Source organism: Cellulomonas sp. ACRRI (genome assembly GCF_022346185.1).
Lineage (GTDB): Bacteria > Actinomycetota > Actinomycetes > Actinomycetales > Cellulomonadaceae > Cellulomonas.
Genome location: NZ_JAKRMS010000015.1, coordinates 1 through 47809, shown reverse-complemented (window position 1 = coordinate 47809; position 47809 = coordinate 1). Strand labels below are relative to the sequence as shown.

General features: G+C 69.9%; 71 protein-coding genes and 2 tRNA genes. 61 read left to right on the top strand and 12 right to left on the bottom strand.

Annotation, left to right across the window (positions count from 1 at the left end; translation table 11 throughout):
* Nucleotides 1-33 precede the first annotated feature (33 nt).
* Both efeO and efeB read left to right on the top strand, forming a co-directional pair.
* Nucleotides 34-1233 (top strand): iron uptake system protein EfeO, encoded by a 1200-nt coding sequence (gene efeO / locus MHY85_RS05395; RefSeq protein ID WP_239193885.1) that lies wholly within the window; start codon nucleotides 34-36, stop codon nucleotides 1231-1233.
* A 76-nt stretch (nucleotides 1234-1309) separates the two neighbouring features.
* Nucleotides 1310-2641, top strand: coding sequence for an iron uptake transporter deferrochelatase/peroxidase subunit (efeB, locus tag MHY85_RS05390; RefSeq protein WP_239193874.1), 1332 nt, complete (start codon nucleotides 1310-1312; stop codon nucleotides 2639-2641).
* A gap of 82 nt (nucleotides 2642-2723) precedes the next feature.
* On the opposite strand, the gene MHY85_RS05385 is transcribed toward efeB, so the two are convergent.
* The gene (locus MHY85_RS05385) at nucleotides 2724-3287 is read right to left on the bottom strand and encodes a hypothetical protein (RefSeq protein ID WP_239193872.1); all 564 of its coding nucleotides are present in this window, start codon (nucleotides 3285-3287) and stop codon (nucleotides 2724-2726) included.
* A gap of 250 nt (nucleotides 3288-3537) precedes the next feature.
* Between MHY85_RS05385 and MHY85_RS05380 the strand changes: the two genes are divergently transcribed.
* Nucleotides 3538-4047, top strand: a complete 510-nt coding sequence (locus tag MHY85_RS05380; RefSeq protein WP_239193870.1) for an ASCH domain-containing protein — start codon at nucleotides 3538-3540, stop codon at nucleotides 4045-4047.
* A 19-nt stretch (nucleotides 4048-4066) separates the two neighbouring features.
* On the opposite strand, the gene MHY85_RS05375 is transcribed toward MHY85_RS05380, so the two are convergent.
* Together MHY85_RS05375 and MHY85_RS05370 are read right to left on the bottom strand one after the other, a co-directional pair.
* Entirely contained in the window at nucleotides 4067-4204 is a 138-nt protein-coding gene (locus MHY85_RS05375) for a hypothetical protein (RefSeq protein WP_154729666.1), read from the bottom strand.
* 312 nt (nucleotides 4205-4516) lie between these two features.
* Nucleotides 4517-4780 carry a hypothetical protein gene (locus MHY85_RS05370; RefSeq protein ID WP_239193868.1) on the bottom strand — a complete coding sequence of 88 codons (264 nt, stop codon included), beginning with the start codon at nucleotides 4778-4780 and terminating at the stop codon, nucleotides 4517-4519.
* Between the two features lie 32 nt (nucleotides 4781-4812).
* Here MHY85_RS05370 and MHY85_RS05365 point away from each other — a divergent pair, with 32 nt between their 5' ends.
* Entirely contained in the window at nucleotides 4813-6009 is a 1197-nt protein-coding gene (locus MHY85_RS05365) for a helix-turn-helix transcriptional regulator (RefSeq protein ID WP_239193866.1), read from the top strand.
* Between the two features lie 66 nt (nucleotides 6010-6075).
* On the opposite strand, the gene MHY85_RS05360 is transcribed toward MHY85_RS05365, so the two are convergent.
* Nucleotides 6076-6151: transfer RNA gene (locus MHY85_RS05360), tRNA-Asn, on the bottom strand.
* 87 nt (nucleotides 6152-6238) lie between these two features.
* Nucleotides 6239-6754, bottom strand: coding sequence for a hypothetical protein (locus MHY85_RS05355; protein WP_239193864.1), 516 nt, complete (start codon nucleotides 6752-6754; stop codon nucleotides 6239-6241).
* A 64-nt stretch (nucleotides 6755-6818) separates the two neighbouring features.
* Between MHY85_RS05355 and MHY85_RS05350 the strand changes: the two genes are divergently transcribed.
* Nucleotides 6819-6895: transfer RNA gene (locus tag MHY85_RS05350), tRNA-Ile, on the top strand.
* Between the two features lie 61 nt (nucleotides 6896-6956).
* Here MHY85_RS05350 and MHY85_RS05345 read toward each other — a convergent pair.
* The 3 genes from MHY85_RS05345 to MHY85_RS05335 are packed head-to-tail and all read right to left on the bottom strand — an operon-like array spanning nucleotide 6957 to nucleotide 8119.
* Complete coding sequence (locus MHY85_RS05345) at nucleotides 6957-7199, bottom strand: DUF3263 domain-containing protein (RefSeq protein WP_239193862.1); 243 nt, start codon at nucleotides 7197-7199, stop codon at nucleotides 6957-6959.
* Nucleotides 7193-7606: an ImmA/IrrE family metallo-endopeptidase gene (locus MHY85_RS05340; protein WP_239193860.1), complete on the bottom strand. Its 414-nt coding sequence runs from the start codon at nucleotides 7604-7606 to the stop codon at nucleotides 7193-7195. The genes MHY85_RS05345 and MHY85_RS05340 overlap by 7 nt, the downstream gene beginning before the upstream one ends.
* Nucleotides 7607-7636: 30 nt before the next feature.
* Nucleotides 7637-8119, bottom strand: coding sequence for a helix-turn-helix domain-containing protein (locus MHY85_RS05335; protein ID WP_239193858.1), 483 nt, complete (start codon nucleotides 8117-8119; stop codon nucleotides 7637-7639).
* 152 nt (nucleotides 8120-8271) lie between these two features.
* Here MHY85_RS05335 and MHY85_RS05330 point away from each other — a divergent pair, with 152 nt between their 5' ends.
* From MHY85_RS05330 to MHY85_RS05125, 42 genes are all read left to right on the top strand, one after another.
* The gene (locus MHY85_RS05330) at nucleotides 8272-8622 is read left to right on the top strand and encodes a hypothetical protein (RefSeq protein WP_239193856.1); all 351 of its coding nucleotides are present in this window, start codon (nucleotides 8272-8274) and stop codon (nucleotides 8620-8622) included.
* The gene (locus MHY85_RS05325; protein ID WP_239193854.1) at nucleotides 8619-9365 is read left to right on the top strand and encodes a phage antirepressor KilAC domain-containing protein; all 747 of its coding nucleotides are present in this window, start codon (nucleotides 8619-8621) and stop codon (nucleotides 9363-9365) included. The genes MHY85_RS05330 and MHY85_RS05325 overlap by 4 nt, the downstream gene beginning before the upstream one ends.
* Nucleotides 9362-9571, top strand: coding sequence for an AlpA family transcriptional regulator (locus MHY85_RS05320; protein WP_239193852.1), 210 nt, complete (start codon nucleotides 9362-9364; stop codon nucleotides 9569-9571). The genes MHY85_RS05325 and MHY85_RS05320 overlap by 4 nt, the downstream gene beginning before the upstream one ends.
* A 70-nt stretch (nucleotides 9572-9641) precedes the next feature.
* Nucleotides 9642-9890, top strand: a complete 249-nt coding sequence (locus tag MHY85_RS05315) for a hypothetical protein (protein ID WP_239193850.1) — start codon at nucleotides 9642-9644, stop codon at nucleotides 9888-9890.
* A complete protein-coding gene (locus MHY85_RS05310) occupies nucleotides 9887-10081 on the top strand; it encodes a hypothetical protein (protein WP_239193849.1) in 195 nt (64 codons plus the stop codon). The genes MHY85_RS05315 and MHY85_RS05310 overlap by 4 nt, the downstream gene beginning before the upstream one ends.
* The gene (locus MHY85_RS05305) at nucleotides 10078-10275 is read left to right on the top strand and encodes a hypothetical protein (RefSeq protein ID WP_239193848.1); all 198 of its coding nucleotides are present in this window, start codon (nucleotides 10078-10080) and stop codon (nucleotides 10273-10275) included. The genes MHY85_RS05310 and MHY85_RS05305 overlap by 4 nt, the downstream gene beginning before the upstream one ends.
* Nucleotides 10276-10360: 85 nt before the next feature.
* Entirely contained in the window at nucleotides 10361-10660 is a 300-nt protein-coding gene (locus MHY85_RS05300; protein ID WP_239193846.1) for a DUF3850 domain-containing protein, read from the top strand.
* A gap of 151 nt (nucleotides 10661-10811) precedes the next feature.
* Nucleotides 10812-11174, top strand: a complete 363-nt coding sequence (locus MHY85_RS05295) for a hypothetical protein (RefSeq protein ID WP_239193844.1) — start codon at nucleotides 10812-10814, stop codon at nucleotides 11172-11174.
* Nucleotides 11174-11476 carry a DUF4406 domain-containing protein gene (locus tag MHY85_RS05290; RefSeq protein ID WP_239193842.1) on the top strand — a complete coding sequence of 101 codons (303 nt, stop codon included), beginning with the start codon at nucleotides 11174-11176 and terminating at the stop codon, nucleotides 11474-11476. The genes MHY85_RS05295 and MHY85_RS05290 overlap by 1 nt, the downstream gene beginning before the upstream one ends.
* Nucleotides 11473-11709: a hypothetical protein gene (locus MHY85_RS05285; RefSeq protein WP_239193840.1), complete on the top strand. Its 237-nt coding sequence runs from the start codon at nucleotides 11473-11475 to the stop codon at nucleotides 11707-11709. Before MHY85_RS05290 ends, MHY85_RS05285 begins: the two co-directional genes overlap by 4 nt.
* The gene (locus tag MHY85_RS05280) at nucleotides 11706-11939 is read left to right on the top strand and encodes a hypothetical protein (protein ID WP_239193838.1); all 234 of its coding nucleotides are present in this window, start codon (nucleotides 11706-11708) and stop codon (nucleotides 11937-11939) included. Before MHY85_RS05285 ends, MHY85_RS05280 begins: the two co-directional genes overlap by 4 nt.
* 168 nt (nucleotides 11940-12107) lie before the next feature.
* Nucleotides 12108-12923, top strand: a complete 816-nt coding sequence (locus MHY85_RS05275; protein ID WP_239193836.1) for a lambda exonuclease family protein — start codon at nucleotides 12108-12110, stop codon at nucleotides 12921-12923.
* 2 nt (nucleotides 12924-12925) lie between these two features.
* The gene (locus MHY85_RS05270; protein ID WP_239193834.1) at nucleotides 12926-13465 is read left to right on the top strand and encodes a hypothetical protein; all 540 of its coding nucleotides are present in this window, start codon (nucleotides 12926-12928) and stop codon (nucleotides 13463-13465) included.
* Between the two features lie 84 nt (nucleotides 13466-13549).
* A complete protein-coding gene (locus MHY85_RS05265) occupies nucleotides 13550-13903 on the top strand; it encodes a WhiB family transcriptional regulator (protein WP_239193832.1) in 354 nt (117 codons plus the stop codon).
* Nucleotides 13900-14691, top strand: coding sequence for a hypothetical protein (locus MHY85_RS05260; RefSeq protein ID WP_239193830.1), 792 nt, complete (start codon nucleotides 13900-13902; stop codon nucleotides 14689-14691). Before MHY85_RS05265 ends, MHY85_RS05260 begins: the two co-directional genes overlap by 4 nt.
* 32 nt (nucleotides 14692-14723) lie before the next feature.
* Entirely contained in the window at nucleotides 14724-14981 is a 258-nt protein-coding gene (locus MHY85_RS05255; protein ID WP_239193820.1) for a hypothetical protein, read from the top strand.
* Nucleotides 14978-15370 (top strand): hypothetical protein, encoded by a 393-nt coding sequence (locus MHY85_RS05250; protein ID WP_239193818.1) that lies wholly within the window; start codon nucleotides 14978-14980, stop codon nucleotides 15368-15370. The genes MHY85_RS05255 and MHY85_RS05250 overlap by 4 nt, the downstream gene beginning before the upstream one ends.
* A 645-nt stretch (nucleotides 15371-16015) precedes the next feature.
* Entirely contained in the window at nucleotides 16016-16483 is a 468-nt protein-coding gene (locus tag MHY85_RS05245; RefSeq protein WP_239193816.1) for a hypothetical protein, read from the top strand.
* Nucleotides 16484-16731: 248 nt separating this feature from the next.
* Complete coding sequence (locus MHY85_RS05240; RefSeq protein WP_239193814.1) at nucleotides 16732-17253, top strand: HNH endonuclease signature motif containing protein; 522 nt, start codon at nucleotides 16732-16734, stop codon at nucleotides 17251-17253.
* A gap of 2 nt (nucleotides 17254-17255) precedes the next feature.
* Nucleotides 17256-18017 (top strand): hypothetical protein, encoded by a 762-nt coding sequence (locus MHY85_RS05235; RefSeq protein ID WP_239193812.1) that lies wholly within the window; start codon nucleotides 17256-17258, stop codon nucleotides 18015-18017.
* 130 nt (nucleotides 18018-18147) lie between these two features.
* Nucleotides 18148-18435 carry a hypothetical protein gene (locus tag MHY85_RS05230; RefSeq protein ID WP_239193810.1) on the top strand — a complete coding sequence of 96 codons (288 nt, stop codon included), beginning with the start codon at nucleotides 18148-18150 and terminating at the stop codon, nucleotides 18433-18435.
* Nucleotides 18436-18617: 182 nt separating this feature from the next.
* Nucleotides 18618-18851 carry a hypothetical protein gene (locus tag MHY85_RS05225; RefSeq protein ID WP_239193808.1) on the top strand — a complete coding sequence of 78 codons (234 nt, stop codon included), beginning with the start codon at nucleotides 18618-18620 and terminating at the stop codon, nucleotides 18849-18851.
* Nucleotides 18848-19006, top strand: coding sequence for a hypothetical protein (locus MHY85_RS05220; RefSeq protein WP_239193806.1), 159 nt, complete (start codon nucleotides 18848-18850; stop codon nucleotides 19004-19006). Before MHY85_RS05225 ends, MHY85_RS05220 begins: the two co-directional genes overlap by 4 nt.
* A complete protein-coding gene (locus tag MHY85_RS05215) occupies nucleotides 19003-19248 on the top strand; it encodes a hypothetical protein (protein WP_239193804.1) in 246 nt (81 codons plus the stop codon). Before MHY85_RS05220 ends, MHY85_RS05215 begins: the two co-directional genes overlap by 4 nt.
* A gap of 95 nt (nucleotides 19249-19343) precedes the next feature.
* Entirely contained in the window at nucleotides 19344-20273 is a 930-nt protein-coding gene (locus MHY85_RS05210; RefSeq protein ID WP_239193802.1) for a hypothetical protein, read from the top strand.
* Entirely contained in the window at nucleotides 20270-20500 is a 231-nt protein-coding gene (locus tag MHY85_RS05205) for a hypothetical protein (RefSeq protein WP_239193800.1), read from the top strand. The genes MHY85_RS05210 and MHY85_RS05205 overlap by 4 nt, the downstream gene beginning before the upstream one ends.
* Before the next feature lie 1292 nt (nucleotides 20501-21792).
* Complete coding sequence (locus MHY85_RS05200; protein WP_239193798.1) at nucleotides 21793-22119, top strand: hypothetical protein; 327 nt, start codon at nucleotides 21793-21795, stop codon at nucleotides 22117-22119.
* A gap of 465 nt (nucleotides 22120-22584) precedes the next feature.
* Nucleotides 22585-24207: a phage terminase family protein gene (locus tag MHY85_RS05195; protein ID WP_239193796.1), complete on the top strand. Its 1623-nt coding sequence runs from the start codon at nucleotides 22585-22587 to the stop codon at nucleotides 24205-24207.
* Between the two features lie 42 nt (nucleotides 24208-24249).
* Nucleotides 24250-25620 carry a phage portal protein gene (locus MHY85_RS05190; RefSeq protein ID WP_239193794.1) on the top strand — a complete coding sequence of 457 codons (1371 nt, stop codon included), beginning with the start codon at nucleotides 24250-24252 and terminating at the stop codon, nucleotides 25618-25620.
* On the top strand, nucleotides 25583-26542 hold the full coding sequence (locus MHY85_RS05185; protein WP_239193792.1) for a hypothetical protein: 960 nt from the start codon (nucleotides 25583-25585) through the stop codon (nucleotides 26540-26542). The genes MHY85_RS05190 and MHY85_RS05185 overlap by 38 nt, the downstream gene beginning before the upstream one ends.
* A 50-nt stretch (nucleotides 26543-26592) precedes the next feature.
* A complete protein-coding gene (locus MHY85_RS05180; RefSeq protein ID WP_239193790.1) occupies nucleotides 26593-27177 on the top strand; it encodes a hypothetical protein in 585 nt (194 codons plus the stop codon).
* A gap of 30 nt (nucleotides 27178-27207) precedes the next feature.
* A complete protein-coding gene (locus MHY85_RS05175) occupies nucleotides 27208-28107 on the top strand; it encodes a phage major capsid protein (RefSeq protein ID WP_239193788.1) in 900 nt (299 codons plus the stop codon).
* Nucleotides 28107-28259: a hypothetical protein gene (locus tag MHY85_RS05170; RefSeq protein WP_239193786.1), complete on the top strand. Its 153-nt coding sequence runs from the start codon at nucleotides 28107-28109 to the stop codon at nucleotides 28257-28259. The genes MHY85_RS05175 and MHY85_RS05170 overlap by 1 nt, the downstream gene beginning before the upstream one ends.
* Before the next feature lie 18 nt (nucleotides 28260-28277).
* On the top strand, nucleotides 28278-28700 hold the full coding sequence (locus MHY85_RS05165; RefSeq protein WP_239193784.1) for a Gp19/Gp15/Gp42 family protein: 423 nt from the start codon (nucleotides 28278-28280) through the stop codon (nucleotides 28698-28700).
* Nucleotides 28697-29080, top strand: coding sequence for a DUF6093 family protein (locus tag MHY85_RS05160; RefSeq protein WP_308191318.1), 384 nt, complete (start codon nucleotides 28697-28699; stop codon nucleotides 29078-29080). The genes MHY85_RS05165 and MHY85_RS05160 overlap by 4 nt, the downstream gene beginning before the upstream one ends.
* Nucleotides 29073-29441: an HK97 gp10 family phage protein gene (locus tag MHY85_RS05155; protein ID WP_239193782.1), complete on the top strand. Its 369-nt coding sequence runs from the start codon at nucleotides 29073-29075 to the stop codon at nucleotides 29439-29441. Before MHY85_RS05160 ends, MHY85_RS05155 begins: the two co-directional genes overlap by 8 nt.
* Nucleotides 29441-29866, top strand: coding sequence for a hypothetical protein (locus MHY85_RS05150; RefSeq protein WP_239193780.1), 426 nt, complete (start codon nucleotides 29441-29443; stop codon nucleotides 29864-29866). The genes MHY85_RS05155 and MHY85_RS05150 overlap by 1 nt, the downstream gene beginning before the upstream one ends.
* 59 nt (nucleotides 29867-29925) lie before the next feature.
* On the top strand, nucleotides 29926-30156 hold the full coding sequence (locus MHY85_RS05145; protein ID WP_239193778.1) for a hypothetical protein: 231 nt from the start codon (nucleotides 29926-29928) through the stop codon (nucleotides 30154-30156).
* Nucleotides 30157-30158: 2 nt separating this feature from the next.
* The gene (locus MHY85_RS05140; RefSeq protein WP_239193776.1) at nucleotides 30159-30674 is read left to right on the top strand and encodes a hypothetical protein; all 516 of its coding nucleotides are present in this window, start codon (nucleotides 30159-30161) and stop codon (nucleotides 30672-30674) included.
* A 95-nt stretch (nucleotides 30675-30769) separates the two neighbouring features.
* Nucleotides 30770-30916, top strand: a complete 147-nt coding sequence (locus MHY85_RS05135) for a hypothetical protein (protein WP_239193774.1) — start codon at nucleotides 30770-30772, stop codon at nucleotides 30914-30916.
* Nucleotides 30913-31470: a hypothetical protein gene (locus tag MHY85_RS05130; protein WP_239193772.1), complete on the top strand. Its 558-nt coding sequence runs from the start codon at nucleotides 30913-30915 to the stop codon at nucleotides 31468-31470. The genes MHY85_RS05135 and MHY85_RS05130 overlap by 4 nt, the downstream gene beginning before the upstream one ends.
* A 71-nt stretch (nucleotides 31471-31541) precedes the next feature.
* A complete protein-coding gene (locus MHY85_RS05125) occupies nucleotides 31542-31808 on the top strand; it encodes a hypothetical protein (RefSeq protein WP_239193770.1) in 267 nt (88 codons plus the stop codon).
* On the opposite strand, the gene MHY85_RS05120 is transcribed toward MHY85_RS05125, so the two are convergent.
* Nucleotides 31802-32128 (bottom strand): DUF732 domain-containing protein, encoded by a 327-nt coding sequence (locus tag MHY85_RS05120; RefSeq protein ID WP_239193768.1) that lies wholly within the window; start codon nucleotides 32126-32128, stop codon nucleotides 31802-31804. The genes MHY85_RS05125 and MHY85_RS05120 overlap by 7 nt on opposite strands.
* A 321-nt stretch (nucleotides 32129-32449) precedes the next feature.
* Here MHY85_RS05120 and MHY85_RS21745 point away from each other — a divergent pair, with 321 nt between their 5' ends.
* From MHY85_RS21745 to MHY85_RS05090, 6 genes are all read left to right on the top strand, one after another.
* Nucleotides 32450-33142, top strand: coding sequence for an HNH endonuclease (locus MHY85_RS21745; protein ID WP_239193766.1), 693 nt, complete (start codon nucleotides 32450-32452; stop codon nucleotides 33140-33142).
* A gap of 18 nt (nucleotides 33143-33160) precedes the next feature.
* Nucleotides 33161-35950 (top strand): phage tail tape measure protein, encoded by a 2790-nt coding sequence (locus MHY85_RS05110; RefSeq protein WP_239193764.1) that lies wholly within the window; start codon nucleotides 33161-33163, stop codon nucleotides 35948-35950.
* Nucleotides 35947-36825 carry a phage tail family protein gene (locus MHY85_RS05105; protein WP_239193762.1) on the top strand — a complete coding sequence of 293 codons (879 nt, stop codon included), beginning with the start codon at nucleotides 35947-35949 and terminating at the stop codon, nucleotides 36823-36825. The genes MHY85_RS05110 and MHY85_RS05105 overlap by 4 nt, the downstream gene beginning before the upstream one ends.
* A 66-nt stretch (nucleotides 36826-36891) precedes the next feature.
* On the top strand, nucleotides 36892-37896 hold the full coding sequence (locus tag MHY85_RS05100) for a hypothetical protein (protein ID WP_239193760.1): 1005 nt from the start codon (nucleotides 36892-36894) through the stop codon (nucleotides 37894-37896).
* A 3-nt stretch (nucleotides 37897-37899) separates the two neighbouring features.
* Nucleotides 37900-39168 carry a hypothetical protein gene (locus MHY85_RS05095; protein ID WP_239193758.1) on the top strand — a complete coding sequence of 423 codons (1269 nt, stop codon included), beginning with the start codon at nucleotides 37900-37902 and terminating at the stop codon, nucleotides 39166-39168.
* A complete protein-coding gene (locus MHY85_RS05090) occupies nucleotides 39165-40235 on the top strand; it encodes a tail fiber domain-containing protein (protein ID WP_239193756.1) in 1071 nt (356 codons plus the stop codon). Before MHY85_RS05095 ends, MHY85_RS05090 begins: the two co-directional genes overlap by 4 nt.
* Here the strand turns inward: MHY85_RS05090 and MHY85_RS05085 are convergent.
* Complete coding sequence (locus tag MHY85_RS05085; protein WP_239193754.1) at nucleotides 40210-40833, bottom strand: basic secretory family protein; 624 nt, start codon at nucleotides 40831-40833, stop codon at nucleotides 40210-40212. The genes MHY85_RS05090 and MHY85_RS05085 overlap by 26 nt on opposite strands.
* Nucleotides 40834-40924: 91 nt before the next feature.
* On the opposite strand from MHY85_RS05085, the gene MHY85_RS05080 reads away from it, so the two are divergent.
* From MHY85_RS05080 to MHY85_RS05045, 8 genes are all read left to right on the top strand, one after another.
* Nucleotides 40925-41338, top strand: a complete 414-nt coding sequence (locus MHY85_RS05080; RefSeq protein WP_239193752.1) for a hypothetical protein — start codon at nucleotides 40925-40927, stop codon at nucleotides 41336-41338.
* Entirely contained in the window at nucleotides 41335-42012 is a 678-nt protein-coding gene (locus MHY85_RS05075) for a hypothetical protein (protein WP_239193889.1), read from the top strand. Before MHY85_RS05080 ends, MHY85_RS05075 begins: the two co-directional genes overlap by 4 nt.
* Nucleotides 42013-42021: 9 nt before the next feature.
* Nucleotides 42022-42387, top strand: a complete 366-nt coding sequence (locus tag MHY85_RS05070; protein ID WP_239193750.1) for a hypothetical protein — start codon at nucleotides 42022-42024, stop codon at nucleotides 42385-42387.
* Nucleotides 42387-43115, top strand: a complete 729-nt coding sequence (locus MHY85_RS05065; protein ID WP_239193748.1) for a M15 family metallopeptidase — start codon at nucleotides 42387-42389, stop codon at nucleotides 43113-43115. Before MHY85_RS05070 ends, MHY85_RS05065 begins: the two co-directional genes overlap by 1 nt.
* A gap of 2 nt (nucleotides 43116-43117) precedes the next feature.
* Entirely contained in the window at nucleotides 43118-43390 is a 273-nt protein-coding gene (locus tag MHY85_RS05060; RefSeq protein WP_239193746.1) for a hypothetical protein, read from the top strand.
* A 104-nt stretch (nucleotides 43391-43494) separates the two neighbouring features.
* Nucleotides 43495-44220 carry a hypothetical protein gene (locus MHY85_RS05055; protein WP_239193744.1) on the top strand — a complete coding sequence of 242 codons (726 nt, stop codon included), beginning with the start codon at nucleotides 43495-43497 and terminating at the stop codon, nucleotides 44218-44220.
* Between the two features lie 41 nt (nucleotides 44221-44261).
* A complete protein-coding gene (locus MHY85_RS05050) occupies nucleotides 44262-45131 on the top strand; it encodes a metallophosphoesterase (RefSeq protein WP_239193742.1) in 870 nt (289 codons plus the stop codon).
* A gap of 185 nt (nucleotides 45132-45316) precedes the next feature.
* Nucleotides 45317-45487 (top strand): hypothetical protein, encoded by a 171-nt coding sequence (locus MHY85_RS05045; protein WP_239193740.1) that lies wholly within the window; start codon nucleotides 45317-45319, stop codon nucleotides 45485-45487.
* Between the two features lie 127 nt (nucleotides 45488-45614).
* Here the strand turns inward: MHY85_RS05045 and MHY85_RS05040 are convergent, their stop codons facing one another.
* Nucleotides 45615-46886 (bottom strand): site-specific integrase, encoded by a 1272-nt coding sequence (locus MHY85_RS05040; protein ID WP_239193738.1) that lies wholly within the window; start codon nucleotides 46884-46886, stop codon nucleotides 45615-45617.
* 193 nt (nucleotides 46887-47079) lie between these two features.
* On the bottom strand, nucleotides 47080-47809 hold a 730-nt coding region (locus MHY85_RS05035; protein WP_239193736.1), incomplete at its 5' end, for a YrhK family protein.

Here is a 47809-nt window from a genome sequence, read left to right as displayed (position 1 = left end):
CTCGTCGACCCCGTGCCCCGAGAAGGAGCCCCGATGTCCCGCACCTCCTGGAGCGCCGCCGCCGCGGTCGCCCTGCTGCCGCTGCTCGCGGCGTGCGTCCCGAACGACCCCGCCGGCGGCGCCGCGAGCAGCGACGCCGCGGGCGCGCTGACGGTCAGCTCGACCGCCGACGCCTGCGAGGTGTCCGCCGACAGAGCCCCGAGCGGCACCCTGACGTTCTCCGTCACCAACGACGGCAGCGACGTCACCGAGTTCTACCTGCTGGCCGACGACGGTCTGCGGATCGTGTCCGAGATCGAGAACATCGGCCCCGGCATCTCCCGCGACCTCGTGGTTCAGGCCGCGCCCGGCGACTACTACACCGCCTGCAAGCCGGGGATGGTCGGCGACGGCATCCGCGCCGCGTTCACCGTCACCGACTCCGGCCAGGAGGTCGGGCCGACCGGCGACACCGCCGACCAGCTCGCCGCCGCCGAGACGTCGTACGTCGCCTACGTGAAGGACCAGGTCGGCTCGCTGATCGCCGGCACGCAGGAGTTCGCCGACGCCTACGCCTCAGGCGACGACGCCCGGGCGCGCGAGCTGTACGCCGCGACCCGCGTGCACTGGGAGCGCGTCGAGCCGGTGGCCGAGTCCTTCGGCGACCTCGACCCCGCGCTCGACCTGCGCGAGGCCGACCTCGAGGACGGCCAGGCCTGGACCGGGTGGCACCTGGTCGAGAAGGACCTGTGGCAGCCCGCCCCCGACGCGAACGGCGGCGCGACCTACGTGCCGCTGACCCCCGAGCAGCGCGCCGCCGCCGCGGACGACCTGGTCGCGAACACCCAGAGGCTGGTCGACCAGGTGACCGCCGACGGGTTCACCTTCGAGGCGTTCCAGATCGCCAACGGCGCCAAGGGCCTGCTGGACGAGGTCGCCACGGGCAAGGTCACCGGCGAGGAGGAGATCTGGTCGCACACCGATCTCTGGGACTTCCAGGCCAACGTCGACGGCGCCCGCGTCGCGTACGAGGTGCTGCAGGACGTCGTCACCGCGCAGGACCCCGACCTGGCCGCCGACCTCGACCAGCGGTTCACCGACCTCGAGGCGCTGCTCGCCGCGCAGGGCTCGGTCGAGGCGGGCTTCGCGCCGTACACCGACCTGACCGACGCGCAGGTCACCGAGCTGGCCGCCGCGGTCGACGCGCTGTCCGAGCCGCTGTCCCGGCTGACCAGCACCGTGACGGGGGCCTGACACGGACGGGCACCCGGCGCCGGTCCCGGGCGCGGCGGACCACGCCGCGGCCGGGCCGGCGGCCGACCGGCGCGGGATGTCCCGCCGGGCGCTGCTCGGCCTCGGCGGCGGCCTCGTCGTCGGGGCGGCGGCCGGGGCCGGGGCGACCGCGGCGGTCGAGCGGGCCCGGACCCCTGCGGCGTCCGCCGGGTCCGCCGCCGACCGCACCTTCCCGTTCACCGGCGCGCACCAGGCCGGGATCGTCACGCCCGCGCAGGACCGGCTCTACCTCGCCGCGTTCGACGTGACGACCACGGACCGCGACGCGCTCGTCGACCTGCTGCGCCGGTGGACGGTCATGGCCGCCCGGATGACGCAGGGCCTGCCCGCGGGCCGGTTCGACCCCGCCTCCGGCCCGTACGACGCGCCGCCGGACGACACCGGCGAGGCCGCCGACCTGCCCGCCGCGGGGCTGACGATCACCGTCGGCTTCGGGCGGTCGCTGTTCGTCGGGCCGCCCGGCGCCGAGGCGGACCGGTTCGGGCTCGCCGGGCGGCTGCCCGCCGGGCTGATCACGCTGCCGCACTTCGCCGGCGACGACCTCGACCCCGCCCGCAGCGACGGCGACCTCGTGGTCCAGGCCTGCGCCGACGACCCGCAGGTCGCCGTGCACGCCGTGCGCAACCTGTCCCGCGCCGCCTTCGGCACCGCACGGATCCGGTGGACCCAGCTCGGCTACGGCCGCACCTCCTCCACCAGCACCGCGCAGACGACGCCGCGGAACCTGTTCGGCTTCAAGGACGGCACCGCCAACCTCAAGGCCGAGGAGCCCGCCGCGGTCGACGAGCACGTCTGGGTGCCCGCGAGCGCCGCGACCGAGGTGGGCACCGACGCGGCCTGGCTCACCGGCGGCACCTATCTCGTCGCCCGGCGGATCCGGATGCACATCGAGACCTGGGACCGCTCCTCGCTGCGCGAGCAGGAGGCGCTCGTCGGCCGGACCAAGGGCGAGGGCGCGCCGCTGTCCGGCGGCACCGAGTTCACCGAGCCCGACCTCGACGCCACGGGCGGCGACGGGAAGCCGCTGGTCGCGCTCGACTCGCACGTCCGCCTCGCGCACCCGACGCAGAACGACGGCGTCCGGATGCTGCGCCGCGGGTACAACTTCACGGACGGCAACGACGCGCTGGGGCGGCTCGACGCGGGGCTGTTCTTCCTCGCGTTCGTCGTCGACCCGCGGACCCACTTCGTGCCGATGCAGACGCGGCTGTCCTCGCAGGACGGCCTGATGGAGTACCTGGTGCACACCGGGTCCGGGCTGTTCGCCGTGCCGCCGGGCGTGCCGGACGGCGCGCTGCCCACCGGGGCGGACGGGACGCCGGCGCTCGCGCCGGACGGGCCGTTCCTGGGGCAGGCGCTGTTCGCGTAGCGGGTCGGGCACCCCGAGTGGATGGTCTGGCCGGACACGCCGTCGGCGTGTCCGGCCAGACCATCCACTCGACGCGGGGGCCTCAGGCCAGGTAGGCCAGCACCACCGGGGCGTCCAGTCCGGCCCAGGTGCCGGTGAGCGCCCGGGTCTTCGGGACCTCGGGCCCGGTGAGCGGCTCGCGCACCACGACGACCTCCGGGTCGTCGGCCGCGTCGCCGGCCCCGCTCCCCCGGACCTGCACCGTCGGCTCGCGCTCCACCCGGCCCTCGGGCGTCTCCACCCACATCCGCACCTGGGTGTCGCCCTCGCGCACCACCCGGACGAGCTCCGCGCGGTACACCGGGTCCCCCGGGCCGTCGTAGACCCACCGGGTGCCGAGCACCGAGTGCTCCATCGTCCCGACCAGCCACTCCTGCGCGCCCGCCAGCGGTGCGCCCCGGTAGGTCAGCGGCACGTGCAGCAGCCGGCCGCCGACCTCGAGCAGGTGCGACTCGATGCCGACCTCGCCCTCCGGGTCGTCGAACCGGTACGCGCCGACCGGCCGCACGTCGGCCGGGGGCCCGTCGAACCACGGCTGCGCGGGCAGCCAGGCGGCGACGAGCTCGGCCTTGGTCGGGACGAGGGTGGCCCGGTGGATGATCGCCATGCCGCCCACGGTAGCGGGGCCGGCCGCACGCGCAGCCGCCCAGCCGGCCCGCCCCCGACTGTGCAACCGACACGTCGAGTGGGTAGTCGGCGGATGCACTCTCGACGTGTCGGTTGCCCACTCGGCGCAGCCAGCCCGGCGCAGCCAGCCCGGCCCAGCCAGCCCGGCGCCGCACGCCGCCCTCCGCCGTCCGGCGCCGTCCGGCGCCGCCCGCAGGCCGGGGCGAGCCGCCGCCTGGGAGGATGCCCGGGTGAACCAGCACCGCACCCCGCCCGGGCCGCTCGACACCGCCGCGGCCGACGCCCTCTGGCGCGCGTACGTCGCCGCGCACCCCGAGGCCGTAGCCGCGGGCGAGGAGTACGTCGTCGACCGGTTCGGCGACTCCGCCGAGCTGAGCGACGAGCTGCTCGGCATCGTCCGGCACGGCACCAAGCGCGCGACAGCCGAGCTGGTGACGGAGTTCGCCCACCGCGGCGAGCCGCTGCCCCGGGTCGGCGCGCACTGGGTCGCGTGCGACGGCCGCGGCGCGCCCGCGCTGGTGCTCCGCACGGTCGAGCTACGGATCGCGACGTTCCGCGAGGTCGACGCCGACTTCGCGTTCGACGAGGCCGAGGACGACCGCAGCCTGCGCAGCTGGCGCGAGCAGCACCGCGTCTACTGGGAGCGCACCTGCGCCGCCCGCGGTGCGGTGTGGAGCGAGTCCGACGAGATCGTGCTCGAGCGGTTCCGGGTGGTGTGGCCGCCGGAGGCGGCGGACTGACCCACCCGGGCCCGCGCGCCTACTCGGTCAGCGCCGCGCGCGCCTCGGCGACCTCCCGGGCGTCCGGCGACCCGGTGCGGTGCACCGACAGCTCCCCGCACCCGACGAGACCCAGTGCGACGACTCCCACGATGCCGGCGACGGCGATCCTGCGCATGACCCTGACTTCCTGCAGCGATTCGGACGAACCGGGGCATCCTGCCAGAACCGCGGCGCGGGCGTACCGGGCCGTAGGTCCTCGGCGCTCCCTGGCCGGGCGGAGGGATGCCGGGACACGCCGTACGAGTCCCGGGTGCGCGCGCGTCCGGGGACCCCGGTCCCCGACGACCACGTGCCGCTCCCGAACCCGGCCGCTCAGCCCTGGCTCGCGGGCAGCCGCACCGTGAACGTCGCGCCCACCCCCGGCGCGGCCCCGGCGCCCGCACCCGCAGGTCGGCGGCCGCCCCGGCCGCGGCTGCCCCGGCCGCGCTCACCCCCGGGGCCGTGCCGGGAAGCCCCGGGTCTTGACCGCCGCGTTGTCGTTCGGCAGCCACCACTGCGGCGGCAGGTCCGCCCGCGAGCCCCACCGGGGGCGCTCGGCGAGGTAGAGCCGGACGACCGCGACCGGCAGCCGCCCGCCCTCGGCGACCCGCAGCCCGCGCCGCCGGGCCCACGCGCGGACCTCCGCCGCGGGCACCCGCGCGGGCTCGGGGCGGGCGGCGGCCCGGCCCGGGGGGCTCCAGGTCGTCGTCATGAGCCCGCCTCCAGGGCGGCCTGATCGAGGCGGTGCGGCTGCACACCGAGCTGGTCCTGGAGCGCGTCCCGGAGGTGCGTCCCGTCCCCCGGACGCCGGGGCAGCCGGAGATCGAGGCCGACGCGCACGCGCTCGCGCGCCTCGGGTCGCTCCTCGCGGCGGGACGGGTCGGCGACGCCCAGGACGAGGTGCGGACCGTCGCGCGACCGCGGACGGCGCACATCCTCGCCCAGCACCACGACGCCTACGACGGCCTGGCGGACGTCCTGAGCGGAGACGTCGAGGCCGGGACCGCCACGGCGACGCGCCACCTCGCCCGCGCGCTCGACGACCTCGAGCCCGACGCGATCCAGGCGCACGCCTACGTCGGCGCGCTCGGCCTGGTCCTGCGCGGCCGGCTGGACGAGGTCGAGCAGCTGCTGACCGCCGTGCTCACCGTGCCGGGCGCCACGCCGGTCAGCGCGCACTTCCGCGCCGGGCTGCTCGGCTGGGGCGCCCAGATCGCGCGGTGGCAGGGCCGCGAGGACTACGCGGCCCGGCTGTGGTCACAGGGACAGGACATCGGGGCGGGCGCCGGGCCTTTCCCCGGGATGCTCGCGTTCGCGCCGCAGGCCGACGTCAGCCCGGCCGACCTCGGGGCGCAGGTCTGGGCGCTCGCCGCCGACCGCTCGGCGCGGGGGTACCACGTCCACGCGCTGTTCCTCGCCGGCACCGCGCTCGAGACCCCCGTCGCGGTCCCGGACCGCGCCGCCGCGATCACGCAGGCCGCCCGCGGGGCCCAGGGGCGCCTCCTCCCGGCGGTGGCGCGCTACGTCGACGCCGCGAGCCGGCGTGACGAGGCCGCGCTGGGCACCGCGGCGGCGGAGCTGGACGCGACCGGCGACGTCCTGCACGCCACCGCCGCGGCGGTCGCCCGCGCCGTCGCGCTGCACGAGGCCGGCCGTGCCACGGAGGCCGGCGACCAGGCCGAGGCCGCCTGGGGCCGCGCCGGCGGCTTCGGCACCGCCCGCCGCGCCCTGTTCGCCCCGCTGCGCGCGGAGGTCGGCCTCTCCGGGCGCGAGCAGGAGATCGCCGCCCTGCTCGGCGAAGGGCTGAGCGCCGCCCGCGTGGCCTCGGTGCTCGGGGTGTCCCACCGGACGGTCGAGGGCCACATCCTGCGGGCCTGCCACCGGCTCGGCGTGAGCACGCGGGACCGGCTCGTGGCCATGGCGCGGACGTGGCTGCTCTGACCGGAGCGGCCCGGGCGGCCCGGGAACGGCACGACCCCCAGCGGCGGTGGCCGCTGGGGGTCGTGGTGGCTCCCTCGACTGGACTCGAACCAGTAACCGTCCGATTAACAGTCGGATGCTCTGCCAATTGAGCTACGAGGGATCGTGCGGGAAGAACTCTAGCAGCCCTCCAGGGCTGCTCCGGACACGTCCCGCGTGGTCCCGGTCACGACTCCGGGCCGCGCTCCGGTCACGCCCGGAGGCCCGCCGCGGCGCGCACCCGGGCCTCGGCCGCGTCGAGCAGCGCGGCCACGCCGGGGTCGCTCAGGTCGACCCGGCCGGTGCCGATGACCTGCGTGAACAGCTCCCCCGCCTCGCCGCGGCGCAGGGCGACCCGGACCGGGCCGGCGCCGGGGACGGTGACGGTCTCGACGTGCACGACCGACGACTGCACCCGCTCCCGGAGGGTCTGCGCGAAGGCCACCGGGACGGGCGGGTCCAGGGGCAGCATCTCGGCCGCGCCGGACACCCAGTGCACGGTGATGGCCGGGGGCTCGGGGGCGAAGGACGCGCGGTCGACGTCGGACCACGGGTGCCGCCGCACCGGCGCGGCCGCGGTCCCGCCGGCGACGTGCAGCGCCTGCCGGGTGGCGACCAGCCAGCGGTCGCCCGAGGCCGCGGCGGCGAGCACCCGGTCGCCCGCCGGCAGGTCGAGGGCGCGGCGCACGTCGTCGGGCAGGGCGTGGCGGCGGGAGAAGAGCGGCACGGTGACCCACCGTAGCCGGACGAGCGCCGGGACCGGCCCGTCGGAGTAGCCTGTCGGCCATCGAGGGGCAGTAGCTCAGCCGGTCAGAGCAGCGGACTCATAATCCGTCGGTCGTGGGTTCAAGCCCCACCTGCCCTACCACCTCTGACCAGCGAATACGACTCATCAGTATCGGAGCCGCTGTAGCCAAGACGTTAGCCAATCACCCCGCTAGCCTCCGTCCCCCCGCCGGAGCACGACGGCCTCGACGTAGCCGGTCGAGGCGCGCACAGGTCGCCGGCGCGTACTCCCATGCCTCGCCTCGACCGAGCAGCGCGTTGACGCACTGGTAGTACGCCAACGGCGTCAAGCCCAGCCGATCGCGCACGTAGTCCTCCTTGGCTCCAGCGTGGCGCCAGAACCGCGACTCCGTGTCGAGGATGGCCCGGTCGCGGTCGCTCAGCACGGCCGGTCCAGCTCGACGTGCAGCGCGACGATCTCGGCTCGCTCCGCACGGGTGAGTCCGTCGTACCGAGCCATCAAGGTCGCCTCGTCCACCCACAGGCAGTCAGCGACCTCGCGCAAGTCCTCCGCCCAGCGCAGGGCGTCTAGCAGGTCGGACATCTCGATGAGACGGCGAGCCACCAGTAGGTCGACCTCGCGGTCGTCACGGTCGGTGCAGCCGTCGGTGTGCCCGAGCTCGATGTGTGCAAGCTCGTGCGCGATGGTGCACCGCCGCTCGACCTGCGTCTGGCGGGGGTCCATCCAGATCCGGTCCCGCCCGTTGTTGAGGGCGTACACGTCGAGCGACAGGTGCCGCCACTCAACGGTTACGTCGGGGCGTGCCCTCAGCGCCCTCCACGGATGGAACATGCCGCGACCGTACGGGCGACGACTGACACGTCACTCTTCCGGCGTACGGCCCGGCGGACGCTTCCGCGCCGCCGCACGCATCGGCGGCTCCTGCGGCTCGTCCGGTCGCAGGGATCGAACGTTGCTGGGTGCGGAGCCCGAGGGCTCCGGGGTATTGGGGGCGGGCTGCTCAGCACTGCCCTCACCTTCCCCTCGGTCTAGAAACGCGCTCACCACCGCTAGGACCGCATCGCGCTGCTTGCGGCTGAGGCGCGACGCCTCGGCCGGCAGTACGAACGGCTCGGTGGCTGTCGGGAGACCAGATGCCTCGCGGAGCTTGGACAGTGGAACGCCGAAAGCAGCCGACAGGGCGAGGAGAGTCTCCTCGTCCGGCTGCCCGTGCTTGCCGCGGAGGTAGAGCGAGATGGTCGAGAAGTCGATCGGGTGACCCGCGTTCGTGGCAATGGCAGCCAGCGTGCGGGTGCTCCGCTTCTCGGTGTTGGCCTCTCGCAGGACCTCGGACAGTGCGCTCACGAGTCCTGACCTTGGGTGTCGGTAGACGCTCGGCGCAACCGAGCGTGTAGACGCGCCGTCTACAAACCACAACGGTGCCACTCGCGTTCGGGCTGGTCAATGTGGGTGAACTGGCTGGACGCGTGTAGACGTTCGTGTCTACAGTGTTGAACGTGTTGACCAACAGCCCACAGCCGTCTACAGTCAGAGCGTCCAGCCGATACGGCATCGAGCGGAGGTTCTACATGCGAGTGAACCGCTCCGCCTTCGAGCAGTTCATGACCTACAAGGGTCTGAGCATCCGCGGTCTCGCCGACATCACCGTCGTCCAGTACAAGGGCAGGAAGCCGAAGAAGATCGGCCACGCCACGATCGGGCACCTGCTGTCCGGCGAGCGGACGACGTGCAGCTCTGAGACCGCGCGCGCCATCGAGAAGGCACTACAGGTCCCCCCCGGCACGATCTTCGTGCCCGAGATGTTGAACGTGTCCCCACACGTTCCACAGACAGGACGGGCAGCATGACCACAGACCTGATCCAGCACGCGTTCCACGGCCAGGCCGTGCGGACGATCACCGACGAGCACGGAGACCCGTGGTTCGTCGCCACCGACGTCGCGAAGATCCTCGGGTATGCCGCGGCCAAGGACATGACCCGACGCCTCGACGACGACGAGAAGGGTGGGCGTTCAGTGCCCACCCCTGGCGGGGTCCAGTCCGTCACCGTCATCTCAGAGGCGGGTCTCTACTCATCGATCCTCGGCTCCCGCGTCGACGGGGCGAAGGCGTTCAAGCGGTGGGTCACCCACGAGCTGCTGCCCGAGGTCCGCCGCACTGGCTCGTACTCCCTGCCGAAGGACTACCCGTCCGCGCTCCGTGCCCTGGCGGCCGAGGCGGAGACCCGGGCGGCGCTGCAGGCGAAGGTCGAGCAGGACGCCCCCAAGGTGCTGTTCGCCGACGCGGTCGCGACGACGTCGACCGACGTCCTGGTGTCGCACCTCGCGGTGATCCTCAAGGCGAACGGTGTCGACGTCGGCTCGACCCGCCTGTTCGGCTGGCTCCGCCGCGACGGGTACCTGTGCTCCCGCGAGGGCCGCGACTGGAACCGCCCTACACAGAAGGCGATGGACCTCGGCCTGTTCCGGGTCAAGGAGACCGCGGTGACGCACTCCGACGGCCGGGTCACCACCAGCGTCACGCCGGCGGTCACCGGCAAGGGCCAGACGTACTTCGTCAACCGGTACGCCGGTGTGGCGGTGGCGTCGTGAGCATCACCCTCACCCAGGTCTCATACGACCTCGTCGGCGCAGAGAAGGCGACCGGCATCTCCCGGGCCACGATCTCCGCCGCCGTGCAGAACGGGTCGCTGATCGCGCACTACGTCGGCGCGAAGGCCACGAAGCCCGTGTTCCGGGCCGTCGAGCTCGACGAGTGGGTCGAGTCCCTGCCGACCACCAAGGGCCAGGTCGCCTGACCACCCAGACCAATGGCGTCCCACCGGGCAAGAGGTCAGGACGCCACCGATCGCAAGAAGGAGTGTAGCCATGAGCGTCACCGAGGCAACGAACGCGGTTGAGGCCGCGCAGTGCGAGAAGCGCGAGGCGGAGCGTGACCGTGCGGCACTGACGCGTGCGCGTCGGCTTGCTACGGACGAGGGGTACGGCGCGGACGGTGATGTGATCGCGGCGCTGTCGTACCTGTCCACACTGGCCGCACGGCGATGGGAGCTGGCTGAGCGGGCGATCGACTCTGCGCTCGTCGCCCTCAACGAGGCCGAGCAGGTGTCCCGGTGAAGCGCCTCGGTCTCCTCTGGCTGGCGTCGGTGTACGTCGCGGCCCTGGTCTGGGGTGTTCCGGGTGTCGCGTGGTCCCTGATCGCGGGTCTGGTCGTGTCGTTCCTGGTGTTCCCGGGGTACTTCGCGACGACGGACCCGTACGACTCGACGTCCGAGCTCGACCGACGCGACGGGATCGGTGCGCGATGAAGCGGATCTACGGCCACATCGGCTGGTACGACGACGACGCCAGCGAGTTCGTCAATGGCCGGGCGATCTGCGGCAAGCAGGTGTCCCGCAAGCGTTCAGCCCCGCTCCTGGTGTGCGGCAAGTGCGCACAGGGGCTCGTGTCGTACGTGCCTCAGGCGCAGCGGCTCTTCACCTACCGGCAGTGGTCGCGATGACCGCGCACCCGGATCCGTGGCGTTGCCCGCACACAACCGGTCACACCTGCGACGCATGCGCCGGCATCAAGAAGGAGAACGCGAAGTGATCCACGACCTCAAGATCCGCACCCAGTGGCTCGCTCGCGTGAAGTCCGGCGAGAAGCGGTTCGAGCTCCGGAAGCACGACCGCGACTACCAGGTCGGCGACGTGCTCCACCTGACCGAGGTGAACGACTTCGGATCGCCAATCTTCTACCCCGAGTCGGGTGACGAATCCGAGGGTCCCGACCGCGGGCACAACACGTTCGACGTCCGCGTGCTGCACGTCCTTGACGGGCGCCAGGCAGACGGCATCGACGACGACTACTGCCTGCTGTCGATCGCTCCTGCGAGCCACGAATGACCCGCCCGTGTCCGCATCGCCCGCGCCGCTCCGTCATCTCCGGCAACCGGCACGCGTTCGTCTGCAACCGCCCGAAGTGCATCGGCCGCGCCATCAAGTGGGCCAGCCGTCACGCCCAGTACGCACTCACCGAAACGATCAAGGAGGACCAGTGAGCGAGCACTTCCACAGCGAGCAAGCCGCTCTGCTGTCCGAGCGCCTGATGCGCCAGTTCCCGGACGGCAGCATCGAGTGGGCCGACCGACCAGCCGGCGAGTGCGCACCGAACGTCGTGCCGCTCCCGACCACCGTCGTCGACCTGTGGGTGACATGTTTCTGCGCCGACGACACGCACCCCGAGCGTGAGTTCGCCCAGCGTCAGACCTGGGGGGACGGTCAGCCCGTCATCACCCCCGCCTGGCACCTCAACCGCGCCGACGCCGTCCACGACTACAACCACGCCGCCGGCCAGCGCCACATCGTCCACCGCGCCGCGCACATCGTCGTGCGACCCGACACCGCCGAGGTGGCGTGATGGCCCGCGTCTACATCTCTGGCCCCATGACCGGATACCCCGCGCTCAACCGCCGATCCTTCGAGGCGGCCGCCGCCGACCTGGCTGCCTTCGGCCACGAGCCCGTCGACCCTGGTGATGCTGACGTCCCCGAGCAGACGTGGGCTGCGTACCTTCGCGCCGACCTGCGGATGCTCCTCGACTGCGAGGCGGTAGCGGTGCTGCCCGGGTGGGAGGCGTCACGCGGCGCCGCCCTGGAAGTGCACGTCGCCCACCAGTTGGGGATGACCGTGCTCCCGATCTCAGAGTGGAGCGTCGCATGACCGCCCTGACGGACCGCGAGTTCCACGCCGAGCTCGACGCCATCCGCATCGACACCCTGCCTACCGGACTCCCCGCGCAGTGGGTCCAGGGCGAGTGCGACACCTGCGGCACCGACGACACCGTCCGCATCACCGCGGAAGGACTCGCCTGCCAGGACTGCTACGACGCCGACCCCGAACCCTACGACTTCGCCGACTGCGACGACCGCGCCGATCTGGGGTGGGGCTGGTGAAGAACTACCGCCTCGGGCACCTCGAATACGCGGCCATCGACATGTTCGACGGCGCCGAGCACTTCATCGACTGGCGCATGGAAGACATGCGCCGGCGCTGGCGGATCAAGTTCGCGTGGGGCCACGACCTCTACGTCATCTTCTCCGAGCGGTACGGGTACAAGCCCGGCCCGAAGAGGTGGCGCATCGGCCCACTTCGCATCGCCTGGTACGCGACGGGGGTCGAGTGATGAACCGCCCGCAGCAGCCGAAGCCGGCCGTCAAGAAGTGCAACCACTGCGCCTCCGTCAACTGCGCACCCCACTGCAAGTCCGTCCGCTGCGCCTGGTGGACCTGCAACGAATGCGCGCGTGTCTCCGACAACTTCAACCACCACATCGAGAAGAGAGCGGTCTGACATGACGCTCCACGTCTACAACGACCTCGAGCAAGGGTCCGACGCGTGGCTCGAAGCACGCCGAGGCATCGTCACCGCCTCCGTCGTCGGCCAGCTCATCTCCGTCAAGGAGGCGGGCCCGCTCAACGGGAAGTGCCCGGAGTGTGGCTCTGACAAGGGATCTTGGTGCGTGAGCCGGGCGCGCAAGGAGCCCACCCCGATCAAGACCTTCCACGCGTCACGGACCGCCCCTCCCGGCACCCCGCCGATCATCGACGTCGCTCACGACAACACCGCGGACGCTCTGACTCGGCTCCTCGTCGCCGAACGCATCACCGGATGGGTCGACCCCGTCTACGTGTCCGACGACATGATGCGCGGCACCCTCGACGAACCCATCGCCCGCGCCATCTACGCCGAGCACTACGCGCCGGTGGACGAGGTCGGGTTCATGGTCCGCGACGACTGGGGGTTCCGGATCGGCTACTCCCCCGACGGCCTCGTCGGCGACAAGGGCCTCATCGAGATCAAGTCCCGTCGCGCCAAGAAGCAGCTCGACACCATCCTCCGCGACGAGGTGCCCGCAGAGAACATGGCCCAGATCCAGTGCGGGATCTACGTCTCCGGCCGCGAGTGGTGCGACTACGTGTCGTTCTGCGGCGGCATGCCCCTCTACGTAAAGCGCGTCGAGTGGGACGAGCAGTGGCAGCGAGCCATCGTCGCCGCCGTCCAGGCGTTCGAGGAAGTCGCGTCCGAGATGACCGACCACTACACCACCGCCATCGCCGGCCGACCAGCCACCCAGCGCATCGACCACTTCCAGGAAGCGAGCCTCTGACCGTGGACATCTCCGCCATGCTCGTCGGCAAGTCCGACCAGCTCGACAACGTCGACCTCCTATCCGGCCCCCGCGACTTCACCATCACCGAGATCGGCCGCGGGAACGCCGAACAGCCCCTCAGCATCACCCTCGCCGAGTTCCCCCGGCCCTGGCGCCCCGGCCTCACCATGCGCCGCCTCCTCGCCGCCATCTGGGGCCCCGACGCCTCCGTCTACGTCGGACGCCGTGTGCGCCTGTACCGCGACGAGAACGTCTCCTTCGGGAACGACAAGACAGGTGGCACGCGCATCAGCCACGCCAGCCACATCGACAAGCGCGTGACCGTGTCGCTCCCGAAGTCGAAGGGGAAGTTCGCGGCGTTCACCGTCGAGCCCCTGCCCGACGCACCCGCCCCGTCGCCCACCCTCTCCCCCGACCAGATCGCCGCTTCCACCGACGTCACCTGGCTCCGGGAGCAGTGGAAGACCGCCGGCCCCCAGCAGCGCGAACGCATCCAGCAGCGCGTCGCCGAGCTCACGCCGCCCGACGACGCCGCCTGACCCCACACCCCACGTGCCCGGCGGTCATCTCCCGCCAAGAAGCCGACCGCCGGGCACTCCCCCATCACATGAAGGAACCGGACCATGTCCAGCAACCGAACCGTATCGCTGTCCGCATTCACGGTTACCCGACCAACCGACACCCGCCAGTCCGAGCCTGACCGCGGTGAGCCGTGGAAGGACCAGGCCGCGTGCCGCACCTGGGACTTCACCGTCGGCGACCCGTGGTTCACCCCGATCCCCGGGAAGAAGGGCCGCGACCGTTGGCCCCTGGTCGCCCGCTCGATGTGCGACGAGTGCCCGGTCAAGGCGATGTGCGCCCGTGACGCGATGACCTACGAGGAGCGCTCCGGTGAGGGGCGATTCGGGTTCGTCGGCGGCCTCACCCCCGAGGAACGGTCCGCCCTCGCACTGCTCGGCAAGGGGGCGACGGCATGACCGCCCCGAACCACGGAACCCGCGCCCGGTACAACACCCCGCACTCCTGCCGGTGCGACGCGTGCAAGGTCGCCGGTCGCAGGTACCGCAAGCGCAGGTTCCTTGACCTCGAGCTCGGCACCACGCGGCTCGTCGACGCGGGCCCGGTGCGCGCACATCTCGAAGCCGCAAAGGCCATGGGGGTCGCCGTGAAGGAGATGGCCGCCGCAGCCGGCGTGACCCGGTCTGTAGCGCAGGAGGTATATGTGGGGCAGCCGCGAGTCGACGCCACGGCGGCGGCTCGCATCCTCGCAGTCGACCCGAACGTCGTCCGTCGGCGTGGCCGCTGCATGGTCGACTCCACCGGTTCCGTCCGGCGAGTCAGAGCACTCGCCTCTCTCGGCTGGACCGGCAAGGACATGTCGTCCGGCCTCCGAGTCTCCCGGGCCACGATCACGCGTCTCCTTCACGGAGCTGACGAGATCAACGCTGCAACTCGTGACGCCGTCACGGCCGGGTATCGGCGCATGCTCACGCGCCAGCCCCCTGCAGCAACCGCGCGTCAACGCGAGGACTCGGCTCGGGCCAGGAACGTAGCCCGCCGCAACGGCTGGGCCGGGCCACTCGCGTGGGACGACATCGACCACGACGAGGCACCGGTCGACGTCGCCCCCTACCGCCCCGCCCCGAAGCCCATGCGGGCGCTCGAGCTCGCCGAGATGGGCCTCGGGAACGCCGAGATCGCCGTGCGCCTCGGGGTCAGCGCGTACACCGTCCGTGACTACCTGCGCTGGCGCGTGGCGGCATGATGCGCGTTCCGCCGGCCACCGACTACGAGCGGATGAGCCAGAAGGCCAAAGAGGCGGCCGTCGCACTCGTCGCCTCTCTGCAGCGCGAGGCCGAGGAGGCCATCGCACGCCACATGGAGCAGATGGCGCACGCGAGCGAGGAAGCCAAGCGCGCATCTGAAGAGGCCGAATGGCATCGCAAGCGAGCCCTCCTCCGATACAGGGACACGCCTCAGCAGCAGTACGAGCGCCGAGAGCTCGCCGCCGCCGACATGAGGCGCCGCCGCCGCGAGAACAGGACAGCAGCATGACCCGCACCCTCGTCGTGGACATCCCCCGCGACTACTGGCTGTCCGCGAATCGCACCGTCGTCAACCACGGGTACCGGCGCCGGCTCATCGACGCCATCCACGACATCACCATCACCGCCGCACGCGCACAGAAGCTCGAAGCGCTCGACGGCCGGTTCACGGTCGCGTGGGAGATCCAGTACCCCAAGGGCGTCCGCACCGACAAGGGCGACCCGACGAACGCGAACCCCACATGCAAGGCAATCCTCGACGCCCTCGTCCCCCGCTGGCTTCCCGACGACGGGCCCCGGTACGTGGTCGAGGAGCGGTACCGGCGCGGCCCAAACCTCGACCAGCCCGGCGGTCACCGCGTCACTCTCCGGCTCATCGGGCAGGAGGTGCCGTTCTGATGGCGCGCACGAACCGCCGCTGGTTCATCGACGGCGACGAGATCCGACCAGGCGAGGAGGTCGAGCTGTGACGTGGTTCAAGGTCGACGACCGTCTGTGGGGGCACCCCAAGTGGCTCGCTACCCCCGTCCGCGCCCGCGGCCTGTGGGTCACCGCCGGGTCCTGGTCCGCCGGCATGGGAACTGACGGGCGCATCCCCCGGCACGTGCTCGCAGTGTTCGGGAACAACGCGAAGGACGCCGCCGCGCTCGTCGATGCCGGGCTGTGGCGGGAAACGAAGGACGGGTGGCGGTTCCACGGCTGGGAGGAGTTCCAGCCCGACGCCGCATCCGAGAAGGCCCGCCGTCACGCCGAGTCTGACGGTGGCGCTATGGGCAATCACGTGCGCTGGCACGTGGCCCGGAACATCTCGGTTCCGTCGTGCGGGTACTGCTCCGGGGAGATCGCCCCCGAATCGGGGGGCGATCGGGGGGGCGAATCGCCCCCGAATCCTCCCGACCCGACCCGACCCGATACCCGATCCGATCGGACCTCACCTTCCGTAGATGGATCTAGAGAGACCAAGCCCAAATCGTCCAGTTACGTACCGCGCAGACGCGGCGACGTCTTGGACTTGGAATCGAGACGAGCAGGAGGAACCCGCTGATGCTCTCCCGAACCGAGATCGAAAGACTCGCAGCAGCAGCACACGAACTCCGCCCCGACTGGCCCGTCAAGTCCCTCTGCACCTGGCTGCTCGGCACGCACGCCAACCGCGCATACCGGGACGTCGCAGTCGCCCTGGCGTGGGTGGCATGCGACCCGCAGACCAACACCCCGAAGCGCATGGACGAAGCCGGTCCGTGGTGGCAGGCGGTCAAGGTCGCCGGCTCAGACGCCACCGACCACCGGTACGCCAGGTGCCCCGAGCCGGGACACACGAGCTTCCCCGCCGCGAACTGTGCCGCGTGCCGGTCGGAGAAGTTGGCCGCCCCGGACGAGCAGACCGCCGCACCCACCCTCGCGATCAGCGCCGACCAGGCAGCGATCAACGAGCGCGGGGCAGCCAACGCCAAACGCGCACTCGCACACCACACCGCCCGCACCACCCGAACGAAGGAGCAGCCGGAATGACGCCGAACAGCGTGATTACGCGGCATTCCCGGGGTAGAATCGAAGCGGCCCCGACGAGTGCTGGTAACACTCCCCGGGGCCTGACCCACCATCTCGATCACAGCGAGAGGCAGGCTGCCGTGAAGGCTACCCGAAACTGCTCCGTGGACGGGTGCGAGCGCACCGTCCAGGCCCGCGGGCTCTGCAACCCGCACTACAAGTCCGCGCAGAAGCGAGGCACTCTCCCCGCGCGACAGCCCCGCGACTCGATGGCCGCGTTCTGGGCCAACGTGGACCGCACGCCGACGTGCTGGCTGTGGACGGGGTACATCACCAACTACGGCTACGGAGCGTTCGCCCCGAAGCGAGGCGTCACCAAGCGCGCCCACCGCGTCGCCTGGGAAGCGACCAACGGCCCCATCCCGGACGGACTCGTCCTCGACCATGTGTGCCGCGTCCGGCACTGCGTGCGCCCGGACCACCTCGAGCCGGTCACTGACGGCGAGAACACGCGTCGAGGCATCGGACCTTCCGCGCTCAACTCCCGCAAGACCAAGTGCTCCAAGGGACACCCGTTCACGCCCGAGAACACCAGGGTCGTGGGCGATGGCCGGCGATCGTGCTGGACCTGCACTCGGTCGAAGTGGGCGGCGATCCTCGCCCGCCAGCGGGCCGAGCGAGACGCACAGCAGTGCACCGGTACGGCCAAGCGCAGCGGAGCCCGCTGCCAACTCAAGACCGCGAGCCCCGACGGGCTCTGCCCCAACCACGCGAACGCAAAGGTGGCCTGACCATGACCGAGATCAAGACGGCATCTGAGCTCGACGCGCTGCCCGAGGGCAGTGTCGTGGCTGACGCAGACGACACCGCATGGCAGGTGGACCTGCACGAGCTGTGGCACCACACGGGCGACGAGGGGCCGCAGATGAGCGACCGCCTCGCCGAGTACTACGGCCCGCTGACGGTCCTGTTCCGCCCGGACGCCCCGCAGCCGGCCACGGGCATGGACGCGGTCGTCTCCGCGTCCGCCGGGATGTACGAGCACCCGGACGAGGACCCGGCCACGGGAGACGGCGTGGAGCGGGCCGCGCTTGCCCTGATGGCCGAGTGGGAGTGCGTCCCAGAGGTCACCGACGCGGCTGAGGGAACCGCCGTCTGCGAGCGGCACGACGCGAGCGTGTGGGTCGATCGGCTGTGCGAGTTCGCGGTGGCCGCTGCCCGCGCCGCCCTCGCCGCTGCCCGTGCTGGGGAGGCGAGGCCGCGCTGCACCTGCGACCAGGCGCACGGCCTGCACGACGCGTGGTGCCCCGCTCAGCGCGGCGGGGAGGCGGTGGACCGGGAGGCGCTTATCGATCACGTGCGGGCCACCCTTGCCCGCACGGACGAGAGGGACGAGCAGGTGGTCGACGCCGTCCTCGCCGCCCGGGGTGACGCCGCCACGCCGACCGTGACCGCCGAGCAGGTGCGGCAGAGCCTCGCTCTGGCCGGGGAGCACGGACGCTACGCCTGGTTCGTCCGGCGTCTGGCCGCGCTCGGAGTCGAGGTGACCCCGTGAACGACCCGAAGCACGACGCCGCATGGCACGGGACGGATGATCTGCGCTGCCGATGGAACTGGCACGCCTGGTACGAGGTCCGGCGGGTAGGTGACATCGGGCTCACGATCACCTGGCGACGGTGCTACCGGTGCGGCACCGAGCGGGCGACCCGATGACCGCCCAGCCGAAGCCGACCGCCGCCGAGCGCGCGGCGCAGGTCATCAACGCCGAGGTGAACTACCGCGCGTTCATCACCTACGACGACGCTCAGGACATCGTGCGGTTGCTGGCCGCTGCCGGGCTGCTCGCCACGGCCGAGCACGACGCACAGGTGGCAGCACAGGCGTGGGACGAGGGCTACACCGCGGGCAACGCCATCCGCTTCGCCGCGCACCTGAAGCCGAGGCGAGAGAGCAACCCATACCGGGCCACCTGAGACCGCGGGCTGGTCGGGTCCGGAAGAAGGTCACCAGCCGCCGCGCCTCAGCAGCAACACGGCCAGGAACCCGACCGCAGCACCCGACCAGCCCGCACCCGCGGTCCTAGGAGCGCCGAACAGGCGCGAACGGGGACCGGACTACACCCGAGTGATTCTGAGCCGTTAGAGAGGCGCACAGCATGTCCGCACCCATCGAAGTCACGACCAAGTACGCCACGTCCGTCGACGAGCTCGCAGACGCATGGGCGTTCGTCATGGCACGGCTCGACGCCGTCGGACCAGACCCACGCATCACCATCTCCCCGATCTGGACCTACAGCAGCGACGAGATCAGCAACCCCGGCTACCGGGCGCCGCGACGGTTCGAAGTCTGCGTGGAGGGCATGGTCCACGAGAGCGAGGCCAGGGCATGAGGATCCGGCTCACCATCGACATCGAGCGGCGGCGACCAGAGCCGGCGGAAGTCGAGCGCGAGGCCCAGGTGGATGCGCTCGTAGAGCGGTCCGAGCCCCAGCGCATCGGCTTCACGGCGAACCCAGGCCGCATCGAGCCGGAGGACCAGCGATGACCACCCCGGTCCTGACCCGCGTCCCACGTGACCTCGGGTGGGCGCAACTCGTCCGCGCCATCTGCCGGCACGCGCGAGTCCCCGTGTCCTCCGAGACGTACTGGACGCACGGGTACGGGGACATCCACATCGACCTCGGTGCGACGTCGGCTGTCGAAGCCAGGTACGCCGTCGAGCTCTACACCCTCCCGATCGGAGTCGAGTACCGGATCTTGGAGGACAGCGACAACGCAGCCGCATAAGTACAACCTGACAGCCTCGTAACTGGATTCACCACTGTCGACATGGGACAATTTGCACGTCAATCTCGTACCCGCCAGCGAGAGGCAACAACCCGATGAGCAACCACGCACACGAGTGGATCGCCGAGCGCACCTACAGCGCCGCCGCCACCACATACACCTGCGCCGACTGCGCAACGATGACCGCCGGCTGCAGCGAATGCGACCGACCGCTCGAGACCAGCCTCACCATCTGCCAGCCCTGCCTCACCCGCGCACAGCAGCTCATCACCGACGTCATCGACGCCATCGCAACCGTCCCCTTCCACATCGCCGAAGTCATGGGGCTCCGCGCCGTCCGATACGACCGCGACATCGTCACCACCTCCAACGACCGGGACCGCCTGCCCTTCGGGCTCGACGCCGTCATCGAGGACCCCGCCGACACCCGCATCGCCGCCGCCAAGCACCCCAACACCGCCGTCGACGTCCTCCACGGCTGGGCACAGGCATGGGCCGACACCCGCGGCGACCACAACCCCAGCCTGCAGTACCTCGTCGACCACACCCTCTGGGCAGCGCAGAACCCCGACGACTCCGGCTGGACCACCTACCTCGACGAAGCCCGCCAAGTCCGCGCAACCGTCCGCCGGCTCCTCGGGCTCGACCCCATCCGCGAACCCGCGCCCTGCGTCTACTGCTCCGGACCCGTCATCCGCGAATGGCTCCCCGACGGCCTCGACGACACCCGACGCTGCACCCGCTGCGGAACCACCTGGCCCGACGAAGACCGCCTCCGCTACACCAACCTGCACACCGTCTTCGCGCTCCCCCAGACCCACCCCGACGCCCTCGTCACCGCCGACGACGCACGCCGCATCCTCCCCGACCTCAAGCGCAACACCCTCAACCAGGCACTCAAGCGCGACCGCGAACGACCCGAGGCCGACCGCCGCATCCCCCAGCACGGAGAAGACGTCCGCGGACACGCCCTCTACCGACTCGGCGACATCGCCGGACTACTTACGACAGGAGCCGCAGCATGAGCGACGACACCTACGCGGCTCTTGAGGACGCCATCCGCGCACACATCACCAACCAACAGGGCGCCGACCGGTTCATCGTGGACTGGGCGCTCGCAGTCTCATCCAAGCCATTCGACGACAACTCAACCGGCTACGGCTTCACGTACTCCGACTCACAGCCACACGCCCTCGAAGGACTTACTCGGCGCATGCTCCGAAGCCTTGAGGCTGACGAGCAGGCCCAGTGATGAGTTACCGAAGCAAGGCCGCCGAGCCGGGCATCGACCCACTATCCGTGCCGTGCCCGCGATGCGGGGTGTCACTCGGAAAGATGTGCCGCATCGGACAGGGAACGCATCGTGACAGATGGGGGCTAGCCAAGAGCCGTGCTCGCGAGCACGAGGCCCGCGCAAAGGTCGGCTGCCACTGTACCAACCACATGGGCGGCCCCAAGGTGCAGCACCGCAGCAGGTCCGCAGCTGTGGCGTGGGTAATCCGAAGTCAAGCCCCGAAGGGCATGCGTTACGAGCCCTACCGATGCCCCAACAGCAACAAGTGGCACATCCGCACCGCCCGACAGGAAGCTCGCAGTGAGCGATAACGACGATCAGCGGCCCGCACCGTCGAGCAGGTGCACCTGCTACTGGGTGATCGCAGATTTGCGGTGCGACCTCGCCGAGCATGGCACCGAGACGCGACACGCGACCTTCGCCTACGGGCGCCAGTTGATCGAGTGGCCCGAACACGCATACCCCCACCCGATCGCATCGGACCTTCCGAGCTGGGTGTGGCGAGGCGAAGGGAGTGACTTGCAGGATCCCATTGATCTGGTACTGTCACCGGCAACAGGGAGAAGTGCACCCTGAACAAGGCCCCGAGACCGCGAGTCCGGGGCCTTTGCCATACCCACAAACACCCCGCCCGCGTCTCAGGGCCCTCGGACAGCAACCTGGCGGGTAGCGCGAGGCGAGCCAGACGAGGGGCGGGGGTAGACATGGCAGGACGACGCTGCCCCGGCAAAGACGAGCGAGACGGGCGCTCAACCGCATGCCCGACGATCCTCACCAACGGGGAACGCTACTGCCCACGCCACGCACGCGCCTACGAGCAGCGACGCGGGACACGGCAGGCACGCGGGTACGACACCCGGCACGACCGCATGAGGGCAGCACTCGTCGCACGCATGAACGCAGGCGAGACGATCCACTGCATCGACTGCGGCACCAAGCTCACCCCAGCCACGCTGGACCTCGGACACACCGAGGACCGCACGGCCTACCGAGGCCCGCAATGCGCGACGTGCAACCGCAGCGACGGCGGACGACGCGGACGCTTGACTCAGACGTGACCTGAAGGTCAAGCCCGGGTCAAGCGTGACCCCTCCGGACCCCAGGGGGGCACCCCGGGCCGCACCCCACCTGGACCGCCGGGGAGGGCGCTCGGTGGTGCGGAGGGTTCAGACCCTCTGGCCTTGGCCTCCGCTTGACCTTCCGGTTCGCGCAAGGCGGCCGGACTCGATGCCGCGCAAGGCGGCGACGGAATGGTGATGACGATGCCTGCTCGATCTCGAGTTGAGTTCGACCCGATGAGGATGGGTGTCCGGATCGCTGTCTCGCTGTGGGGCGGCGAGGGCGAATCGGCAGTCCTGACGTGGCCCTCGCAGCCGGAGCGCGCCATCGTCCGTGGCGAAGCTGAGCCCGAGGCGGACACGTGGCTTCGGCTCCCCGAGGACGCGGCCCGGGCGATGTACGAGGCTCTGGCGCAGTACTTCGGCGGCGCCGCGGACTCGGCGACTCTCCGCCGCGACTATGACGCTGAGCGTGCCCGCGTGGACGTGTTCATCCGACACCTCACCTCGGGGTCCTGATGCCTCGAGGTGGTGCACGTAACCGTTCTGGCCCTCCCGCTGACCCGAACTCTGGCCGCTCTGAGGTCCGTGGGTTCAAGCTGACGGCGCTTCCGGCTGAGGGTTTCCAGGGTGAGATCCCGGAGTTCCCCCTTCCGCGGCCGTCGAGCCGTGAGCTCGATGTGTGGGAGTCGGCTTGGCGGACTCCTCAGGCTTGTGCGTGGGCGATGCCGTCTGAGGCGTGGCGTGCGCGGACGGTGGCTCTGTGGGTTCGGACGTCGGTGCGTTGTGAGGATCCTGAGGCGCCGGCGTCTCTGATGGCTCAGCTTCACCGGTTCGCGGATCAGATCGGGATGACGACGGCCGGCCTGGCTGAGATGGGCTGGAAGGTCGCTGTCGATGAGACGGCGGCGAAGCGGGTCGAGCATGCGGCTGATCCGGTTCCGGCTCGTTCGTCGTCGCGGTCGAAGCTGAAGGTCGTGAACGGTGGGTCCTGACGACTGGGTCGTCGACTTCCCCACGCTCGGGTTCCTGGCTGCGGACTGGGTTGAGGCTCACTGCATCGTCCCGGATGGTTTCTCGCTGGGGCAGCCGTTCGTGATGGACGGCTGGCAGCTCTGGTGCGCGGTGAATCACTACCGGGTGCGCAAGGGGCAGGAGTTCGACCCTCAGCGCCCGGCTCAGGCGACCGCGTTCCACTACCGGCGGTCGCAGGTGGTTGGTCCGCAGAAGACGGGCAAGGGTCCGTGGTCGGCGGCGATCGTGACGTTCGAGGCTGTGGGTCCGTGCCTGTTCGCGGGTTGGGCTCGCGGTGGTGAGGTCTTCCGCTGCGAGGACGACGGTTGCGGTTGCGGCTTCGAGTACGTGTATGAGTCTGGCGAGCCGATGGGTATGCGTCGGCCGACGTCGCTGATTCAGCTCCTCGCGACGTCTGAGGATCAGGTCGACAACGTGTACCGGCCGCTGCAGGGCATGATCCGCCGTGGCGCACTGTCGGAGCGGATGCTTGTCCGTGAGGGGTTCATTCGGCTGCCTGAGGATGGCCGGATTGACCCGGTGACGGCGGCGGCGAACTCGAAGCTGGGTAACCCGATCAACTTCGCGGTGATGGATGAGTCGGGGCTGTACACGGCTCGGAACAAGCTGCTGAAGGTGTCGCAGACGATGCGGCGTGGCCTGGCGGGTATGGGTGGTCGTTCGATCGAGACGACGAACCCGTGGGATCCGATGGAGTCGTCGCAGGCTCAGCAGACGTTTGAGTCGCGGTCGGCGGACATCTTTCGGTTCTACCGGAAGCCGCCGGCTGATCTGTCGTATCGGAACAAGCGTGACCGGCACAAGATCCACCAGTTCGTGTATGCGGGGTCGCCGTGGGTGGATCTGGCTGCGATCGAGGCTGAGGCTGCGGAGCTGCTTGAGACGGATCCGACGCAGGCTGAGCGGTTCTTCGGGAACCGCCTGGTGCAGGGTCTCGGGTCGTACATGCAGGAGCCCTTGTGGGATGCGTCGAAGGCGCCGGAGCGGGTGGTGCTGCCGGGTGAGCGGATCGCGCTGGGGTTCGATGGTTCACGGTCTGGCGACTGGACTGCGCTGCGTGCGGAGACGCACGACGGGCACAGGTTCACGCCGAGGTATGGCCCGGATGATCGGCCGACGTTCTGGAACCCGGACGAGTGGGGCGGTCGAATCCCCCGCGATGAGGTGAACGTCGCGGTCGCGGAGATGTTCGACCGGTATGACGTGGCTCGCATGTACGTCGACCCGCGGTACTGGGAGACGCAGGCGGATGCGTGGGCGGCTGAGCACGGCGATGACGTCGTCGTGATGTGGCCGACGAACCAGGTGAATCGCATGTTCGATGCGCTGGTCAGGTTCCTTGAGGACACGACTGAGCGGCTGACGACGCATGACGACGACCCGACGTTGCGGCTGCATGCTCTGGCGGCGCGGAAGGTCGCGAAGCCTGGTGACAAGTACATCCTCGGCAAGCCGGCCGAGACGCAGAAGATCGACCTTCTGATGGCTGACGTGCTCGCGCATGAGGCTGCCGCTGATCAGCGGGCAGAGGGCTGGCAGAAGCAGGACAACCGCGTGATCGTGTTCCGTTAGGAGGCCGTTGTGGCGCGTGCCCTGACCTCCGATGAGATGGCAGTGTTCGACTCGCTGAAGCAGGAGCTGGGTGCGGCTCAGCTCGTGTTCGACACGGCTGATGCGTACTACGACGGGGTTCAGCGGCTCGAGCAGCTTGGGCTTGCGATCCCGCCGGAGCTGGCGAAGTTCACGGTGATCGTGAACTGGCCGCGTGTGGTTGTGGATGCGATCGCTGACCGCCTGGATGTGAAGGGGTTCCGGCTTCCGGGTACGGATGTCGGGGACTCGGAGCTGTGGCGGCAGTGGACGTCGAACGGGATGGTCGAGGCGGACCTGATGGGTCGCCTGGACTACCTGGTGTACGGGCGGACGTACAAGTGCGTGGGGTCGAACGAGCGTGATGCCCGGACGCCGCTGATCACCGTGGAGTCGCCGCGGCAGATGATCACTCGCCGGGATGCTCGGACGGGGAAGATCGTCGAGGCGCTGCGGCTGTACAACGTGGTGAACGGTGAGGCGCGTTCGGCGACGTGGTACCGGCTGAACGAGACGCACTGGCTCGATGGTGAGTCGGGTACGTGGCAGGTGACGGACTCGGACGAGCACGGCATGGACTACGTGCCGGTGGTTCCGACGTTCCGGCGCCGGCGCACGACGATTCCAGCGGGTCGGACCCTGCAGGGGACGTCGGCGATGGAGGACGTCATCCCGATCACGGATGCTGCGGCCCGGAACATCTCGAACGCCCAGCTTGGGCAGGAGACGCACGCGGTCCCGCAGCGTGGCGTGCTGGGCGCGTCGAAGGGTGACTTTGTCGACGCAGACGGCAAGCAGCTCACGGCGTGGGAGTCGTACTTCGGTGCTGTGTGGGCGCTGCAGAACGCGAACGCGAAGACGTTCCAGTTCGACGCGTCGGATATGCAGAACTTCGAGCGGATGATGGACCTGTACGCGCGACTTGCGTCCGGTGTGTCTGGTCTGCCGCCGAACTACTTCGGTCTTGCTGCGGATGATGCGGCGTCGGCGGATGCGATCCGGTCGCGTGAGTCGCGTCTGGTGAAGATCGCCGAGCGTGACCAGGTCGCGCTGGGTAACTCGGATGTCGAGGCGCTGCGGATCGCGATGCGGATCCGTGACGGCGTGTGGTCGGACGAGCTCGTCGGCATGGAAGCGCTCTGGTACGACGCCGGCACGCCGACGGTCGCCGCTCGTGCGGATGCGGTGGTGAAGCTGTTCGCGGCCACGGACTCGGCCGGCCGATCCCTCCTGCCCCGCGAGATGGCGATGGAGGAGCTGGGCTGGTCGCCCGCGAAGATCCAGCGGGCTCTGTCGCTGCTGGCGTCTGAGGAGTCGGACCCGTACCTGGCTGCGATGGCTGTGAAGGACCAGACCGGTGGTGCTGACGCAGGCGCTTCCGCAGTCGGCGCGTGAGTACGCGGTCGCGCAGCGGCGTGAGTCTCAGGCGGCGGTAGCGGCGGTTCTGCGGTTGTGGCGGCGGATGGGCGCGGACTTCGATGAGTCGTTCGCGCGGGTGCTGCCGTCGCTTCTGACGGTGGTGACGACGGCTCAGGGTCGGGTTGCTGAGGGCGCCCAGTCGTACGTGCCTGACGTGCTCGAGGAGACGGGCCAGTCGCGGGCTGCGGGGGCGTTCGCGACGGTTCGGGTCGATGGGCTGCTCGGCGTCGCAGGCGATGGCCGCCCGGTGGACTCCCTGTTGTTCGGTGGGGTGACGCACGCCAAGGAGCGTGTCGCGGCGGGAGCGACGGCTCAGCAGGCGCTCGTGGCTGGCGGGCAGTGGCTCTCGACTGCGGTTGGGACGCTCCTGTCGGACACGGGTCGGCAGGCAGAGTCCCTGGCGATCGGAGTTCGGCCCGTCGGCGGGTACGTGCGGATGCTGAACCCGCCGTCGTGTTCGCGGTGCGTCATCCTCGCCGGCCGCTGGTACTCGAAGTCGTCGGGTTTCCAGCGCCACCCCGGGTGCGACTGCCGACACATCCCGGCTTCGGAGTCGGTGGCCGGCGAGCTGACGGTGTCGCCGGTCGACTACTTCGACTCGCTGAGCGTCGAGCAGCAGGACGCGACGTTCACGAAGGCCGGAGCGGACGCGATCCGCAACGGCGCCGACATGAACCAGGTCGTGAACGCGCGTCGCGGCATGCGCCAGGCGCAGGTCGGCGGGCGACAGATCCTCATCACCACCGAGGGCACGACCAAGCGTGGCGCGGCGGCGCGAGCGCTTCGGACGGAGACGGGCGGCCGTCGTCCGCGGCTCATGCCTGAGTCGATCGCGCAGATCGCGACGAGCCGGGACGACTACCTGCGGCTGCTGCGCGCGAACGGCTACCTCACCTGACCACCGGGCCCGCAAGGGGCTCGGTCGACCTCTCGCAAGGAGAGACCCGAATGAGCACCGAGACCCCGGACCTCGTGGCCGCGCTGGACGCGACCGACCCGACCGCCGACCTGGACGTCGATGAGCCGACGCAGGGCACGGACCCCGTCGAGGACGACACCCCTGACGGCGGTGAGGACGAGCTCGGCGACGCCGGCAAGAAGGCGCTCGACCGCATGAAGGCGAAGCTGAAGGCGGAGCGGGCCGCGCGCCTGGCCGCTGAGGCGAAGCTGAACGAGACCACGCCTGCTGACGACGCCGAGCGGATCCAGCGTGAGGCTGACGCGCGGGCCGCAGCGAAGGCGAACGCGCGGATCCTGTCCGCGGAGGTCCGCGCCGCTGCTGCCGGCAAGCTGTCCGACCCGTCGGACGCACTGACCTTCATCGACCTGACTCAGTTCGACGTCGATGACGACGGCTCTGTCGACCAGGACGAGATCGCTGAGGCGATCGCTGACCTGGTGCGACGGAAGCCGTACCTGGCCGCGCAAGGCGGTCCGAAGTCCCCGAAGCCTGACCCCTCGCAAGGAGAGGGCGGGCGGGGTGCCGCAACCGCCGCTGACCGCTTCGCACAGCAGGTCGGCAACCTCATCTGACCGCCCGCTAGGGCATGAAAGGGGATCCCGATGGCCGGGATTGACGTCAACCGCACTACCAGCGGGGTCCGCCTGGACCCCGTCGTCTCCGCGGAGATCTGGTCGAAGACCGAGTACTCGTCCGCCGCCATGCAGCTCGCGCAGCAGATCCCGCTGCCGGGCCCGGGTGTGACCGTGGACATCATCACGGGTGAGCCCGAGGCGGCGTGGGTCGCGGAGACCGACAACAAGCCGGTGTCGCGTCCGACGCTCGGTTCGAAGCTGATGACGCCGTACACGCTCGCCGTGATCGTGCCGTTCTCGAACCAGTTCCGCCGGGACAAGGCGCGGCTCTACAACGAGCTCGTCCGCAAGCTCCCGCAGGCGCTGGCGAAGAAGTTCGACCAGACTGTGTTCGGCGACGTCGCGGCTCCGGGCGCGAACTTCGACAAGCTGTCCGGTGCGACCGCTGTCGGCATCGCCGGCAACACGTACAAGGGCCTCGTGGCCGCGGACCAGGCCGTCGCGACCGGTGGCGGCACCCTGAACGGCTGGGCGATCAGCCCGCAGGGTCGCGGTCTTCTCCTGGGCGCGGTGGACGGCTTCGGTCGCCCGCTGTTCCTGTCGAACCCGAACGACCAGGGTTCGGTGGCGAACCTCCTGGGCGCTCCGGTGTACCTGTCGAACGGCGTGTACCTCGCTGACGCTGACGGTGCCGGCTCCGGTACCGCGGCTCAGCTCGGGTTCGCCGGCGACTGGTCGTCCGCTGCGTGGGGCTCCGTGGAGGGCGTGTCGATCAGCATCGCTGACCAGGCCACGCTGACCGACGGGTCCACGCAGATCAACCTGTGGCAGCGGAACATGTTCGCTGTCCGCGCCGAGATCGAGATCGGCTTCCGGGTTCGCGACATCGCGCACTTCGTGAAGCTGACCTCGGAGACTCAGCCCTGATGGCTGAGCTGCGGAGCCCGTTCGATGGCGGGGTGATCGACGTGCCTGATGCGCTGGTCGACCGCTACGTCGAGGGCGGGTGGGTCAAGGGCGAGACGCAGAGGCCGGTTCGCCGGCGCAAGGCGTCCGAGTCGGACGACAAGGGCGAGTAGTCGGAGGGTGGGGCGGTCATGACGTATGCGGTCCTGGCGGATGTCGCGACGCGGCTTGGCCGCCCCATCACCGACTCGAACGAGGTCGCTCAGGTCGAGGCGTGGCTGGGTGACGTCGAGAGCCTGATCCTGGCGCGGATCCCGGATCTCGCCGACCGGGTGGCAGGCGGTGTGCCGTCTGAGGCTGTCGTGAAGATGGTCGAGGCGAACGCGGTCGTCCGGAAGGTGAAGAACCCGGATGGCAAGCAGAACGAGCGGATCGACGACTACTCGTACGGCCTCAACGCCGACGCCGCCCGGGGGGACCTGTTCCTCACCGATGCCGAGTGGGCGCTGCTCGAGCCAGGCTCTGGTGAGGGCGCGTTCACCATTCGCCCGCAGGGTCTCGACCGGCGGCGTGGCGAGTGGGTTCACCCTGACGTTTGGGTGCCGCTGCCGTGAGCGCGGAGTCGGCGGTTCGTGCGGGTCGTGAGGCTGCGGTGCGGCAGATGGTCGATGCGTGCACGATCGGACGTGGGGGTGGCGACCCTGACCCGATCACGGGTGCTCCGACGCGGACCGAGGTCTACAGCGGGCCGTGCAAGGTGCAAACCTGGGAGGCGCAAGAGTCCCGCCCCGAGGCTGGTGAGTTCCAGTACACGCAGCAGCGGTACACGGTGCACGTCCCGGTCGGCTCGTACCGCCCCCAGGTCGGCGATGTGGTGACGATCACACTCGCTCAGCGAGACCCGTTCCTGGCGGGTCGGGAGTTCCGAGTAGTTGCGCTGCTGCACAAGTCGCTTGCGACGGCGTACCGGCTGGCGGTGTCGACTGATGTCTGAGATCGAGGGCCTGCGCGAACTGTCCGCGGATCTGGGTCGGATCGCGGCGGAGGCGCTGCCCGAGGTCGACCGGATCGCGCAGAAGGGCGCTCAGAACGTCAAGGACGCGATGGTGGAGGACGCGCAGGGCTCGAGGTCGTTCCGGCCGATTGCCCGCAGCATCTCCTACGACCGGTCGTACGGGGTCGGGCAGGTCGCGTATGAGGTCGGGCCGGACAAGTCGCGTGGCGGTCAGCTCGGTGTGATCGCGTACTTCGGTGGCGCGAATGGTGGCGGCGGGACGCTGGACATCGATGGCCCGTTGAAGGCTGAGGAGCCGCGTCTGATGGCGCAGCTCGACAAGTGGCTTGGGGGGCTGTGATGGCGTCCCTGTTCGACAGCGTGAAGGCGCTACTCCCGGCCACGGTGACTGTCGCTGGGACGGCGCTGCCGCTGAAGGTGTATGACACGCGGGTGCACGAGAAGCCCGCGCAGGACTACTTCGTGCTGAACGTCCGCACGCCGGATGTGACGGAGCGCTCCGAGGCTGCGACGCGTCTCGCGCACGGCATCCGCGTGTGGGTGACGTCTGTCGGCCGCTCTGGAACCACGGTGCGCGCTTTCACCGATGCAGTCGAGCGCGCGATGGACCAGGCCGAGATCACCCCCGATGGCTGGGGGCCGTGTCGTCTCCTGCTGGACAACGTGCGCGGCCCTGACGACGACCCGGACGTGGTGTTCACGAACGGGTCGGTTGCGGTGTGGGCGCTGTCTGAGTTCGTCATCACGGCGTCCCGCACCGCCTGACCAACCACCTACCGTCACCCCGCCGACCGCGGGGCCCTCGTCGTGCCCAGGAGGCAGTGATGACCACGTACGTCCGTGTCCGCGACGCAGAGCTGAAGCACGAGTTCGACGTTCCGGAGGGCCACCCGTTCATCGAGCGGGGCCTGTACGAGCCGGTCAAGAGCGACCGGTACCCGCCGTCGCACGTCGCGCGCCCCATGAAGGCGCACATCAAGCCCGCGTCCACCCGGGCGCGTCAGTCGGCGACCTCTGCGGAGGCGCCGCAGGTCGCCACTGAGAAGGAGAACTGAGCATGTCGAACATCCCGAGCACTCCGGCTGACGGCAACGTCAAGACCGTCATCGCCACAATCGCGAACGCCGCCGCCCCGACCGTGACCGAGCTGAACGCCGGCACCGCCGTGGACATCTCCTGCTACATCACGGCCGGCGGGTTCGTGCTGGGGCAGGACCAGGCGCCGATCGCGGACGACCGTGAGTGCGACACGTTCACGGCTGAGCAGCCGGGCCGGAAGTCGTACTCGGGTTCGTCGATCACCGCGATCGACAACACGAACACCGTGAACGAGGCGACGTACAACGACGCGAACGACGCGCTGACCGAGGGCGCGACGGTGAAGATCGCGCGCCGGTACGGGCTGCCGCACACGACCGACTTCGTGGCGACCACGCAGAAGACGGACGTGATCGTCGCTGTCGTCGGGGCGAAGCGGCGCGTGGCGGTCGAGGCGAACTCGACACTGCGGTCGATGTGGCCGCTGTACGTGCAGGAGTACCACCAGGACGTCACGGTCGCCACCGGCGCCTGACCTCGTAGTCCCCCGCCCTCGCGCTTTCCCCCTGGTCCGGGGCGCGAGGGCGGGGCTCCACTGCCAGGACCAGGAACCCGGACCGGGGAGTTCGCATGTTTGACATCACCACCGCGCTCGGCCGCGCTCAGCAGGCTGCCGCAGACGACATCAGCGTCTCGTCTGGCGTCAGCATGGATGAGGCCGAGCGGATCGTCGCCGCCGTCGTGGCGCAGTTTCGTCTGTCGGCGGTGATGGCGTGAGCATCACGGTGACGCGGCCGGAGACGACGGTCGAGTTCTGCACGAACATCGCGCTTCGGTCGGAGCATGAGCGTGCTGTGGCGGCGGTGAAGGCGGCCCAGCAGGCGGCGCAGTCGGATCCCCGGGAGACGGGTTCTGTGGCTGTGCGTGAGGCGGCTGAGCGGGTGCAGGCGCTCGAGGCTGAGATGCGGTCGAGCACGCTGACGTTCACGATCCGTGGTCTGCGCCGGAAGGTGTGGGTGGAGTTCGTGGAGTCGAACCCGCCGCGTGAGGGGAACGCTGGGGACAAGTCGTACGGCATCAACGTGTCGGCGCTGGACTCGGTGATCCCGGACTCGATCGTGGCGGTGAAGGGACCGGACGGTTCGGATGCGCCGTTCGACCCGACGTCGGAGTGGGCGGAGCTCGCTGACGAGATGACGAACGGCCAGTGGTCGGACTTCGCGAACGCCGTGATCCTCGTGAATCACGAGGTGAGGTCCGCCCCTTTCTCGCAGCTCGCGTCGGCAGTGATCCGGCGCTCCGAGCCGACCTCGACCGCGCAGCCGAGCTAGGGATTTCCCTCAAGCGGTTCAACGGGTGGGAGCCGCGGACGTTCTACCACTACGACGCTGACGGCCGGCTGTTGTTCACGCAGCCGGAGGTCGAGTGGGACGACACGGAGCAGGAGTGGATGCGCGCCCGTGCTGACTGGCGCGAAAACCACATCTGCCCGCTGTGCGGGTACCCGAAGGAGTATTGCCAGGCGCCCGAGACGGAGTTCGAGCTCGCTGAGCCGAAGCGGATCCGCTGCCACATCACGACGCGGCTGCGGGACGCGCAGAAGGCATACGCCAGCCTGCCGACGGCCAAGCCCGAAGGGCTGCTGTGGGTGCCGGAGTTCCGTCAGTAGTCGAAGGCGTCTGCGTACTCGGGGCACCAGCGGGCGGTGATGGCCTGGCCGACCTCGAATGCCTGCTGCTCGGTGTCGACAGAGTCCCGAAGCACAAGCACGGCCATCTTGCGGTCGTCCTCGCTGAGGTTGCTCATGTCGTCGCAGAGGCCCTTGGCGGTGTCGTCGAGCTCGTCGTCGGTGTAGTCCGCGAAGTCTCCGACGCGCATGGCGTCGTAGAACTCCTGGTCGGTCGACGCCTCGCCCTCGGGGCTGGACGAGCACCCGGCGAGTAGCAGCGTGGCCGCGCCAACGGCGGCGGCGATCCCCCTGATGTTCATGGGCTCAGTGTGCCTCAAGAACACTCTTCGGGGATACGCGATGTCGTAGAATCGATACCAACAGAACGGCCCTGGCCGACGCGCCAACGTCAACCAGGGCCTGACCGCGACACCTAGGTAGAGGTGAACGGCTTGAACAAGCGTACCTGCAGCATCGACGGCTGCGACAAGCCCTACTACGGGCGTGGATGGTGCCGCGCCCACTGGGCTCGAGCTCGGCGGCACGGAGACCCTGAGCACAACGGCCGGCCCCGCAGGCAAGGTGTTGAGCCGTGCGCCATGCCCGAGTGCCCAGACTTCCTCTACGCGCACGGATGGTGCGTGAAGCACTACAAGCGATGGAAGAAGACAGGCGACCCGAACGGGACGCTGCGCGTAAAGCGCCAAGGCGTCGAGCCCTGCGTCATCGCCGGGTGCGAAGGGACCTACTTCAATCGCGGGTGGTGCAAGAAGCACTATGCCAGGTGGTACAAGCACGGCGACCCTCTCTACCGGGTCAGAGGCGAAGTGCGTGACGGATGCCGTCAGTGCCAAGACTGCAAGAGGGACCTACCCGTAGAGGAGTTCGCGACTTACAAGACCCGGTGCCGGCCGTGTGGGGCAGCCCATGCCGCCGCGAAGAGAGCGCCCTACGAACCGAAGCGCTACCTGCCCGCGATCTGTGACATGTGCGGCACTCCTTTCATGGGGAACGCCAAGCAGACGCGGTACTGCTCCCGGGACTGCGCGTCTGCGAACAAGAACCGGGCGAACTGGCCTCACTTGAACGCGCGCCGAGCGCGGCTGCGCGAGGCGTTCGTCGAGAAGTTCGACCGCATCGAGATCTTCGAGCGCGACGGCTGGGTGTGTGGGATCTGCGGCGGCGACGTCGACCCCGATACAGCCTGGCCCGACCCGTCCAGCGCCAGCCTGGACCACATCGTTCCCGTGTCCCGCGGAGGGAAGCACGAGCGCGCCAACGCTCAGTGCTCCCACCTCGCCTGCAACGTCAAGAAGGGCGCGTCAGCCGCATAGGCCGCCGCCCCGAGAGGGGTGGAGACAATCGCGGACAGAAGCATCACCGTAAAGATCGGGGCCTCGGTCCAGGGCCTTCTTGCCGGGCTCAAGACCGCCGACAAGGCGGCGCAGGACTGGGGTAACAAGACCCTGGCCTACGTCGAGAAGAACTCCGCGTCCCTGAACCACCTGGCGGGGAACCTCGGCATCGTGGGCGCTGGGCTCACGGGTCTGGCTGTGCTGGCGGTGAAGACGTTCGCGGACTTCGACGCGGCGATGTCGTCGGTGCAGGCGTCGACGATGGAGACCGCGGGGAACATGGACCTGCTGCGGCAGGCGGCGATCGATGCTGGTTCGCGGACGGTGTACTCGGCGACTGAGGCTGCGGGTGCGATCGAGGAGCTGGCGAAGGCTGGCGTGTCGACTGCGGACATCCTCGGCGGCGGCCTTGATGGTGCCCTTGACCTGGCCGCGTCGGGTGCGATCGATGTCGGTGATGCGGCGGAGATCGCTGCGACGGCGATGACGCAGTTCGGGCTGAAGGGCTCGGATGTCACGCACATCGCGGACCTCCTGGCTGCTGGCGCTGGCAAGGCGCAGGGTGGCGTTGGTGACCTGGGTGCGGCTCTGCAGCAGGCGGGCCTGGTGGCGAACCAGACGGGCCTGTCGATCGAGGAGACGACGGCTGGTCTGACGGCGTTCGCGTCGGCGGGCCTGACGGGGTCGGATGCCGGCACGTCGTTCAAGTCGATGCTGCAGCGCCTCACCCCGCAGTCCAAGGAAGCCGAGACGCTGATGAAGCAGCTCGGCATCTCGGCGTATGACGCGGGCGGCAACTTCATCGGCCTGTCGGAGTTCGCGGGGAACCTGCAGTCCTCGCTGAAGGCTCTGACGCCGGAGCAGCGGAATGCGGCGCTGGCGACAATCTTCGGGTCGGATGCGGTGCGGGCTGCGAACGTGCTCTATGAGCAGGGCGCGGCGGGGATCGACGAGTGGACGGCCGCGGTCAACGACCAGGGGTACGCTGCTGAGCAGGCTGCGATCCGGATGGACAACCTGAAGGGCGACATCGAGGGCCTGTCGGGTTCATTCGAGACGGCGCTGATCAACCTGGGCGAGGGCGCGAACGGGCCGCTGCGGTCGCTGGTGCAGGCTCTCGACGGCGCGGTGGACTCGTTCAACGGCCTGTCTGACGGCGCGCAGAGTGCGGTGCTGTGGACGATCGGTGGTGCCGGGCTGTTCACGCTGGGTCTGGCTGGTGCGATCAAGATGACGACCGCGCTCGGCGACACGGTTAGTGCGCTGAAGAACATCGGTGTGCTGTCCGAGGCTGGTGCGGGTCGGATCGGTGCGCTCGCTGCTGGCGCGGCGAAGATCGCGGGTGTAGCGGCCGGGCTGGCGGCGGCGGCGGTGGCGGCGGGCAAGCTCGTGGACGCGATGAACGGCGCGAAGGTCGGCACCGTCGAGCAGTTCGCTGACGCGCTCGGCCGGCTCGGCGAGACCGGCGACCTGGCCGACCTCAACCAGTACATCCGCGACGCCTCTCGGGCGGTCGACGGCCTGGGACAGAACGTCTCGGACATCGAGGACCTGGGCGACGCCATCGACCGCGCCTTCAACAAGTCGGCGTCGGACAACGTGAACGACTGGGTGGCGTCCCTGTTCGGGGCGTCGACCGCTGGCACGCGCCTCGCGGACACGTTCGACAACATCGACGAGGCCCTGGCAGGGATGGTCTCGTCGGGGAACACGCAGGCGGCGTTCCTGTCGTTCCGCGAGATCCGCGACGAGATGCTGGCCCAGGGCAAGACGATGGACGAGGTCCGGGCCGCGTTCCCTGGGTACACGGATGCGCTTCTGCAGGCGGCTAGCGGGGCGAACGAGGCCGCGCCGGCGCAGCAGGCGTACAACGACGCGATGGCTGATGGCGGTGCGTCGGCGACGCAGTACGCGGATGCGCTCGAGGAGGCCATTGAGGCGCAGCGGGAGCAGACGGACGCGTTGCTGACGGCTCGGGATGCTCAGCGTGGGTTCGAGGCGGCGATCGATGATGCGTCGGCGGCGCTGACTGAGAACGGCGCGACTCTCGACATCACGACGGAGAAGGGTCGCGAGAACCAGGCGGCCCTGGATGCGATCGCGGAGTCGGGCATCAAGGCGACGGACGCGATGCGTGAGAACGGGGCGACGCAGGGCGAGCTGCAGGGTCAGATGCAGACGACTCGCGACCGGTTCATCGCGGCGGCTCAGGCGTTCGGGATGTCGGCGGATGAGGCGGCGGCTCTCGCGGACCAGATGAACCTGATCCCTGACGCGGTGACTCCGACGGTGGCGCTGAACGACCAGGCGTCCGCGGGGCTGGACAACATCTGGACCAAGATCACGCGCCTGCCGGACCGGACGGTCACCGTGAACCTCAAGACGAACGAGACGACCGTCTCGACCGGCGTGGGAAACATGGTCGGCAAGGCGTCTGGTGGCGCGGTGTTCGGTCCTGGCACGGGAACGTCGGACAGCATCCCGGCTCGCCTGTCGAACGGTGAGCACGTTCTGACCGCGTCTGATGTCCGAAAGATGGGCGGCCACGCGGCGGTGTACGCGATGCGTGCGGCTGTGCAGGCCGGGCGCGGGTATGCGGGTGGCGGTGAGGTGCGTCAGTACGTGGCTCCGGCCGTGTACCAGCAGCCTTCGTCGGGTGGTGGCGGGTCGTGGGCTGGGAACACGTTCTTCCCGAACGCGACGATCGTGGCCGCGGACACGCAGGGCGCAGTGAAGGAGACGCGGGCCATGTTCCGCCAGGAGATGGCGGGGGTGGTGATTCCGTGAGCCTGTCGTGCACCACGGTTCAGTGGCGTGGTCTGACCCTGGCGTCGGATCAGTCGTCTCCGTTCGGGATCCGGTCGCTGATGGGCTGGGATGAGCTGCCGGACGCGCGGATGGATGCGCCGGTTCGACCCCAGGGTCACGGCCGGTTCGACACGGCGGTGTGGGCGGATGAGCGGGTCATCACCCTGAGCGGGCAGATCGTGTCTCAGGACCGGGACGCGCTCTTGCGGGAGCTCGCCTCGGTCATGACGTGGGCGTCGGGTCCGTCGGCTGCTGAGGATCTGGTGGTCACTCGTGCCGGTCGCGAGCTGACGGGGTTCGCGCGGCTGACGGCGTTCAAGACGCCGACGACGCTGAACTGGTCGGTGGGTGAAGTGCCGTTCGTCATCGAGTGGCGGTGCCGTGACCCGCTCCGGTATGGCACCCCGCAGTCGGTGTCGACGGGTTTCCCGGTGCTGCGTGGCGGCCTCGCGTACGACCTGTACACGGATGGTGCGGGCACGGATCTGGGGTATCTGGATTACGGCGAGGCGTCGGATACGGGGCGTGTGGTGCTGTCGAATGATGGCACGGCGGATTCGTGGCCGACGTTCCAGGTCGATGGGCCGGTGGACTCGGCGGGGTTTGAGATCGCGGCTGTGGGTTCGAGTCAGCGGGTTCGTTTCGCTGGCCCTGTGGCTGCGGGTTCTGTGCTGGTCATCGATTCCGGCTCGGGTACCGCAGTGATCGACGGGTCCTCTGATCGCGGCGGCCAGTTGACGGTCCGCGATTGGTTCCCGGTGCCGGCGGGTGGCTCGGTAGAGGTGGCGTTCCTTCCGCTCGGTGGGACGACGACAGCGAATCTCACGGCCGTTCACCGGCCGGCGTGGTGGTGAGGAGCGGACATGGGTCTGTGGCGTAGCAGGGGTGCCCGGAAGGATGCCGTGCGGGGTACTGCCCCGGTGGAGATGCGGAAGGCTGACGCGCTGACGTACCTGCGTCCGGGCGTCGTGCCGATCGGCGGGTCTGCGGTCGTGGGGACGTCGGGTTGGCAGTACCAGGTGCAGCCGGTGGGGCTGGTGGGTCAGCGCATCGAGGGCGACGGGTACCACGTGTTCGGCAACGACGGTCCAGTGACGGTCGGGACGAGCGGCGTTGGGGGCACTGTCCCTGCCGCTCCGGGGTCGGGTCTGTCCCGGATCGATGTCGTGTGGGCGCGTCAGACGTCGGCGGGCGAGAACGCGGACACGGTGTCCGAGCCGGTGTTTGGTGTGACGGTGGGGACGCCTGCGTCGGTGCCGGTCGCTCCGACGATCCCGGCGGGTGCCGTGGAGCTTGCGCGAAACACCATGACGTCTGCTGCGACGTCTACGGCGTCTGCGGGGAACTCGATCGCGCAGACGTCGGCGCTCACCGGTGTGCGGGGGACGCCGATCGCGGTGCGCACGGATCAGGAGCGCGCGACGCTTGCTAGCCAGGTGTACGTGGCGACTGGCGCCCCGCTGCTGGTGTGGAACATCCCGGCGCGGCGGTTCGAGTTCACCTACGACCGAACCCAGTACTTCCGGCTGCCCGGGACGACGCCGTGGACGACTTACACGCCGGTGTGGTCGACGGCGTCGGGGAGTCAGCCGAGCGTCGGCAATGGGTCGATCACCGGCATGTACAAGATGGTGGACGACCTTGTGGTGTTCACGATCCGGATGCAGATCGGCTCGTCGGGTGCGGCTGGTGGGACGGGTGCGTGGCGTTGGTCGCTGCCTGGGACGGTTGCGGGTCTCGAGGTGGCAGTGAATGGGTGGCTGTTCACTGACGGGACGGGGCGGTCGGTGGCGGCGCGTGCGGTTCCTGGCGCGGCGTTCGTTCAGGACGCCATCACAGGGACGGGAGCGTCCCTTGGCTCGGGGTTCGTGCTCGCCGCCAACGCGGTCTTGACGATCTCGGGCTCTTACTACCAGGTGGTGTGACGGGTGCGGTCGATCCTGGTTGGTGAGGTCCGCACGGGCCGGCGGATCACGCAGATCCCGGTGTCGGATGCGTCGTGGTCGGTGAAGCACCGCGCGACAGGTGAGATCTCGATCGACATCCCACTCGACGCGGACGAGTTCCGGACGTTCGAGCGGGCGTACTACGGGGGCCTGTACCCGGGTCCCGGGGTGTTCCCGTCGGACTTCACTTTCCCGGAGTCGGCGACCCCGATCTGGAAGCCGACGGGTGGGCTGCGGGCGGAGTTCCTGTCCGCGATTGAACCGGCACGGTGCTTCCTCGCAGTCCTTGAGGGCGACTACGTGATCGAGGCCGGGCCGATCTGGTCTTGGGAGTTCCCCTTCGGGGGAAAGCTCACGGTGAAGGCCCGCGGGATGCGGTCGCTGTTCGAGCACCGGTACGTGATGGGGAACCTGGCTTCGGCGTGGGCTGAGTGGGCGCAGACGTACTCGAACCTGTCGCTGGCGACGATCGCGAAGCGTCTGGTGCAGCTCACGGAGAGTGTGTCGGGCGGTGACCTGCCGATCGTTCTGCCAGCGGATGAGGCTGGCGTGAACACCCGCACGTACCTGGGTAGTGACCTGTCGACGGTGCTGTCCCGGCTGGATGACCTGTCGGATGTCATCGGGGGCCCGGATATCGCGTTCGAGCCGCGGCTGACGGCGGACCGGATGGGTGTCGAGTGGGTCATGCGGACCGGCACGGCCGCGGACCCGCTGCTGCATCAGACCGGCGACGACCACGTGTGGGACTCCCGGGTGCCCGCAGGTGGGGTGTCGGGCCTCTCGGTGTCGCGTGATGCGACCGGGGTCGCTCAGCAGGCGTGGGTGACTGGTGGCGGCGCTGATGAGGCGCTGTTGATGGCCCGGCGCACCCCGGCGCAGATCGGCGCCCCCGACCTGCGAAACTACGGCTTCCCGCTGCTCGAGACCTCAGACGCGCGGTCCACGGTCAGCGAGCAGGCCACGCTGGACAAGTGGGCTGAGGGGAACCTGTCCGCTGCGCTGCGCCCGACGCAGACGTGGAAGATGTCCGCGCTCGCTGCTCCGACGGACCGGCAGGGCACACCGGCTGGCCCGCAGCTCGGCGCTTATCGTCCCGGCGACTGGGCCAAGGTGTGGGTGCCGAAGACGCACCCACTGCTGGGCCTGCTGCTGCCCGAGGGGTTCCACCGCGCCCGGGTGCTGAACATCTCGGGCGGCCTGGACGAGTTCGTGAAGATCGACCTGATGCCGACGATGGAGGTGCGATGAGCTGGTCTGATCCGACGCCGCAGCAGTACAAGGCGCAGGAGCAGGACGGGGTAAAGCGGCTCGTCGGTGCCGTGCAGGATGTCGCACAGAAGACGCGTGACGCGACGAAGAACTTGCTGCGGACTGCCGGGATCTTCCTCGCCGAGACGGGCATGCGGATCGAGTCCGCGCTGACAGTGAACGGCGACTTTGCCTCCACGGGAAGCGCGACGATCACCGGCGATGCGGAGATCACCGGCTCCACGCACATTGGTGGTAGCACCGACATCGATGGCACGCTGGATGTCGCTGCGGACACGACCCTCGGCGGAAACGTTGACCTGTCGGGCGTGCTGAACGTTCTAGGCGGGACCGTCGACATCTACAACAACGGCCGGTTCCGGGCCAAGTACGCCGACGGCCGCACGGGGGCGGTGTTCGGCCCGCTCACGCTGGAGCCCTCGGGGACCCCTGACGGCATGGGGCTGCTGATTCAGGCGCCCGACGCCGGTCAGAGTGACATCTTCCGGGCGAAGTACGACGGCGCCGGGGTTAAGCGGGTCCAGTTCGGCATGACCGGCAGCCCTGTTGATTCGGTGTGGGGCCTCAGCAAGTACGTGTACCTCGAGGCCACCAACGGCGGAGCGGGGACCGACGCCGGCATGTGGCTTCACTCGGCCGGCGATGTGCGCCTCACTTCGGGGACGTTCACCCTGACGATCCCGTGGGCCACGTCGTCGTCCGCGGCGAACATGTTCCTGGACAACGACGGTCGCATCTGGAAGTCCACGTCCGCGCGGAAGTACAAGCAGGACATCGAGGACGCCGAGGTTGACCCCGGAGCGGTACTGCGCATGCAGCCGCGGACCTGGCGTGACCGCGCCGAGGTTGAGCGCGATCCCGCCTGCACCACCCGCTACGTCGGGTTCATCGCGGAGGAGCTCGACGTCCTGGGCCTCGGACAGTTCGTCACCCGGACACCCGACGGCGAGGTCGAGGGCATCGCGTACGACCGCCTGGTGGCTGCCGTGATCCCTGTCCTCAAAGACCTGGATGCCAGGCTCAAGCGCCTGGAGTCGTCCAGCTAGGCGCGCCGTCGACGATGGGGCGCATGCCATCGATCGAGCGCTCCGAGAGCGCGAGGCCGTAGAACACCACCCGCTCGCCGCCCCGCTGCTCGGTGAGGATCTCGCTGACCGCCTCCGCGGCGCACTCGTTGGCGGGGTATCCGGTGGCGAGCGACCGCTCGCTGACGCTCAGGCAGATCTTGGAGAGCGGCGCCTCGGCGCCGCTGGGGAAGAGCCAGAACGTCCACACGTGACCGAGTTCGTGCCGGACAGTGGAGCGAACCGACGTCTCGACGTCGGGGCCGAACTGCTCGTATGCGGCGGGGTCGAGGCTCATGCGCACGACGCTCGTGCCGTCGTCGATCTGGCTGGTCGACGCGGTTCCACCGACCGAGTTCTCGTACTCGGCCTCGAACTGGAACTCGGCCAGCTCGGTGGGGTAGCCGAGCGCGTCGATGGCTGCGATCTCGTCGCGGGCGACGGCTTCGACGTCCACGGCTTGCTCCGTGGGCGTGGCCGCGGGCTCGGGCTCGGATGCGGTGGCCTTCCCGCCGCATGCTGCGAGCAGGGCGACGAGAGCGACGCTAAGCGCCGCTAGACCCGCCCCCCGCTTGTCCATGCGGATGAGGGTACGGCCTACCGCCCTTCTCGGGTAGAGGCAAATCGGACATCTTCAGGGGGAAGTGCATGCCCAGCAGATGGCTTGCGTCGTGACCACGCAGACGCCGGGGGGGCGAGACCCGTTGCAGCAGATGATCATCGACGAGCTGAAGGCCCTCCGTGCGGAACAAGCGACCGGGTTCAACGCGATCCGGGCAGAGTTCAACGCCCGTCTCGACCGGCTCGTGACCACGGAGGCTTTCGCGGCGGAGCAGCGGCGGGTGGATCAGCGCTTCGCCGAGATGGGCCAGGACATCGTGGATGAGCGCCTGGCGCGCGAGAAGGCTGACGACCGTGAAGCTACCCGCCGGTCCCAGTTCATCGAGAAGTACGAGCTCGAGCGCGCGGACACCGCGAAGTGGCAGCGCGACTCCCGGTCGAAGTGGATCCTCGCGATCGTCGGCTTGGTCGCCTCGCCGATCGTCGTCGCAGTCGTGCAGTACGTCCTCGGAGGAGCGCGATGATCGCCCGTATCCGTGCCGTCCCGTGGGGTGCCGTCGTCGCTGTGCTCGCGGCCATCGCCCTGGGCATCGGCATGACGTACCTCCTGCATCAGCAGCGGCTGAGCGGGGAGGAGCGAGCGCGGCAGGCCGCGGAGATCGACGCGCTGGAGTCCGCCGTCGGGGAGGCGAATAGCCGCCTTTCTGCCGTGGGTGAGACTCCCGTCGACGTGCCCGCGGCCAGCGCGCCACAGCGCGGCGAGACGGGGGCGACTGGGGATCGCGGCTTGCAGGGACCACAGGGTGACATGGGGGTGCCCGGTCAGCAGGGCCCTCCTGGTCCGCCTGGTGAGGATGGCGCTCCCGGGTCGGTTGGTGCGACCGGCGCGACCGGCGCCCGTGGCGCCGCGGGTGCCGATGGCGCTGTGGGCGCTCAGGGCCCGCAGGGTGTCGCCGGTCCGGGGCCGACCGACGAGCAGATCGCCGCGGCGGTTGCGGCGTACTGCGTCGCGAACAACGGGTGCATGGGTCCGCAGGGGGTGCAGGGCATCGCTGGCCCCGCCGGCGAGCCTGGTGCGCCCGGGCCGACGTGTGCCGAGGGGCAGGTGCCGCAGACGCTCACGGTCGCGGCGTTCGACGATCTGGGTCTGCCGACTCAGCGGACCACCATCACGGCGTGTGTGCCGGCCAACCAGTAGGAGACACCTGTGCCTAGTGCTGTTCGTCCCAACCTGGACCTGTTCGCGAAGAACACGTTCGGCCAGACCGCTGTGCTCGACCTCGGGAACCAGGCGGCGGGCGTGTTCTACCTGTCGGCGATCGCGTATGTCGGCGCCGGGCTCACTGTCCCTGGCTCGTCGACGCGGGGATCCCACAAGATCACCGTGAACGGCGGCAACGCGTCGAACGAGCTCGGTGCGGGCCCGATCGTGAACGACCCGACTGGGTACCCGATCTCCTGCCTGTACAACCACCCGGGTGGGCCGATGGTCGTGCGGTCGGAGTTCCGGGTGAACAACTACGACGGCGGCGCGTACCCCGGTTCCCGGGTGGACGCCTTCCGGGTGGCGTGATGGTCACCTACGCCAACGGTCGCCTGCCCGATTCGGCGCTCGCGGTCATCCCGGGCACCAAGGAGCGGGTTCGCGCCGACCTCGTGGAGCAGACCGCGGCACTGCGGGACGCGTTCCAGGCGCGGTTCGGCAAGCCCCTAGTGGTCACGGACGCATACCGGACCTACGCCCAGCAGGTCAGCCTGAAGGCCACCAAGGGCGTGTACGCGGCCACCCCGGGCACGTCGAACCACGGTTGGGGGCAGGCCATCGACTTCGGCTCCCGCGTGAACGTCGAGGGCTCAGAGGAATACCGGTGGATGCGCGACAACGCCCCCCGCTTCGGGTGGACGCACCCGCTGTGGGCCCGCGACGGGAACCCCCTGAACGGGCAGCAGGAGCCCTGGCACTGGGAAGCCGTCGCCGTCCCCGTGTCGAACTACCGGACAACCAGCGGGAGCGTTCCAGCTGTCCCGAACCCAACCGCCCCTACCCCGATCGACCCGAACGCCGCCGAGGGAGACACGATGATCCTCGTCCACCACGTCAACGGGAAGGACCAGGCGTACTACACCTGGACCCCCCTCGGCGGACTCCAGGCAGTGCCGCCGTCTCCCGTGAATGCCGACCTCGAGGTCTTCAAGAAGGTTCTGCCGACGGTCCAGGTGACCGGAGACGTGGGCCTGCACCCGTTCGTCCGCGCGACCGAGAAGCACGTCGCTGGATCCAAGAAGAACCTGGGAGTCTGACCATGAGCCACGTCGACAACACCACCGGCGGCATGACGATCGAGGGCAGCCTCGACGTCACCGCGGGCACGCCGGCGATCCCGGCGCGCGTCCGCACCGTCACGTACTTCATCCTGCTCGGCGTCTCGGCGCTGGTGCTCCTCGCGACTGGCCTCGCGCCGATCTGGTTCGAGGACCCGCAGGCACAGCAGGTGGCCGCGACCGCCGGCGTCATCTCCGGCGTCGCCGGGCTGATCGCGGGCGGGCTGGGCGTCACCTACCGCCCGACGCGGTGAGCACGGACGACCCCCGCGTGTACGAGTGCCCGTCCTGTGGCCGCCGCTGGCCTTCGCTGGCGGCGGCCCGGGCGTGCGCGGACAACGACGACTGAGGAGGACCGGTGGCGACTGAGCCCCCCGTGGTGTTCAAGGATCTGCCCGACACAACCACGCCACTGAACGCCGCCACCCTGAACACGGCCATGCAGGGCGCGTACGGCAACGCACTCGAGGCCGAGGCTGCGGCGGCGCTCGCTCAGCAGTACGCCGAGCAGGCTTCCGCGCCCGCAGATGACCAGATCGCCGACCTGGTCGCGACCCCGGGCTCGGCGACCAGAGGCCAGCTCGACGGCCGCTACGCGTCAGCCACGGCGTTCGCCGACCTCGCCGCTACTGCCATGTCCACCGAGGACGCGTTCGCGACAGTCGCCCTGCAGACCACCGGCGGCACGTGGTCGAACACCGCGGATGTGTCGGCCCCGATCTTCGCGGCCCCGTATCCGATGCGGGTCCGCAGCCTCGCTCTGGTGACGTGGACCGGGGCCGCGATCACCACCTCCGACACCGCGTACTGGCGGGTCGTGCTGCGCAAGGCCCCCGCAGCCGGTGGCGCCGCGATCGACATCGCCTACAAGACCACCCGGGTCACCGACACCGGCGGCACCCCGAACTACCCCGCCGGGTCCACCTGGACACCCCGCGTGGCGTGGACGTTCGACACCGCCCAGTTCGGCACCGCCGCGGACCTCGCGGCCGGTGACATCCTGTACGTCGCGACCCTGCCCGTCGGAACGCCGGGCGCTATCGCGGGGTCCTTCACCGCAACCGTGGGGTACCAGCCACTGTGACGCGCACCCGATTCCCGCCACTGACCGGCGGAACGAACCTGATGCTGATGTCCGACATCCACATGGGCGGGTACCCGAACCAGGCCCACCAGTCCTACAAGGCCCGCGACGACCTCAACCGCATGACCCGGCGCCTCACGGTCGACGCGTGGCTCCTCGCCGGGGACCAGACCAACGACGCCACCCCAGCGCAACAGGCAGAGCTCGACACGTGGCTCGCCGGGCTGAACCGCAACGGCGCACCGCTGGCGATGGTCCCCGGGAATCACGACCTGATCGCGTCCGGGGCTGGAGGCGGTGTGCCGGATGTGCAGACTCCGACGCAGTGGGCAGCGAACAACGCCCAGCATGGGGTGACGGGCAAGCACTACGTGGTGGACGTCCCGGATTCGGACTTGAGGATCCTGTGCGTGTCGCCGATGGACTCTCCCGTTGGCAGCCCTCCGCCGAACCGGCTCAGTGTCGATGACGCGGTCCTCGACTGGTGCGACGCTCGCCTGTCGGAGACGACACGGCGGTGCATCATCCTGCATCACGCTCCCCTGCCGGACACAGTGCTCGCGAAGCCTGGTGTGCCGTACACGTCGGTCAGTTCGTCCACGTGGCGGGTGTTCTCTCTGGGGTCCCGCACCGCGGCCGACATGTGCGCCGGCCACCCGAACCTGATCGCGTGGGTGTCGGGGCATCTGCACTCCCACTATGACGCCCCGGACATCGTGAAGCGGAACGTCACGCCCTCGGGGGCGTATGCGACGGTCGCTTTGGGTTCTCCGCTGGTCCTGCCGATCGGGTACGCCACGCCAGGCATCACGTCCGCGATGATGACGGTGTACGGCGATCGGGTCGAGGTTCGGTACCGCGACCACGGCGCCGGTCAGTGGCTCAACCCTTGGTACACGGTCACTCTCTGACTGTTCGCGCGACGACGCCCGCCCTCCCAACACGGGAGGGCGGGCGTTTTGTCGTACCCGGATGCGACTGTGGGCTCATGCATGAGCCTGACCTGACGCACACGGCCCCGGGTGGGATGGATCGTGTCCGCGGGCAGGTCCGGTTGCTGAACGCGCACCCGGTCCCGCCGGGCGTGCATCACGACGTGCCTGATCCGATCCCGGTGCGTGTCACCCTGCGGTGGGAGACGGGCGACGAGACGGTCGACACGGTCGCTCTGGAGTGGACGCCGCGGCTCGTGCGCGTCCGGGTGTCCGACCTGCGCGTCATGACCGGCGCCGTGTGGGTGCCCGCCGAGGACGTGCGCCGGCGTTAGTTCGCTTCGCCCTCGTGCTGCTTGTCGTGCTTGATCATCCAGTTGTGCACGGTCCAAGAGGTCACCGGGCGCGGCGAGTGCTCGCCGCAGACTGCGCACGTAACGCGGTACTTCGGTGCGGCCATCGTCATGCTCCTTCGATCTGCGGTGCGAGCAGAGTCCCGAGGCGCCCGAGCGCGTCGCGCATCAGCGGGTCCGCGACGTGCGTGTACCCCGCGGTCGTGGTCGCGGACGAGTGGCCCATGATCTGCACGCGGGTGTGCTCCGGGATCCCGAGTTCATGCAGCAACGTCGCGGTGGTGTGACGCGCGGAGTGCAGCGGCACGTCCGGGAGCCCCGCCCGCTTCAGTGCGGCGTGCCAAGCCGCCGAGTCGTCGCGAGGGTCAACCGGCAGCCCATTCCGATGCAGCAGCAGCCCGGACTTCGCCGGCGTGGTCGCCGCGACGTGCCGCTCGAGAACGTCGTACAGCAGGCCGGTGACGGGCACCTCACGCCATCCGGCCCGGGACTTGGGCCGCGTCAGCCACAGCCCGCCATGAACCTCGGTCGCCTCCTGCCCGGCGGGGATCGGCATGGTCCGCTGGGGGCACGCTCCGGCGCGGGTCAGGCCGCACGTCCAGCCGCCCGTCTTGGCCTTGCCACAGCCGTGCGCCCACCGAAGGCGCTGCAACTGCCAGGAGACCGTGAGCACGCCCTCGCGCTTCTCCGGGTCGCCGAGGTCGAGCGCGTCGGCAGTGATTCCCAGCCGCTCCCCCTGCCGCAGGCCAGCCAGGAGCGCGATCGACCAGTGCACGGCCTCGTCCGGGATGGACGCCACGGAACTCAGCAGCGTCCCTGCCTGCTGAGCCGTGAGTGCACCCCGCTTGGTGACTGCCTTCCGTGGTGCGGCGACGTGGTCGCGGTCCGCGACGTTCGTAGTCACCTTCCCTTCGCGCATGGCGTCTCGGAGAGCGACGCGGAGGATGGCGTGCACCTGCAGGGTGCTGGTGCTGCTGAGACCGTGCGTCTCGGCGTAGTCGTGGAGCGTGTGGACGTGGGTCGGGGTGAGCTTGTCGAGGCGCGCTTTGCCGATGGCCGGGACAATGACGCGCTCGATGTACCCCTGGTATGTGGTGAGGGTGCGGGGCTTGAGCCGCTTGGCCGCGACGCGCGTCAGCCACGTGTCGAGCCACGTCGCGAGCGTCGGAGATGAGGTGGCGAGGTCACCTGCCTTGTCGAGCTCCCGTCGCATCTCCCGGAGCGCCTTGACTGCGTCCTCGTACTTCTTGCGCGCGACGACCTTCCGTCGGCGCTTGGAGCCGTGTGACGGCAGCGTGATCGAGGCGATCCACATGCCGTCGGAGGAGCGCTGGGCGATGCTCCCGGTGCCCTTCTCGCGGCGCCCTGTCTTGGTGGGCATGCCAGTCCTCTCCACGGGCCGATCACTGTAGCCAATACTGTAGCCCGTCGTGTTCTTCGACGTAGACGAACGTGGACGAACGGCAATGCTCTGACCTGCGCAAACGGTGGATTCGCCGACGTCAGCACGTGCTCGATCATACCATTCCGACGGACTCATAATCCGTCGGTCGTGGGTTCAAGCCCCACCTGCCCTACGCAGCCACGCCGTGGGCGGCGCGGGACCGCTCGCGGACCGACCCCACCGGCAGCAGGGCCGCGCCGGCGAGGAAGCACACCGCCCCCGCGCACGTCCCGCCGTTCACCAGCGCCACGTTCGTCTCCTCGGTGGTGCCCGGGACGTACCGCGCCGCGACCGCCGCCGCGCCGAACGCCACCGACCCGGCGAGGTTCCCCGCCGCCACCCACCAGTCGACGGACCCGCGCCGCCACGCCACCCGCGCCCCCGGCGGGCGTGCCGCGAAGCCCGGGACGCCGTGCACCGCCCGGGGCCGCACCGCCCGCCGCACCGCCACGCACGCGAGCACGCTCGCCACGAGGAAGCACACCGACCCGTACACGTCGGGCGCCCACACCAGGTCCCGCGCGGGCAGCGCCGCGAGGTCCCGCGTCGCCGCGTACGTGCTCACGTTGAAGCACACCGTGCCGACCAGCTGCACCAGGGCGGCGGCGCGGTCGATGCGGTCGTCCCGGGGCGTGCCCGCCGCCTGGAACGCCGCCGCCGCGGTGAACAGCACCGACCCCACCACGAACGTCCACGCCGCCACCTCGGGCGCGACCCGCGCCGCGTACAGCGGCAGCGACCCGACGGCGAAGCACACCGACCCGAGGCCGAACAGCAGCCCGAGCCGGACGCTCGCGGCACTGGGGCGCGCCGCGGCCACCGGCGGCCGGGCGCGCACCCCCCGCCCCCCGTCCCCGGGC

What these genes read in the sequence shown, in the direction of transcription:
- efeO (WP_239193885.1), top strand. Translation starts at nt 34, where the DNA reads ATGTCCCGCACCTCCTGGAGCGCCGCCGCCGCGGTCGCCCTGCTGCCG.
- efeB (WP_239193874.1), top strand. Translation starts at nt 1,310, where the DNA reads ATGTCCCGCCGGGCGCTGCTCGGCCTCGGCGGCGGCCTCGTCGTCGGG.
- MHY85_RS05385 (WP_239193872.1), bottom strand. Translation starts at nt 3,287, where the DNA reads ATGGCGATCATCCACCGGGCCACCCTCGTCCCGACCAAGGCCGAGCTC.
- MHY85_RS05375 (WP_154729666.1), bottom strand. Translation starts at nt 4,204, where the DNA reads ATGCGCAGGATCGCCGTCGCCGGCATCGTGGGAGTCGTCGCACTGGGT.
- MHY85_RS05370 (WP_239193868.1), bottom strand. Translation starts at nt 4,780, where the DNA reads ATGACGACGACCTGGAGCCCCCCGGGCCGGGCCGCCGCCCGCCCCGAG.
- MHY85_RS05340 (WP_239193860.1), bottom strand. Translation starts at nt 7,606, where the DNA reads ATGTTCCATCCGTGGAGGGCGCTGAGGGCACGCCCCGACGTAACCGTT.
- MHY85_RS05325 (WP_239193854.1), top strand. Translation starts at nt 8,619, where the DNA reads ATGACCACAGACCTGATCCAGCACGCGTTCCACGGCCAGGCCGTGCGG.
- MHY85_RS05315 (WP_239193850.1), top strand. Translation starts at nt 9,642, where the DNA reads ATGAGCGTCACCGAGGCAACGAACGCGGTTGAGGCCGCGCAGTGCGAG.
- MHY85_RS05305 (WP_239193848.1), top strand. Translation starts at nt 10,078, where the DNA reads ATGAAGCGGATCTACGGCCACATCGGCTGGTACGACGACGACGCCAGC.
- MHY85_RS05290 (WP_239193842.1), top strand. Translation starts at nt 11,174, where the DNA reads ATGGCCCGCGTCTACATCTCTGGCCCCATGACCGGATACCCCGCGCTC.
- MHY85_RS05285 (WP_239193840.1), top strand. Translation starts at nt 11,473, where the DNA reads ATGACCGCCCTGACGGACCGCGAGTTCCACGCCGAGCTCGACGCCATC.
- MHY85_RS05275 (WP_239193836.1), top strand. Translation starts at nt 12,108, where the DNA reads ATGACGCTCCACGTCTACAACGACCTCGAGCAAGGGTCCGACGCGTGG.
- MHY85_RS05265 (WP_239193832.1), top strand. Translation starts at nt 13,550, where the DNA reads ATGTCCAGCAACCGAACCGTATCGCTGTCCGCATTCACGGTTACCCGA.
- MHY85_RS05260 (WP_239193830.1), top strand. Translation starts at nt 13,900, where the DNA reads ATGACCGCCCCGAACCACGGAACCCGCGCCCGGTACAACACCCCGCAC.
- MHY85_RS05255 (WP_239193820.1), top strand. Translation starts at nt 14,724, where the DNA reads ATGAGCCAGAAGGCCAAAGAGGCGGCCGTCGCACTCGTCGCCTCTCTG.
- MHY85_RS05250 (WP_239193818.1), top strand. Translation starts at nt 14,978, where the DNA reads ATGACCCGCACCCTCGTCGTGGACATCCCCCGCGACTACTGGCTGTCC.
- MHY85_RS05245 (WP_239193816.1), top strand. Translation starts at nt 16,016, where the DNA reads ATGCTCTCCCGAACCGAGATCGAAAGACTCGCAGCAGCAGCACACGAA.
- MHY85_RS05240 (WP_239193814.1), top strand. Translation starts at nt 16,732, where the DNA reads ATGGCCGCGTTCTGGGCCAACGTGGACCGCACGCCGACGTGCTGGCTG.
- MHY85_RS05235 (WP_239193812.1), top strand. Translation starts at nt 17,256, where the DNA reads ATGACCGAGATCAAGACGGCATCTGAGCTCGACGCGCTGCCCGAGGGC.
- MHY85_RS05225 (WP_239193808.1), top strand. Translation starts at nt 18,618, where the DNA reads ATGTCCGCACCCATCGAAGTCACGACCAAGTACGCCACGTCCGTCGAC.
- MHY85_RS05220 (WP_239193806.1), top strand. Translation starts at nt 18,848, where the DNA reads ATGAGGATCCGGCTCACCATCGACATCGAGCGGCGGCGACCAGAGCCG.
- MHY85_RS05215 (WP_239193804.1), top strand. Translation starts at nt 19,003, where the DNA reads ATGACCACCCCGGTCCTGACCCGCGTCCCACGTGACCTCGGGTGGGCG.
- MHY85_RS05210 (WP_239193802.1), top strand. Translation starts at nt 19,344, where the DNA reads ATGAGCAACCACGCACACGAGTGGATCGCCGAGCGCACCTACAGCGCC.
- MHY85_RS05205 (WP_239193800.1), top strand. Translation starts at nt 20,270, where the DNA reads ATGAGCGACGACACCTACGCGGCTCTTGAGGACGCCATCCGCGCACAC.
- MHY85_RS05200 (WP_239193798.1), top strand. Translation starts at nt 21,793, where the DNA reads ATGGTGATGACGATGCCTGCTCGATCTCGAGTTGAGTTCGACCCGATG.
- MHY85_RS05180 (WP_239193790.1), top strand. Translation starts at nt 26,593, where the DNA reads ATGAGCACCGAGACCCCGGACCTCGTGGCCGCGCTGGACGCGACCGAC.
- MHY85_RS05175 (WP_239193788.1), top strand. Translation starts at nt 27,208, where the DNA reads ATGGCCGGGATTGACGTCAACCGCACTACCAGCGGGGTCCGCCTGGAC.
- MHY85_RS05170 (WP_239193786.1), top strand. Translation starts at nt 28,107, where the DNA reads ATGGCTGAGCTGCGGAGCCCGTTCGATGGCGGGGTGATCGACGTGCCT.
- MHY85_RS05165 (WP_239193784.1), top strand. Translation starts at nt 28,278, where the DNA reads ATGACGTATGCGGTCCTGGCGGATGTCGCGACGCGGCTTGGCCGCCCC.
- MHY85_RS05155 (WP_239193782.1), top strand. Translation starts at nt 29,073, where the DNA reads ATGTCTGAGATCGAGGGCCTGCGCGAACTGTCCGCGGATCTGGGTCGG.
- MHY85_RS05150 (WP_239193780.1), top strand. Translation starts at nt 29,441, where the DNA reads ATGGCGTCCCTGTTCGACAGCGTGAAGGCGCTACTCCCGGCCACGGTG.
- MHY85_RS05145 (WP_239193778.1), top strand. Translation starts at nt 29,926, where the DNA reads ATGACCACGTACGTCCGTGTCCGCGACGCAGAGCTGAAGCACGAGTTC.
- MHY85_RS05140 (WP_239193776.1), top strand. Translation starts at nt 30,159, where the DNA reads ATGTCGAACATCCCGAGCACTCCGGCTGACGGCAACGTCAAGACCGTC.
- MHY85_RS05135 (WP_239193774.1), top strand. Translation starts at nt 30,770, where the DNA reads ATGTTTGACATCACCACCGCGCTCGGCCGCGCTCAGCAGGCTGCCGCA.
- MHY85_RS05120 (WP_239193768.1), bottom strand. Translation starts at nt 32,128, where the DNA reads ATGAACATCAGGGGGATCGCCGCCGCCGTTGGCGCGGCCACGCTGCTA.
- MHY85_RS05090 (WP_239193756.1), top strand. Translation starts at nt 39,165, where the DNA reads ATGAGCTGGTCTGATCCGACGCCGCAGCAGTACAAGGCGCAGGAGCAG.
- MHY85_RS05085 (WP_239193754.1), bottom strand. Translation starts at nt 40,833, where the DNA reads ATGGACAAGCGGGGGGCGGGTCTAGCGGCGCTTAGCGTCGCTCTCGTC.
- MHY85_RS05075 (WP_239193889.1), top strand. Translation starts at nt 41,335, where the DNA reads ATGATCGCCCGTATCCGTGCCGTCCCGTGGGGTGCCGTCGTCGCTGTG.
- MHY85_RS05065 (WP_239193748.1), top strand. Translation starts at nt 42,387, where the DNA reads ATGGTCACCTACGCCAACGGTCGCCTGCCCGATTCGGCGCTCGCGGTC.
- MHY85_RS05060 (WP_239193746.1), top strand. Translation starts at nt 43,118, where the DNA reads ATGAGCCACGTCGACAACACCACCGGCGGCATGACGATCGAGGGCAGC.
- MHY85_RS05050 (WP_239193742.1), top strand. Translation starts at nt 44,262, where the DNA reads ATGCTGATGTCCGACATCCACATGGGCGGGTACCCGAACCAGGCCCAC.
- MHY85_RS05040 (WP_239193738.1), bottom strand. Translation starts at nt 46,886, where the DNA reads ATGCCCACCAAGACAGGGCGCCGCGAGAAGGGCACCGGGAGCATCGCC.